Raw genomic sequence first — 57,671 nt, forward strand, 5'->3', positions numbered from 1 at the left:
GTATATGGTTTCTGTTTTGGCGGCGGCTCTCCCTAACTCAACTCTCTCATAGAATCCATTTGTCAATAGGGTTTGAGACGCGCTAACCCTGTATCAACCAATAGGTTGAAGTTACCGTTAGCCCCCTTCGCTTTTTGTAGTTAATTAATAGTGTCGATCTCGTCTGCTTATTTTCAACTTGCGATCGCATTCAGAGAAAATAATCATGATTTATTATATTTTGATCGCAGCCAATTGTTTTACCCAATATAAAGCAATACGCTTGGGTTAAGGCTAAAAACTAAAACTGGCGTAGGCGTAGGTTGGGTTGAGGAACGAAACCCAACATTATCAGGGCTACTATTCTTCTTACCCAAGCGTATTGCAATATAAAGAGTGTCCCTATGACTGAAATCGAAATTTACAGTAGCAATCCGCATTCCTCGAATGCAAGGTTTACCACTTCTTTTACCCGCTTCAATTGTAATAATGTTGTGGTATAGCTTTTAGTTATCGCTTCTACTCCAAACTCAACGCAAAATTAAATTAAGTTTGGTTGTTAATAAAAATTAAAATTATCTTTTATTAAGTCTGATATAAATTTTATAATACCAATTTTACTATCAATTATTAATTATAACTTCAGCGCTATCTTAAGTAGAAACGGGATACTTCAGATAGCAAATTCACTGAACTAAAATACAGATATGCATAGGGTGATGTTATGAAAATTTTAACCCCAGAAGAAATCAGATTAGCAGAAGCCTTGAGTCACAAAGCTCATTGGCGCAGATGGGGGCCATATTTGAGCGATCGCCAATGGGGAACGGTACGCGAAGACTACAGTCCCAATGGTACAGCCTGGGACTATTTCACCCACGATCAAGCTCGTTCTCGTGCCTATCGTTGGGGTGAAGATGGGATTGCTGGCATTTCTGATAATCATCAACGACTTTGTTTTGCGATCGCACTTTGGAATGGCGAAGATTCTATTCTCAAAGAAAGAATTTTTGGTCTAACGGGTAGCGAAGGAAATCATGGGGAGGATGTTAAAGAATATTACTTTTATCTAGACAATACTCCTACCCATTCCTACATGAAAGCACTTTATAAATATCCCCATAAAGCTTTTCCCTACTCTCAATTAGTTGCCGAAAATCAACGTAGAAATCGCCACGAGCCAGAATTTGAATTACTAGATACAGGTATATTTGATGAAAATCGTTACTTTGATGTCTTTATTGAATATGCTAAAAATACTGCTGAAGATATTCTCATCCAAATTAAAGTAGTCAACCGAGGCCCAGAAGCAAAAACACTACACCTATTACCTACTCTCTGGTTTCGTAATACTTGGTCATGGAATGGGGATACCAGCAAACCTACTTTAAAAGAGGTCGAATCGGGTAATGGCTTTGATGTAGTTGAGATGTTTCATCCAACTTTAGGTAATAGGTGGCTGTATTGTCAGGAAGCAAACGAGATTCTCTTTACAGAAAACGAGACAAATTATCAACGATTATTTGGCTCTCCTAATTTATCTGCCTATGTCAAAGATGGCATTAATGACTACATCATTAAGGATAAAATAGAGGCAGTAAATCCAAATAAAGTGGGCACGAAAGCATCTGCTGATTATTTGTTAACAGTTGGGGCAGGTGAAACTAAAATTGTTAAATTGCGATTGAGTGATGTACCCGATTTAGGTGAGCCATTTGGCAAAGAATTCGATACAATCTTTTGGGAACGACAACAAGAAGCAGATAAATTTTATCAGCGTGTCACGCCATTTGCTCTCAGTGAAGATATGCGAAATGTGCAGCGACAAGCATTTGCTGGAATGCTGTGGAGTAAACAATATTATAACTATGTTATAGAGGATTGGTTGAAAGGCGATCGCAATACACCACCGCCACCTCCAGAACGCCAACAAGGCAGAAATCGGGAATGGTTTCATCTCTACAATAAAGATATTCTTTCTATGCCCGATAAGTGGGAATATCCTTGGTTTGCTGCTTGGGATTTGGCATTTCATACCATTCCTTTGGCAATGATTGACCCTGATTTTGCTAAGTATCAGTTAGATGTTTTAACACGGGAATGGTATATGCATCCTAACGGGCAAATTCCTGCATACGAATGGGCCTTTGGTGATGTTAATCCACCTGTTCATGCTTGGGCAATTTGGCGAATTTATAAGATTGAGCAAAAGATTTATGGACGGGCAGATAGACAGTTTTTAGAACGGGTTTTTCAGAAGTTGATGCTTAATTTTACCTGGTGGGTAAATCGCAAAGATACTGAGGGTAACAACGTCTTTCAAGGGGGATTTCTCGGTTTAGATAATATTGGTGTATTTGACCGGAGTTCTGCTCTCCCCACGGGTGGACACATTGACCAATCTGATGGTACGAGTTGGATGGGAATGTATTGTTTGAATATGTTAGCGATCGCTTTAGAATTAGCCAAGACTAATCCTGTTTACGAAGACATTGCTACCAAGTTCTTTGAGCATTTTCTTTACATTGCTGATGCGATGAATAAAATTGGCGAAATGGAAGCTAGTTTGTGGAATGATTCAGACGGATTTTACTACGATGTACTGCATTTACCTGAACGACAAATTACTTTAAAAGTCAGATCAATAGTAGGTTTAATTCCTTTATTTGCCATTGAAACTATTGAACCAGAAACTTTACAAATGCTTCCCGGTTTTAAAAAGCGATTGGAATGGTTTATCCAAAACCGTCCTGACTTGCGGCAAAATGTCGCTTGTATGGAAACAAAAGGAGTGGGTGCGAAAAGATTACTAGCGATCGTTTCCAGAGATAAGCTCAGAAGTATTCTACAAAAAATGTTGGATGAAAGCGAGTTTTTTGGAGATTACGGCATTCGGGCGCTTTCTAGATTCCATGCTGAAAATCCTTATATTTTTGATGTCAAAGGTTCGCAATTTCGAGTCGATTATGAACCTGCTGAATCTAGTAGTGGTTTATTTGGTGGTAATTCTAACTGGCGCGGCCCCGTTTGGTTTCCGGTGAATTTCATCCTAATTGAGTCTTTACAAAAGTTTCATTATTATCTAGGAGACGATTTCAAAGTTGAATGTCCAACAGGTTCTGGTCAAATGATGACACTTTGGGAGGTTGCATCAGAATTATCTCAAAGGTTAACCAAGATTTTCTTGCAAAATACCTTTGGTAAACGTCCTGTTTATGGTGGAATACAAAAGTTTCAAAACGATCCACACTGGCAAAATTTGATTTTATTCTATGAGTATTTTCATGGTGATAATGGAGCTGGAATTGGCGCTAGTCATCAAACTGGCTGGACAGGTTTAGTTGCGAAATTAATCCAGCAATTTGGTGAATATGAAGCACAGGATCGAGAACCAAAAATAGAGAAGGATAAAAATGCGATCGCTTTAACATAACAACATCCAAATCCGATTCTATCTCGCCCTCATGAAAAAGGCTTGTTGTTACCACCCCGTCTCGGAATCAATTTCGAGGATTAAAAATCTTAAGGTGATTCTCAGCAGAAATTAATTTAATTACTAGTAAATGCATTTAGATTATTCTTAGACAAGAATTTGCGGATTTGAGATGGCAATTAAATAAAAATATTTAGCAATCTTTTTGGAATGGCTGCACTTTTCACTGTAGGTATGCAACAGAGGTAAGTTCAAATCAGCTATAACTAAAGATGTAGCGGTTAACAGTAACTTTACATTTATCGGTCTGATTTTATTTTTCAAGCCTTATTAAACACCTAAAACGCAACCGAAACAGTGAAGCAAATCATAAAATTTGGGATAAATATAGATCCATTTTCTTTACAATCACGCCTCATAGTTGGTATTGCATCATTTTCAGCTTTGGTATTAGGTAGCCTTGCTACATGGACTAGTTGGAAAATGCAACAAATTTTAGTTGATAGTCATAAATATAATATAGAACAAATTGCCAAGCGCTTGCCGCAAGATGTGCAAATTTATAGTGAAATGATGCAACCTGAAACTGGGTTGCAAAAGGCTATTAATAATTTGGCAAATACCAACATATTATTATGGCTAAAAAGTCCCGATCGTAAAATTTTAGCAAAATCTACTACTTTAGATTTATTATCTGATACTACGGTAGCTGAATTAATCTCTCTGACTAAGATGCCGATTAAACCACAAGTTTACAAAGTGAACCAAAGCTACTTTGTTTTATGTAGTAGTTCTGTGCGAGTACAGGGTAAATTACTAGGCGAGTTATTTGTAGTCAAGGATATTACCCACGAACAGAGAATGTTTGTAGTAATGGTTCAGAGTTTAGGTATTACTAGTGTTTTAGCAATTTTTGTTTTAACTGCTGCGATCGCATTTTATATTAAGCGTTCTCTGCAACCTCTGCGCCAGCTAAATCAAATGGCTTCTGTGATTTCTGCTGAAGACTTAGGACAAGCGCAGCTATATCTTGATAATGCACCCAGTGAAGTTAAAGAATTAGCTCAAACTTTAACCATGCTGTTATCGCGCCTTTCCCAATCATGGGAGCAAGAACGAGAATTTGTGAGTAATGTTTCTCACGAATTACGCACACCTTTGACGATTGTACATGGTTATTTGCAAAGTGTCTTGCGAAGGCAGAATAACTTAACCCAAACTCAGCAAGAAGCTTTAGAAACTGCTGCATCAGAAGCTGAACGCACTATCCGCCTGCTACAAGATTTACTTGATTTAGCACGTGCAGATAGCGGTTACTTATACTTTCAAATTAAATCTTATGTGCTGAATGACTTGGTTGAAGAAGTTGTCATGATGGCAAAAAAATATAGCGATCGCCCAATTACAATCGAGTCAGAAATTTATCCAATTGCGATCAAAGCAGATTATAGCCGCTTTAAACAAGTGTTACTAAATTTAATTGATAATGCCATTAAGTATTCTGATGCTGACACACCCATAATTTTTAAGTTAGATCGGCTTCAAGAACGGGCTATTATTCAAGTTTGTGACAAAGGTTATGGCATTCCTTTGCAACAGCAAGCACGGATATTTGATAGATTTTATCGTGTAGATGAATCTCGCTCTCATACTACCGGGGGTTGTGGTTTAGGTTTATCGATTGTTAAGACACTTGTAGAAGGTATGGGAGGTAGTGTAAGTGTGGAATCAAAGTTAGGAGAAGGGAGTATGTTTACAATTAGTTTACCTACATATAATAGCTCTATCTGATTTGTAAAAATTGCAAGACTTAAATCCCCAGTTTCTTGATTTGATTGCAGACATAGTACAAATGACAGAGAAATTTGGTGTTGCCGAATTCCAGGATGAAAATAATTTTGCGTGATTTCAAAACCTTTGTAGATACTTTGCAATGCAACATTTCTACACCAAGATTCCTACATCTAATCAGCAATGCCAGAAATTTAAGCATTGGGTAATCTATTTGGAAGTCATCCCCTTTCCTGTGAAAATAAAGGCAGCCCTCGTTTAACTGGCAAAGCAGGTTTGGGTTTATCGATTGTGAAACACCTAACCGAAGGTATGGAAGGCAAAATTGCCATCCTTTCAAAGCCAGGTTATGGTAGCACTTTTATTCTTACATTACCTGCTTTAGGAGCAAAAATATGACAGCACATATTCTTTTGGTGGAAGATGAAGTCAAACTGGCGCGATTTGTCGAATTAGAACTTAATAGCGAAGGATACCGGGTAAGTGTCGCCCATGATGGCATCGCAGGCTTGACTCTGGCGCGAGACTCATCACCAGATTTAGCGATTCTGGATTGGATGCTTCCAGGGTTGACGGGTTTGGAAATTTGTCGACGTTTGCGAGCAACAGGTAGTACAGTACCAGTAATTTTGTTGACAGCAAAAGATGAAGTGAGCGATCGCGTGGCAGGATTAGATGCAGGAGCTGATGATTATGTAGTTAAGCCCTTCAGCATTGAGGAACTATTAGCTAGAATTCGCGCTCATCTCCGCCGCACGCAAGAAACAGACGAGGATTTGTTGCAATTTGAAGATTTAAGCTTAAATCGGCGCACCCGTGAAGTATTTCGAGAGAAACGAAGCATTCAGTTAACAGCAAAAGAATTTGACTTATTAGAGTATCTCCTTTCACACCCACGTCAAGTATTTACTAGAGATCAAATTTTAGAGAAAGTTTGGGGTTACGATTTCATAGGTGATTCTAATATTATTGAGGTTTATATTCGTTATTTGCGACTCAAGTTGGAAGAAAATAATGAAAGACGTTTGATTCATACAGTCCGTGGTGTAGGCTATGCACTACGGGAGTAATTGTAATGAATTGGTGATTTCAAGAAAAAGCAACATATTGAATATCAAAGAAAATTATGAAGAAAAAATGGGCTGTTAAACGACTGACAGTAAATCTCACAACCGAGGAAATGAAGAAACTTGAATACTACTGTACTCTCACAGGAAGACCAGCAACAGATGTAATTCGAGAATTGCTCCGAAGTCTTGAGGTTGACAATGCTGAAAACTATGAGATGGGAACAGCAGACTCAACAATGACTGTTGGCAGTGGCTCAAAATCACACTAACTATCGACTCGAATATAGCGTTTCCTAATCAGAATGAGGTACAACTTAACCTCACCCTCAACCTCTTGATAAAAAGAGGGGTTGGGGGTGAGGTTTTAATATGTACTTCATGCATCTGGGAACTTCTATATCCTGCCAAATTAACGTTTTTATGCCTTTTGCCTTTTTTATGTCTTAACAAGCATCGATTATGGGCATCATAATCCCAGTCCGAATACATCAGCTAGCAGCCAGAAAATTATTTGGCAGCAAGTTTTTCATTTACAAAGATAGTATCAACCGATGGTATATATTTTTAGACCTTATCTCTTTGTTTCTCGATATAGTTTGTACGCTGTATTTCTTTTGGGATGCCTACAGATTCAATTGGGAGTAATCTGTAGCGTAGGTATTTGGATATTATCAGAAGCTAAATTACAAGCAGCCCAACCACATCAGGACTGGAAATCACCTTCAGGATTTACCGAGCAAGTCACCACAGTAAATCCTGAGTCAGCAGAGCAATACTCAAAACCACTCCCCTATCGGTTAGAGCCAACACCTATTTTGCTGGCGGCACCCGAAAACTTCAATCCTGATTTGCGATTACCGCCATCGTTACCCGAACCACCGCAGCAGAATTCTAGCCCGCCATCGCTACCCAAGCCACCGCAGCAGAATTCTAGTCCACCAACAACTTCCACCAAACCAAAAACGCCGGATGCAGTTTTGGAAAGTATTGATACAGACTATCACTATGAGACAGACAACTTTGGTCAAACTAATTTTTTCCTCGAACCAACAGTTCAGTTTCGATTGAGAAATGGCAATAAAATATTTTTCAAGACAGGTTTTAACTTTTTTGAGCAACGCGGTGTTGAATCAGTAACCAACTTTCCCTTGCAAGTTGGATGGCAAGGAAAAATTGGACAAGTGACTCTACAAACAGCAGCCGGAGTCGATGTGTTCAATCGTTTACCCACAGCTATCAATCTCAATGCTAAGGTGGAGGCTCCCATTTCGCCGCCAAAAGTTTCGTCATCAGGTCGATTGCTATCGGTAGTAGTACTATCAGGTAATTTAGAACAAGGGCCTTATAAATCAAATGCTCGAACTTTAGAAAATCAAATTACTGCTTGGCGATTTGGGCCTGATTTATACTGGCAGATTGACCGTGATACCAGCTTGTTTTCGTCATTGCGTTTGGGTAGTTACAACGATGGTAATTCCGATGTGCAGTCTTTTAGTAGGTTAGAGCGCAAGTTCGGACAATTTTCTTTGGCAGCTAACTTATTTACTTGGAGTTTCGATCGCGATTTAGAACGCACAAGTGGCTATTTTTCTCCACCAGATTTTTTAGTTTACAACGGTGAGGTAGCTTGGGAGGGAAATATTACTAATTTCTTACGCTGTCGCCTCGCTGCCAACTTAGGACGGCAGCGACTTAAAGGAGAATTTGACAACGCTAATACCTATCAAACGCGCTGTACAGTAAAACTGTCGCCCAATATAGAAGCAGACTTGGGCTATAGCTTTAGTAATGTCCGAAATCAAGAAACCGGGGGAAGTGCCTACAGTGGTAATTCTTTGACAGGACAGTTGCGGGTCAAATTTTAGGAGGCAGGAGGGAGAATAAATAATCTAAAATCCAAAATCTCAAATCCAAAATGGTATAAAGCTGAAGAATGAAAGCACCATTACCTGATAACGAAACACAGCGAATCGAATCTCTTTTGCAGTACAAGATCCTTGATACTCCTTCGGAAATTGCCTTTGACGACCTTACCCGTTTAGCCTCGTATATTTGCGGAACTCCTATTGCCTTAATCAGTTTAGTTGATAGCGATCGCCAGTGGTTCAAGTCAAAAGTTGGTTTAGATGCCCTAGAAACACCGCGAGATGTGGCATTCTGCGCCCATGCTATTATCCAACCTGAAGTTTTTGTTGTACCTGATGCCACAGTTGACGAAAGATTTGCGACAAACCCGCTAGTCACCTCTGACCCTAATGTTCGATTTTATGCTGGTATACCCCTGACTAACCCTGAAGGATATGCACTAGGAACACTTTGTGTAGTTGACCATGTACCAAGAAACCTCTCCCCAGAACAGTTGGAAGCATTACGAATTCTAGGTCGGCAGGTAATTAAACAACTAGAAATGCGGCGCACTTTAGCAAGTTTAGTTTTGGCAAGTGATACACGCAAACAGGTGCAGAAGGGACGCAAACAATTTTTTCAAAAAGTAGCTGGAGGGTTTGGGTTAGCATCGGCAATTTTAGTTTTGATTGGCGTGATTTCTTATCAAAATACACGTATATTAATTGATACGAATAATCATGTACAAAAAACTCAAGAGAAAATCAATAAATTAGAAGAATTACTGTCCGAAATGAAGGATGCGGAGACTGGACAACGCGGTTACATCCTCACTGGACAAGAAAGTTATCTGGAACCTTATCAAGCAGTAGTTGGAAACATCGATCGCAAAATTGTAGAACTGAAAGATTTAATCGCAGATCAACCTAACCAACAAAAGCAGTTCGCAAGCCTTGAACCTCTGATAGCTGCAAAACTTGCCATACTCAAGCAGACTATATACCTGCGTCGAAATCAGGGATTCGAGGCGGCGTTGCAGGTAATCCAGACAAATCAGGGAAAATATCTCATGGATGATATCCGCAAGGTCATACATGAGATAGAGAATCAGGATAAAAGGTTGCTTCAACAGCAGTCACAAGCTGTAAAAGCCAGTGCTAACAATACGGTTTTGACACTTGCGATCGCTATTTGCCTAAGTTTTTTGATTTTGGCTATAATCTACTACTTTATTTATCATGAGGGAAAAGAACGGAAATTAACAGAGGAAACACTGAATCAAGAACGCAACTTTATCTCAGCAGTCCTTGATACAACCAGCGCTTTGGTAATAGTTCTTGACCCTAAAGGGCAAATTGTTCGCTTCAATCAAGCTTGTGAACAAACAACTGGTTACTCATTTGATGAGGTGAAAGGAAGGCATTTCTGGAACGTGTTTTTACTTCCTGAACAGGTAGAGCAAGTTAAAGCAATTTTTGAGCAGTTGCGATCTGGTGAAGCGCCCAAAGAATACGAAAACTATTGGGTAACTAAGGATGGCAGTCGGCGGCTGATTGCCTGGACTAACACTACCTTGCAAGACTATGAGGGTCACGTTGAACACATTGTTGCCACAGGTATTGACATCAGCGATGTCTTCGAGGAACTTCGCTTACGCCAACGAACTGAACAGCATCTGAAAGCAGAGTATGTTACAACCCGCGTCTTGGCAGAGTCAACCACAATCAACGAAGCCATGCCCCAAATTTTGCAAGGAATCTGCGAAAGTTTGGCATGGGATTTAAGTGAATTTTGGATGCTAGATCGGCGAGCAAATCTACTGTCTTTGCTAAATTCATGGTATAAAATCTCCTTCGAGATGCAAGAATTTGACATCCTCAGTCGGCAAAGCACATTTGCACCAGGAATTGGGCTGCCTGGTCGTGTCTGGGCTAGTCTTGAACCTGTTTGGATCGCTGATGTCGTTAAAGATCGGAGTTTCATTCGCTCTCAAATGGCTGCCCAAGCAGAACTGCACGGAGCTTTCGGTTTTCCGATTCGTAGTGGTAAAAAAATCATCGGTGTCATTACCTGCTTTAGCCATGAGATCCAGCAAGCTGACCCAGATTTGGCAAAAGTCATGAATTCTATTGGTGAGCAAGTAGGGCAGTTTATTGAGCGCAAGCAGGCAGAAGAACAACTCCAACGCCAAAACTTGCGATCGCAACTATTTACTGAAATCACCCTCAAAATTCGTCAGTCTTTGCAAATCAAAGAAATTCTCCAAATCACTGTCACCGAGGTTCAAAAAATTCTCCATAGCGACCGAGTTTTGATTTATCAGCCTTTGGCAGATGGATCTGGAGGCACCGTGGTTGAGGCAGTAATTTCTGGCTGGCTGACAATTAAAGATAAAAAGCTTACTGATGCTTACTTTCAAGCCGAATTCATTCAGCAGTACTATCTACAGCAGTACCGTCAAAAACCGAATCTGGGGCTTGCTGACTTGGATATAGCTGAAGTCCAAAAAAACCATCTCGAATTACTGCAACAATTTGGAGTCCAGTGTAATTTAGTCATACCCATTCTTGTCAAAGAAGAACTCTGCGGTTTACTGATTGTCCATCAGTGCGGCAGTTCCCGCCAATGGTCTAGTTTTGAAACTCATCTTTTACGGCAAATAGCTGACCAAGTAGGTATTGCCTTAGCCCAAGCCCAAATGTTAGATGCAGAAACTCAACAGCGACGAGAACTCGAAATTGCTCGTCACCAAGCCGAATTAGCTTCTCAAACCAAGAGTGCCTTTTTGGCCAACATGAGCCATGAAATTCGGACTCCAATGAATGCTGTATTGGGGATGACAAGCTTAATGTTAGAAACTCCCCTAAACTCCGAGCAACGAGATTTTATGGAAACAATTCGCATTAGTGGCGATGCTCTGTTAAGCCTGATCAACGAAATTTTGGATCTATCCAAACTAGAGTCCGGGGAAATGGCACTAGAAACTCTAGATTTTAACTTATCTACCTGCGTAGAAGAGGTGTTGGAATTATTGGCTCCCTCAGCCCATCATAAGGGATTAGAAATTGCAGGATTAATCTACAGCAATGTCCCCACCCAGCTCCAAGGCGATGCTGGCCGCCTGCGGCAAATTCTCATGAACCTGATTGGCAATGCGATCAAGTTCACCAGTAATGGAGAGGTAGTATTACGAGCAGAATTGCGTACGCTTTCCCCGACTACAGCCACCATCTATTTTGCCATTACAGATACCGGTCTTGGCATTACCCCTGAAGATCAATGCAAACTCTTTAAGCCATTTACCCAAGTAGATGCTTCCACCACCCGTAAATATGGCGGCACAGGTTTAGGATTAGCCATCTGCAAACAACTGGTAAGCTTGATGGGAGGAGAAATGGGCGTAGAAAGTCGGTTGGGAAAAGGATCTAAGTTTTGGTTTGAAGTAACTCTCGCCAAGCAACTTGACCCTATTTCTTTAGAAGGCGAACCCGAACTTTTGCTCAATCGCCGCTTGTTAGTAGTGGATGATAATGCTACTAATCGCAAAATCATCCACCATCAAGCTAGCCGTTGGGGGATGCTAGTGGATCAGGCTGCTTCGGCTACTACTGCCCTCAAAGCTATTCAGGAAGCTGCCAAGCAAAAAAATTTCTATGACATAGCTGTGATTGATATGCAGATGCCAGAAATAGATGGCATGACTTTAGGAGAACAAATTAAGGCAAATTCAGCGATCGCTGGGCTACCTTTGATTATGCTTACCTCTACTAATCAACGTGATGAAATCCAGCGATCGCTCAAAATAGGATTTGCGGCTTATTTAGTCAAACCTGTTAAGCCGTCCCGACTCCTCGATACCATCATGACTATTTTAGGAACGCAGCTAGAAGAGGAGACAGAAGTCAGAATTCAGGAGTTAGAAGTCAGAAGTCAGAATTTAAAACTGAAAAGTTCTGAAAACAACCGTAACTATTATTCTCCTAGCTCCCATAAATTGAGAATTCTCTTAGCCGAAGATAATTTGGTGAATCAGAAAGTTGCCTTGAAGCAACTCCAAAGCCTGGGTTATAGCGCTGATGTCGCTGGTAATGGGAAAGAAGTTTTGCAGCTATTAGAAAAAATCCCCTACGATTTAATTCTGATGGATTGCCAAATGCCAGTTCTTGACGGTTTAGAAACCACAAAAGAAATTCATCGTTGGCAAGAAAGCGACTTTGCTAGTGGTTATTGTCCTGTGGTAATTGCCATGACAGCTAATGCCATGAAAGAAGACCAACAAATGTGTCTAGATGCCGGAATGGATGACTATTTGAGCAAGCCAGTAATAAAAGAAAAATTGGCGTTGGCACTAGAGCGTTGGGGAAATGTGATATTTGAGGCAAAAGAAACAGCTGCCACAGAGCAGATTTCTACAACAGATGTCGGTTCAGTTAACCTCCCAATTGATTGGGAACGCTTGCACCAACTCTCAGAAAACAATCCAGAATTTGAATTGGAACTACTGCAAATATTTGTTGAAGATATTCAACCTCGTCTAGAGGTCATTAAAATAGCGATCGCAGATCATGACTTTGAGCAAATAGCGCTCCAAGGGCATCAAATTAAAGGTGCTAGTGCCAATATGGGAGTTACAACCATGCATTTGGCAGCAGAAAAACTAGAACAACTAGCTTATAACCAAGAGCGTCGAGGTTCTAGTAACTTAATCATAGAGTTAGAAGACTTTGTTAAACGCATCGAAGAATTTTTGAACTGTAAAGATAGTAACGCCAAAAACTGAAAAATAATAATATTTATTAATAAATTAAGGGTAGCACTTCTTTCTAAGTAAGTTCTGAAAAACACTTATTTTCCATTTCTCATTACTCATTTCCTCTTTTCCAGATAGAACTTGTGAACAACTGGGAATACTAACAAAGTATATTCGGTGAGTTAGCTGCATCATAAGCTAAGAATTTTTAGCCCAAATATCAGTTAAATGCATCACCTCTTATTCCCAATTGATTCCCGAAAAGCGAGGTTTTCCTAATGAGTCAGATGAGTAGAGACGATGTACGAGAAAGACTTGGCAATATCGATCAGATCCGCGATATTATTCTTGGAACACAGTTAAGAGAGTACGAAAATCGATTTAGCAAGCTGGAGTCTGATATATCTCTCCTGCAACAACAGACGCGATTGCATGTCGAGCAACTCAAGTCCAACTTTTCTGCTGAACTAAAAGCGGGGTTTGAGTCCCTGGATAAAAAGCTGAAGTCATTTAGCCTCGCAACTCAAGAAGAAACTCTTGACTTACGGCAACAGGTTGATAGACTTAATAAAAAGTTCTCTAGCAGCGTTCAGTCTCTTGATGAAACCTTAGATAGCCAAACTACCTCGATTCGAGATGAAATATTTCAAACTAAAGTCCAATTACAAGATGATGTCACGGCATTACGGGATCTGATTTTAGAAGAAATAGATCGACGCTTCTCGCAGTTGACAGACACTAAAGTTTCTAAAGACGATATGGCTGAAACCTTGTTTGCCTTAGGAATGCGTCTAAAAGAAACTGAATTTATTCCCAAATTGCGAGAAGCAGCCAATGAACGCAGCGACGAATATACTGCTGTACCGCTTCTAGAAACTACAAAGTTGTCAAAAGTAAGTGTTAACTCACTCTAACAGTACGGCAGAATTATATTCGTAATTAAGTCAGAAAGTAAAGAAAGATGAGGTAGATAATAACTTCTAGCTCCTAACTCAGCACTCTAAAAAGGACGACTCAGGTGAAAAATTCGATTTCTCAATCTGTTGATTTACAGCCAGAAATAGCTGTACAGCTTGACAATTTGCTGCATTTGCTAATCGAACTCAAAATTATCGAATCACCTGAGCAGTCTTTTCCTTTATTACCATCAGAAACTGATAATAAAAATGAGTATATTCCAGAAAGAATTGAATTATTGCAACTTCCTCCAGTGACATTAGAAGTATGTGAAGCTTATTTAGAGTCAAATTTTAGTTTTCCTCAAGATGTATCCAATTACTCACAAACTACTCAAGAAGAATTAGAAGAATCTATTGAAATATTTACAGAATTTGAGGAAAAATTAGACAACTCAGAGGATGCATTGCAAAAATTACGGGAAATATTAGTCGGATATGAGCTATCAGAAATAAATAATATTACAGCTAAACTCGAACAAAAATTAACAAAAATAGAGCATCAAATTTACGACCCTAAAGAGCTAATAAATCTACTACTCCCGTGGATTTCTGAGCTTTTAAGGCTGAAGATTACAGAGTCGAGAGAGGAAATTGTCCAAATAATTGCTCCTATCATTGATGAGACTATCCGCAGTCGCACTGAACAAGATAAAATTAGCATGAGTACTGCGATCGCGCCTGTTATTCCTCTAGCTATTTCCCAACAGATTATTATAGCTCCAGAAGAAGTTTCAGATGCGATCGCTCCGGCAATGGGACGAGCTATAAAAAAGCAAATTGAAATTGAGCAGAATATTGTGGTGGATGCACTCTACCCAATTATTGGTAGTACCATAGCTAAATATATGGCAGAGACAATCCGTGCCATTAACCGACAAGTTGAAGAAACCCTCAGCGTTGAAGGCATTAAACGTAAAATTCGTGCCAAGCTACAGGGAGTTTCTGAAGCAGAATTAATTCTTAAAGAAGCTCTACCATTTACAATTCAAGCCATTTTCTTGATTCATAAAGCATCTGGTTTAGTTATCTCAGATATTCAGCACTCTCATGTAGAGCAGTTAGAGGCTGAAATGGTAGCAGGAATGCTGACAGCAATTCGCAGCTTTGCCAATGATTGCATCAATCAATCTGGAAGCATAACAGAATTAGATGCTATTGAATATGGGACATCAAAAATAATTTTAGAAGTTGCAGGATACTGTTATTTAGCGATTGTTGTGCGAGGAGAGCCAAGCAAAAGTTTTCTTGGGAAAATGCGACAAGTCTTCAGCACAATTATTAAAAAATATGGTGATTTAATTGAAAAATTTGACGGCGATCCAGATTTAATTCCTATTGAAGTTCATATCCTTCTAGAAGAACTGAAAGATACAGATATTCAGGAGAAAAAGAACCAAAAAATTTCACCACTACTAATATTAGGTTTAACAGTTATCAGCAGTATTTTCATTCCTTGGGGTATTTGGCAATACCGTAGTGGAGTTATACATTCCATTGAAAATCAAACTTCGTTAGCTCTAACTTCTGTTCCAGAACTAGCCGTATATCGGCTTACTGTAAAAGTAGAACACAACAAATTAAAATTAACAGGACGATTACCTAATCAACTTCTTCGCCAGAAAACCGAGCAAATTGTCAAAATCACCTCTCCTAATTGGTTGATTGACAATCAAATTTTATTAGTAGAAGTACCAGCAGACCCCGTATTAGCTGCTGCTGAAGTCAAACGAGTCACAGCAGTTTTAAATCAGACTGACGATATAGCAATTTCCGCCCAATATATCGCCGGAAAAGTAGCTGTTGAAGGAACTGTCAACCGAATTGCAGATGCTCAGATTATTGCTAATGCATTTGAACAAATTCCCGGCGTAAAATCTGTGTCTAGCGCGGTGCGAGTACAACCCCCACAGATTGAAATTCGATTTTACTTTCAACCCAACTCAGCAAGTTTAATAAAAGCAGATTTAGTGTACAAGATTCAACAGGTGAAGTTTTTCCTCAATCAGCACCCAAATAAGTATTTAAAAATTATTGGTTATAGTGACCATACTGACGCGAACAAATCTCAAAAATTGGCACTGACGCGAGCAAAGGCTGTACAACAAGCACTGATTAAATTAGGCATCGAGCCATCTCGCCTACAGGTCATTGGTAGGACAAATTTACCACCAGGAATTGATGTAACTCAACCCTTGTGGTTAAGCCGCTGTGTGGCTCTAGAACCGATAAACAAGCAATTTTAAGTTTATAATAGCGATGATTTTGATCAAACATTTTCTAATTTTCTCCAACTATGTCTACAATCTCTAAAAAAATATGCTTGTTTGGTGATTTTGGTGTTGGTAAAACTAGTCTAATTCGCCAATTTGTAGAGTGTCAGTTTAGTGATGAATACCTTTCAACTGTCGGAGTAAAAATCTCTCGCAAATTGGTTTGTCTTTCAGAAAAAGACCTACTTGCTGAACAAAAGTTACAGTTGATAATTTGGGATATTGAAGGTAGTAATAAGTTTAAGGCAGTTGCTAAAAACTATTTTCAAGGGTCTAAAGGTGCTGTGATAGTCGGTGATGTGACACAAGCAGAAACGCTCAATCATATCCAGGAGCATATTCAAACTTTTTTAGCTGTTAATCCTAACAGCTATATTGTTGTTGCACTGAACAAATCAGATATGATTGCAGCCGAATATTTAGAAAAAATTCGTCAAATGTATCAATTCACCAAGCAAGCTAATATATTAGACACTTATGTAACTTCAGCTAAAACTGGCAATAATGTTGATAAAATGTTTCAAGCTTTAGCCACTCGTTTAATTTAATTAAGATGAATTCATTTTTGACAAATTTATTATCTGTATGTAATATTGACTATTTGATAATTGATGAAAACTTCAAGATTCTAGAGATGTCTTTGGGATTAAATCATTTTGCCGATATTCCTAATGAAGTAAAGCTTGGTCAGGATGTTCGGATTGTGTTTCCAGAATTAGAGGGGCTTGAAGATATTTTTGATGCAATTCTACAGGGAGAACAAGATAATTTTGAATTAAAAGGAATTAGGCGATCGCAAGATACGGCTTCTCCTTTATATATTGATATTCGTATTATTAATAATATCCAAGAAGACCATTTCAGGAATCGAATAATCATTGTTATTCAAGATGTAACAGAACGGATGGTGCTTGAGCAATCTTTGTTTCAAGGTGCAAATGAAGCAAATCTTTTGCTACGTAACTTAAAAGCTTCTAAACAATATATTGACCAAATTGTGACATCAATGGCGGACGCCTTGTTAGTGACAACGCTATCAGGCGAGATAAAAAAAATGAATTATGCCGCACAAATTTTATTGCAATATAACGAATTAGAACTTATTGGTAAACCAATCGCAAAAGTTATTAGAGAAGTCAATAAGTATCCATTGACAATTGATGATACTGATATATCCCACAGTCAAGACATAAATCCTTTAGTAAAAGAAGTAGAAACCGTTTGTTTTACCAAAAGTGGTAAAACAATTCCTGTAGCTTTTTCATCTTCAATCGTAAAAACAGAAATTGAACATTTTCAAGGTTATGTTTACATTTTGCGAGACATGACTGAACGAAAGCAGGCAGAACTTGCTAAACAAGAATTCTTAGCGATGATTAGCCATGAGGTTCGGACTCCGATCGCATCGGTAATTGGTATGGCCAATTTGTTGCAATATACTGAATTGACTGCTGAACAGCAAGACTTTGTTGAAACCATCTACACCAGTGGAAATTCTTTACTCAAAATTATTAACGATTTCCTTGACTTCTCCAAAATACAATCGGGCAACTTAGAACTTGAAGCGGAACCTTTTGCTTTGCGAAATTGCATTCATGAGGCTCTTTATATGCTTGCGCCTACAGCTAGAGAAAAAGGTTTAAAACTCACATTTTTTGATACTCCTGAACTTCCTACTACGATTGTGGGGGATATTACCCGACTGCGCCAAGTCTTAATTAATTTACTCTGTAATGCGATTAAATTTACCGAAACTGGAACCATAGAAATTTCAGTTATAACCCGCAAGAATAGCGATATTAATCATTCTTTTGCTGCCAATACTGACGAAATTCAGTTTAGTGTTAAAGATACAGGCATTGGAATTCCACGCGATCGCCTTGAACGTTTATTTAAAGCCTTCAGTCAAGTTGACTCCTCCATTACTCGACAATATGGCGGTACTGGCTTAGGTCTTGCCATCTGCAAGCAACTGTGTGAGTTAATGGGTGGCAGAATTTGGGTTGAAAGTGAGCTTAATGCAGGTAGCACGTTTTACTTTACGATTACCGCTTCTGTTATTCCAGAGGAGTCAGCAGCAGCCAGTGTGGTCTTATCCCAACAGGAGACGCTAAGACCGATCGAGTCTCCCCAAGTGGAGCAACTGGCGTTCAAGAGTCAGGAGTTATTCAGCGTCCCCGCTTCCTCTTCTCCGTCTCCTGACTTCCATAAATTAAGAATTCTTTTAACTGAAGATAATCTGGTGAATCAGAAAATAGCCTTGAAGCAACTCCAAAGCCTGGGCTACAGTGCTGATATCGCTAATAATGGGAAAGAAGCGTTGCAGCTATTAAAAAAAATTCCCTATGATTTGATTCTAATGGATTGCCAAATGCCGATTCTCGACGGTTTGGAAACCACAAAACAAATTCATCGTTGGCAAGAAAGCAGCTTTGCTAGTGGTCGTCGTCCTGTGGTAATTGCGGTAACAGCTAATGCGATGAAACAAGACAAACAAATGTGTTTAGATGCCGGAATGGACGACTATTTGAGCAAGCCGGTGATGAAAGAAAATTTGGCCGCGACGCTAGAGTATTGGGGAAATGTGATATTTGAGGCAAAAGAAACAGTTGCCACAAAGCAGATTTCTACAACAGATGTTGGTTCAGTTGACCTCCCAATTGATTGGGAACGCTTGCATCAACTTTCAGAAAATAATCCAGAATTTGAATTGGAACTATTGCAAATGTTTGTTGAGGATATTCAACCTCGTCTAGAGTTAATTAAAATAGCGATCGCAGCTCATGATTTTGAGCAAATAGCGCTCCAAGTCCATCAAATTAAAGGTTCTAGTGCCAATATAGGAGTTACAACCATGCATCTGGCAGCAGAAAAACTAGAACAGTTAGCTTACAACCAAGAACGTCAAAGTGCTACTAACCTAATCTTAGAGTTAGAAGAGTTTGTTAAATGCATCCAAGAATTTTTAATCAAGAGTTAAAAGTTAAGAGTTAGTATTATTTTCCCCTATCTCCCTTGTCTTTTTATTTTCTGATTCTCTGCTCCTCTCATCGGCATCTTTAATAAGATTTACTAATAAATAAACAGTAACGATTATCTCCTGTCGGCTCATAACTCAATTTGTCAGCAATGGTGGACATGATTTTTAAACCCCGCCCGCGCTCTTGATCGTTATCCTCAAATTCAGATGTTTGGCGCAATTGCTGTTCTAAGTCAAAGGCTTCACCTTGCGACCAGATGCGAATTTCTATATATTCATCTAACCGCATAGCCTCCATCTCAATCGGAGTTTCAATAGGTAAATTTTTGTGGGCATGTTCAACAATGTTAGTAAAACCTTCTATCATCAGCGTTTGACATTGCCACCAAATTTGTTTATTGGGGATAGGTGGTTGATTCATCTGCTCGAACCAAGACAAAACTTGAGGTGAAGCTGTCAGGTCTGTGTTGACTTTGAGAGAAATTTTATTATTCACTTCTTAACTAAGAAAATATTGTGAAATCATCATATTCGCTAATTAGTTTATTTAATTTGAGTATTTTTACTATACATTAAAAACTAATTTGCATATAACTTAAATTAAAGTAACTATTTATCGATCATTTTACTTAGAAAACTGTAATTTATGTTTAAAATTCTGGTTATTGATGATGACCCTACAGTGCGAGCAGTACTGAAAAGCACACTCCAAAGGCAGGGTTATGAGACTACTGTAGCGAGCAATGGCGAAGAAGGAATTATCCAAGCACAACTGCTACATCCTGCCCTGATTATCTGTGACTGGATGATGTCCCAGGTAGATGGGCTAGAAGTGTGTCGTCGAATTAGAACAAATCCAGAGTTAGCAACTACTTTTTTTATTCTATTGACGGCTAGGGGAGCAGCTCGAGGAGAGGAGGAAGATAGAGTTAGGGGACTTGACGCTGGAGCGGATGAGTTTATCTCTAAACCAATAGAGATGAATGAATTGAAAGCACGGGTAAGAGCAGGACTAAGGTTACACCAGCTAAATCAGGATTTACAAAGTCAAAAGCAAGCTTTGGAGACACTCAATCAGGATTTGCAAACCCAAAAGCAAATTTTGGAAGCCGAATTGTCTGAGGCAGCTGCTTATGTGCGATCGCTTTTACCCTCACCGCTTGTAGGAGCAGTAACTACAGAAAATCTGTTTATTCCCTCAGCGCAACTAGGAGGCGATTGCTTCGACCATCATTGGATTGACGAGGATCATTTGGCAATTTATTTGTTAGATGTATCTGGTCATGGGGTGGGTTCAGCTCTCCTATCGGTATCCGTGTTGAATGTTTTGCGATCGCAATCTTTACCGAACACTAACTTTTCTCAACCAAGTGAAGTCCTAAAAGCCCTTAATCATGCCTTCCAAATGAGCAAGCACGGTGATAAATACTTCACAATCTGGTATGGAGTTTATCACCGCCTTAAACGTCAACTCATTTATGCCAATGCCGGACATCCACCAGCTTTACTGTTATCTAATACCTCCACCAATAAGATTGAAGTTAAACAGCTAACTTCTTTAGATTTACCAATTGGCTTTTTGCCTGAAGTTAAATTTGAGGATGCTGTTTTCGAGGTCGAAGAAAACAGCACTTTATACATCTTTAGTGATGGCGCTTATGAAATTAATCAGTCAGATGGCAAAATTTGGGGAATCGATGCTTTCATTGACTTACTAACCAAATATAGTCAAAATACCTGTAATCTCAATCAACTATTAGCGAACATTCTCACCTTAAATGCTCAAGATAATCTTGATGATGACTTATCTTTAGTAAAAGTTAACTTTGGTTAGAATAGTCAGTTATGCATATTTAATTTTGGATTAATTAACAGCTTATTGTGTTGCTAATACTTGACGAGAAAATTCATCTTTGTCAGCAAAGGTTTGAAAAATTCTATCCATTTTAGTTAGTTCAAATAACATCCTGACTTGATCGCTTATCGAACAAACAAACAGTTTAGCATTAGCAGTTCGTACCATTTGCATTGCTGATACTAAAGCACCTAACCCAGAGCTATCAATAAACTTTACTTCTTTCATATCGATCAACAAAATATCGGCTCCGTTTGCCAGAAGACCGCTAACTTCACGACGTAGTTCGTTACCTCTAATACCATCTAAAATTCCAGACAATTCTAGTACTTTTACATTCAAATTCATGGTTTTATTTTCCGATTATTTGGCTTGAGAACTATGTAGTTATATTTTGGCATTGACCTAATTAAACGGCAATAGATAAAGTCTGCAATTAGCTTTTTTTTACTACTTGCTGATTACTATTATTTGCGATTGCAGTAAAAAAGCTAGCATCAACCCATTGACGAGAAATTTCAAAAGCTTCAAAATAGCCGTCTTTTTGACCTAACTCTCGTGCCCAAAAGCGAGACAGGACAAGTATGGCATCAAGTTGCATAAATGCTTTATTTAACTCTGATTCATAACAACCGATAGCTGCAACTTTTTCTTCAATTACAGAGGTGATATCCACAAAAAAGTTGGGTTCAAAACCGCGCAAAAAAACAGGTGGTGCTGAATACCACAAGGGTATGTTTTTGCGGGTAGCAACATTAGAAACTGCGATCGCACACACTTCATGATCTCTATGTCCATATTTTTCGGGTTGTGGTGCGTGAGTAATAATCAGATCCGGTTGCCAACGCCCAAGAGCTTCTTCAGTAACTTTAATCACTGCTTGTGTTGAAAAATTGCACTCCTCAAGTGCATGAAACTCATAAGTTGCACCGATGATTTTACCAGCTGCATCTGCTTCTTGATGACGTGTACCCTTCACAGGCGAACTGGAAAGACCGCCATCAGTCAAAATTAAGCAACGAACATTCCATCCTGCTTTGGACATTAGACTGAGAGTACCAGCAGCAGGTAAAACTTCATCATCAGCATGAGCATAGATTGTTAAGACAGTTCGCTGACCAAAGTTGTTTGAGTCCGAATAAGTGTTCATAGCTGTTTTCTTTCTAAATTAGATTTGCAAGTCAGCAGTCATGAGTTATTTATTCACCTGCTCTTTTCCAGCTTTTTTTACTTACCTCTTAAACTTGTTTTGGAGGCTGCCAAACAGATGCGCGGATGATAGCCCACAAAAGTAATAAATTATAGATAGCCCATGCACCATTAAGCAGGTGAACCTGAGGATTATTTAAATGGCCAATTGCGAATTGATAAAGGCTCCATAACATACCCAAGATGGTAAGGATAAAAACAACCAACTGTGGCCAAACAAGCCGGAGATAAATCCCGGATTGCCGCTGCTTAGGTGTGACTTGGAAATTGAGTTTTTGTCCTGTGAATACACTCCATACAGCTTGGATTAACAAAGGGAATAAAGCGATCGCATATTGTTCCGAGCGCCATACTTCTCTAGCTGGAATGCCCCAAGTAGCTGCAAGGAAAGTCAGACGGTTAATAATAAAAGCTGGGAAAAAGTGTACGGCAAAGTCAGGTCCGTAGGTTTTGACTGGAACAATGTCCGTAAAAAAATAAATAATTGGACAAGAAATAAAAACCAGAGTTGCAAAACCAGAGAAATAACTATACATCGTCTTGAAATATTGCAACCTTTGCCAAAAGGTTAGCCCTGTTTTTGTCAATGGATTTTCCCTCACTAGCACTTGGATAGTTCCTTGTGCCCAACGTAGCCGCTGTTTTAGAGTAGAACTTAGATCGTCTGGTGCTAAACCTTCTGCCAAAAGTTCATTATGATAAATAGATTTCCAACCAGCACTATGCAGACGCATTGCTGTATTCATATCTTCCGTAATGCTATTACTGGATACCCCACCAACTAAATCAAATTCATCTAAACGTTTTTCATCTTTGGCAAATTCATCAGCAAAATTTTGCAGTCCTACACTAACTAATGCTTCACGTCTGAGAATTGCATTTGTGCCCGTATAAAACGCAGCATTCATACCATCTTTACCTTGTTGAAGCGGCCCATAAAATAAATTTGCTCGATGTCCAAAAGGATCGCCTGGTGGAATATTGTAAAAATCCTGACGGGTCTGTACAAAAGCAATTTGATTCTGGTCGTATTTTCCTGTTGAAAGATTATAGGTGTAGAAATAAGGCAGAACTCGCTTGAGAAAATTTCGCTTGGGAATGTGGTCAGCATCTAGAGTGACAATAAAATTTCCTGACGTTTCTCCAGAAAAAATTGCATAATTGATATTGCCTGCTTTGGCATGATGTGCTACACCAGGCGTCTTAGGACGAGCAATGTAACGAAAACGAGCGAGTTCAACTAGTTCTAGTTCTTTTTTGTGAATGGCTTCTTCTAAAGCTTTCCGTTCGGTAATTAGGCGATCGCTAATACTTTGATGAGTCGGAGGTAGCCAAAGAATCAGCGATCGCAAACTTTGCACAAATTCAGTAGCAAACTGGTTAACCACTGGTTCTGATGATGTTTGCAGCCATTGTTCGGCAGCTTGAGTATTAGGTGTCAGATTTTCCAGTTGCTTCAAGCGCTCTAACAAACAAGAATGTTCTGCATCAATCCGTTCCGCTTCTAGCTGTAATTGTGGTGACTGCAAATCTTCAATACACAATCTTTCTGTCATCGCTCGCATATCAGCCGAGTTACCATCATCCAGCACATAAACACGTAACTTTGTTGGCGGGTAATCGATTGTTAGAGCAGCTTTGGCAGTTTCTTCGACAATTTCTGTCGGCTCGTTGTAGCAAGTGACAAACACATCCACTGTTGGCCAGTCGGATCTGGGTAGAGGTGGGGTCATCTGGTCGAGAGACTTAATTTGTCTGATTAAAGGTCGCCACAACCCAATTACAAACATTACGCCACCGAAATAGCTGTAAATCTCGGCTATCAGCAAAGGAATCGAGATCCAGAGGGCATCAAAATTGATGGAATGGGTGACGCGCCATTGCAAATACCAGATACCAAAAATCAAATTGATTTCTGCTAGATAACGGAACAACAGCGTTCTTTTTTTGAGTAATGAGCGGCTGTTACCAGAAAAGTTTGTAAGGGAAACTGAAGTCATCTTAGTACTCAATAGTTAATGTATCTACATCCTTATCAAAACAAGTATTCCCTAGTTAAATTTGTAACTAACAAATTTTTCTCGATCAACCCAAAATTAGCGTTGTTCAATTGATCTATGTCTCTACAAGGATTTTGGTATTACTAAGATTTATGCAAAACTACACACTGTAGGGGCAATTTATTAATTATTCGGTGTCAACTTAAGCTGAAATCTTCTGACTGTATGAGTTTTGCCCTCAGCCCCAGCCCCTCTCTCTCCCAAAATTGGGAGAGGGCAACCCTAGAACACCAATTCAGTAATCCTCGAAGAACCTCTCCCCCTACCCCTCTCCTGCGAGGAGAGGGGAGTTTAGCTCCCCCAACGCTAGTAGGGAAGCAGGGTGGTTTCATACAAGTAGAGAAAAACTAAAACTGGGTTTCAAAGCCTCTCCCCCCGTGGGGGAGAGGAATGGAAGTGAGGGAAAAAGCCATGCCACTTTCACGAAAAATCAAGACTTATGTATTTTTCTTTTTTCGTATGAAACCACCCTGCCCTTCCTTTCTAGGGAAGGGGGCTGGGGGGTTAGGTTTTTGATTACTGAATCGATGCTCTAGAACACAGGGTTTCAGTTGTCTTATTTTGTGCCAGTTACTAGGTGAGCCTTTTGACTATCTGAAACCCAGTAACTTCCAGAACTATCAGAAGTTAAGTTGGTTTGTTGTGTGGCGCCGTTTGGTAGACCTCGCCCAGAATCTCCCTTAGTAACTGTCTGCCACCAAAGGGAGTTCATAGTGGTAATCGGACGAATTAAGGGTTGTCGATTTGTCAAATTGTATAGCAAGGATTGCAAAATCATACTGTTGGTGCTGCTGGTGAAACCAACTGCTGTTTTGCCGGTGGTTTCATAGAAGCCCTCATAAAATCCAACTAATGGATTATATAAGTCAGTCGTTCCTTCCTGTAACTGTTGACTATACTTATTGTCTGGAAGCAGGGCATTATAGGCAAAAGCCACTGCTGTACTTACCAATCGCCCCTTTGGTACTGGTTTACCGTTATCTCCTAAAGCTACCCAAGACTCACCTTGTCCAGTAATTGTACTGTGGACAGTGTAAGGTTTACGATCGATTAAGGTGGTGGCTGAGGCTGTGAGGGTGCCAGTGCGACGGTAACGTTCAGCTTGTGCTTGAAAAATTGGTTCAAAGAGCGATCGCATTTTTGGATCTAATCCAAACTCCAATGCATAGAGTACAAAAGGATTGCTAACTGTGTATTGGTTTTTGGAATTAGTATCTGTGCGATGGCGTTGAATTGGGACTTTCAGTCCCTCCACTGAGGTAGTTTGATATTCACCCCCAACAGCAGAACGATCGAGATTAAACCCCCATAATTGAAAAGCACGAGCGGCATATTCCTCATAACCCAAGCGAGTTTCGGGGTTAACGCGGGTGAGATATCGCCCATCTTGCTCTTTGGTAACGGTGGCACTAGAAAGAATACCTTCGCGCACCACACGCAAGTATGACCAATTCAGCACAATTTTATCTACGGCAGCCGTATATTCTGGATGACAGCTTTTTAAGTTGTACAGCGCTGCCAGCATTCTACCCAAATCTAAAGCTGACCAACCGTTTCCTTCTGGAACTGGATTTCCACCATAATCGACTGGTTGGAGAGTTTTGGTATCATAACCCCGACTTGGCAATTCCCCAGCAAATAACGGTAACTTTGTCAAAGCTCCTAAGAGATGACGGGTACGCTGGTCAAATTCTTTGGGGGTAATTGTATCGAGCGATCGCGCTGCGTGGAGTGCTGCGAGATAATCTCCCAATCCCCAGAGGGTTGCACCTTTGAAATCACTGCGATCGTCTATCAGCCCACTCTGGGAGTGATAATTTGCTTGAAAGTATCGCCAAGCCGCCTCTGCATAGCGCCGTTCAACAGGCGTTAGCGATCGATCTAGTTTCAGATTAGATGATGGCTGGGGACTATCCACTGGTGGAATAGGTGCAACGGTCACTTCTGTAGGTTTAGAAGTATCCGCAGGGGTTGCGATCAAAGTTGTAACAGTAGAATTCGGTTGATTTGCAGGTGTTGCACCAGAAGCATTTTCACTCGGCTTGTCAGTAGAATTCGGTTGATTTGAGGATGTTGCTGAAGAAGCATTTTCACTCGGCTTGCCAGTAGAATTTGGTTGATTTGAGGGTGTTGCTAAAGAAGCATTTTCACTCGGCTTACCAGTAGACACACTTGCAGAAGTGGAAGCAATTAAAGGGCGATTTCCCCTAGCTTTGTAGTATAAAATCTCCAAAATTAACCCATTAGTATTACCTGTCAAAGCTTTGTTGGGTTGTTTTGATTCTTCATAGATCCCAGCATAGTAACCGCTATCATCAGGACTGCGGAGATCCTTGACTGCATCAAAAACTTTGTGGGCATAAGCATTATCTGGAAACAGATAGCGCCAGCCAAAAGCAGCTTTTGTACTGATGCTGCGAAACTGGGGATAAGGTTGATTGGCATCGGTAATAGTTGCCCAATTTGCACCATTGGCGTAAACGGTGTTGTAGAGAAAATAAGGTGCTTGGTCGATATTATCTTCTGTTACCGCAGTTAACTGACCTGTGGTATCAAAACGCCGTTTTTGCACATCTAAAACCCTGGCAGCAAAATCAGCTAACTCACCTTGCAAGCCAAATTCAATCCCATCAAGGATATAAGACTCACTCACAACGTAATTATTAGCGTTGGTACTTTGAAAGTCACGGCTATCAACAGGAATTTGCACACCATTAATTTCAACTAACTTAAACGGTTCTAAAGCAATAGCCTTGGGTGCTGAGAAACCCCAAAGTTGATAACCCCTAGCGCCGTATTCTTCGTAGCCGAGTCGTCCTTCTTGCACTAGTAAGGTTTTCTTGTCAGGGAGAACAGTAGCGCCAAAAAGTTGTCCATCTTTGAGCGATCGCCCAACCTGCCATTTTGCTACAATTCCTTTGAGCCAGTCATTATATTGAGGATCGCAGGTACGGATAACATCAAACGCAGCCAGTATTCGCCCAATATCCAAAGCAGACCAACCAATACCCTGTTCTAGTGGATTGTTGCCATAATCAACCATCTTTGCAGTAGCTGCGTTATAGACTTTATTGGGCAAAGCATCTTCAAATAACTTCAAGCTGTTGAGAGTTGTCAAAAACTTATTGAGGCGGGAATCAAAATCTGCTTGATCGGTAAGATTCAACCATCGTGCAGCATTCAATGCCATCAGGTAGTTACCCATATCCCAGAGTGTACCTGAAGGATAACCCCCAGTAGAATTGGTAAATCCCGTTGCTGGCTGATAATTTTTGACAAAATACTGCCAAGCCGCACGAGCATAAGTTTGTTCTTCAGATGTGAGCGGGGCTGTAATATTGCTACAGCTATTGGAATTTTGGGATAAGACTGGTGTCGGGATGTAAAACAAAAATTGCAGAAATGTTCCAATTAGGAACAATGCAACCCATCTCAACAGCTTTTGTTGATGGTGCTTGTATAGCATAAGCAAAGAAGAAGTTAGGAGCGTGTCTGTACAGCTATCGATAGAGTGGAGTATCGCTAGTGAATGATATTCGCAAAAGTTCTAAATATCAGGGTGAATTACACGGAAATTTTGTATATTGTTTCTTTAAACGGAGTCTGTATACGGAAAAAATTTATATTTTGCCCAGAAATAAAAACATGGGTAAACAAAAGCAACGATCTTGATAAAAACATTATTCAGCACACAAATACAGCAGTTTTCTTTTGCATGAAGTACAAAGCTATGGGTTTGGAGGCAGGAGGCAGAGGTAGACTCAAAAATATTTTTTAAACTAAACGGTCTAGTATAAATTAGTATAAAATAGTTATTATAGCGGTTTGCAGTTGAGTCCAATACAGACCTAACCCCCAACCCCTTCCCTAGCAGGGAAGGGGAGTAAGATTCAAAGCCTCTCTCCTCTTAGGAGAGAGGTTTGGAGAGAGGTCAAAACTGTACTGCACCAAAACGAGAACCGCTATAGTAAATTTTTGACTTAAATAATGACTAATAATTTCTTGAGAAGTTACGATAAAATCACAATCAAATTTCAGTTGAGACATTTCCTTCCCAGCAAGTAAAAGCATCAAACAGCAATCCCTCTTTTGGGGATTTTAGGAATTTATAGTAAATCTCAATTACCAATCCCATGCCAAATCGTCATTATCCTCCCGCCTACTTACGCTATCTAAAAGCCAGGTTATGGAATCTAGGGCGACCTGGTTTTTGGGGAACTGCGATTTTTTTATCTGTAGTTGGGCTAGCAACCTGGGAATACTGGTCAAACCCAGATATTTTCGTTTATAAGCAAAAAAAACCAGTCGTTTTACAAAAGTCTGCTGATTCTTCCCTGTCAGAAGAAAACAAAGCTATTGCAGCAGATATTGATAACCTACCAGTTTTATTTAATGACTTTGAGCAAGCAACTCTCTCATTAAGCGCAAATGCGCCTGAAGAAAAGACTGAGGCAAAAAAGAGCAAAGGCTTATTAGATGATGTAATTAACAAACAAAAGTCTGATAGTAATACCAAATTAAATCCTGGTTTAGGTGTTAACGGCGACACCTCTCCAACCCCGAAAAATCTCTTTGTCCAACAAACAGACAATTTATTGCGTACTGGAACAGTTGATAGTAGTAACCAGTTTCTAGGTCTTAAAACCTTAAATGCGGCGTCTGAACCAACAGGGGCAGACCAAACATCTTCTAGCCTGGGTGTTGGATTCACTAATCAAACCAATAAAAATCAAAATTCTCTCTCTATTAACCCTCTGCAAGCAGCGCTTAATCAATCGACAAACCAGAAATTGTCTGACTTCAATGGTACCACTGCAACTCAGACAAATGGCTTGGGGCAAGTCTCCGCTCCAGGAACAACCCTAATGCCACCCATCAATAGCTTAACTAGTCAGAATTCTCCACCAAACACTGGGTTAACTGCTGGGACAGGCAACACATCAACGGGTACAAACTTACCACAAAATTCTTACAGTAATTTAAATAACGGTCAGGTATTGCCTAATAATGGGTTAACTACGGGTACGAACTTACCGCAAAATCCCTACAATAATTTAAATAACGGTCAAGTAGTGCCTAATGTAGCACCAAGTAATACTGTACCTTATTCTAGCCAAAGTCCGAGTCAAAGTGTTGTCACACCCACAAACCCTGTGGTGTATGGGAATTATGGTTTACAGCAGCCGATTATGCAACCACCACAATCTAATTATGGAAATAATGGCTTGCAGCAACCGACCCAATTACCACAATCTAATTATGGGAATTATGGCTTGCAGCAACCGACCCAACCACCACAATCTAATTATGGAAATAATGTGACGCAGCAACCAACACAGTCTAATTCCTTATATCTTCTTCGCCAACTTCGAGACAAGTATAGAAGTCCGGGTCAAAACTGATTTTAAGCACGTTGGCTTGATAAAGTCTAGCTAAGGTGATTGTGGGCTATTTGGAATCATCGGAACTTCTGGTGTTTCGGGTTGTTGCTGTTGTCGTTGCAAATATTTACTCAATACATAAGCCATATCCCCACGGGTTACGGGTTTTAATGGGGAAATATTGCCTTGAGCATCTGTATTCAGAAATCCCTCACTAGCTACTGTAGCGATCGCTTTTCTAGCCCAAGCTGGGATAGACTTTTCATCTGGATGTGAAGCTAGAATCTCATTCACAGCGGCATCAGGAAACTGAAATACACCATAAGCCTGGGCGAAAATAGCTAGAGCTTCTGCCCTTGTCACCTTTTGGTTAGGGAAGAATTCATTGCCTCGATAGCCTTTCATGATGTCAGTTTTTAGGACTGTCTGTATATCATTAAATGCCCAATAAGAACGAGGAACATCTGGAATACTTAAATTTTCTTTGGTAACAGCTTCTCTTTTATCTAGGCGAAATGCTTTTACCATAATCGAGGCTAATTCTGCCCGACTCAGTAACCTTTCTGGATAAAACTTGCCATCGGGAAAGTTTGTCATCCATTTAGCAGCAGTTACCTGTTGAATGGAATCAGCTGGTATTCCAGAAGTAGATTCTGGTACTTGAGCAATTGCTGGCAAGCTTTGTAGTAGTGCCATTAAAGATAGAGTAATTGAAAGCTGACGCATCATGATAACCACTTGTAGCTGCTAACGTGAATTTAAAAAACTACGTTACTGAGTTAACGCAAAATTTCATCTTACGTTAATGACGAATTTGGGCTAGGGAATGTTGCATAGCTACGTAGTGCGTTAGCTGGTTTTGATCCTCAAGGGAGTAGAAATCAGCAAAAACTTGTTTTTTACCTTTGATGTTTTGGCGTTATCTGCCCACTACTATGGACTATAGTCAGTTTTTCAGGAGTTTTGGGAATGACAGCAGCAGCAGATCCCGTAAAGTTGATGAAGCAAGAAGTTGGCAAAGCCGCCGCCGCCCTAGTCAAGTCTGGTTCCATTGTCGGGTTGGGTACGGGGTCAACTACAGCATATACGATTCAGTTTTTGGGCGATCGCCTCAAGTCTGGTGAACTCAAAGATATCATTGGTATACCTACCTCGTTTCAGTCAGAAGTGCTGGCGAAGCAGTACGGTGTTCCTCTCGCCACCTTGGATGCTATTGACCACATCGATATTGCCATTGATGGCGCAGATGAAGTCGATCCGCAGAAAAATTTGATTAAAGGCGGTGGTGCAGCACATACCCGTGAAAAAGTCGTAGACTACCTAGCAGAACAGTTCATCGTCGTAGTAGACAGTGGCAAGTTAGTTGAACGCTTGGGTTCCAGTTTTGCTGTGCCCGTGGAAGTGATTCCAATGGCAATTACTCCTGTAACCAATGCCATCAAAAAACTTGGTGGCAAACCAGAACTCCGCATGGGTGTAAAAAAAGCTGGGCCAGTAATTACTGACCAAGGCAACTTTGTCTTAGATGTCAGATTTGACTCTATTGAAGATCCAGCCGGACTAGAAAAGACATTGAATAACATTCCCGGCGTTCTGGAAAATGGTATCTTCGTTAACTGTGTCGATTTAGTTTTGATTGGTGAAGTTAAAGATGGTCAGCCATTAGTGCGGCAACTTTGACATACTCCCCACCCTTCAAGGGTGGGGATTCTAGGCTCAAACAGCAACAGCATGCTTTTTCACTACAGACTAGAACTGAGCACTAGATGATGACGTTAGTACCGACTACCAGATTTGTAGCCGTGAAATTATTCAAAGTCGCCAAGGTGTTATCGAAATAACCATTAACTTGTGTAGAAGTACCCGATTGCACAAACTTTAGGTAACCATCTAAGATGGGATTGCTGCCACTGTAGCCCTGACTCTTAAACACATCAGTAAGGACTAACTTATCCTCGCTCTGATTAAAGTCAGTAATCGTATGATTAGTGCTAGAGGCTTGGTAGATGAACTGGTCATTACCGCTACCGCCAGTCAGGGTATTATTATAGTCACCAGCAAAGAGGATGTCATCATCTGCCCCACCGACGAGGCTATTGTTACCTGCACCACCAATAAGGGTATCATTACCAGCACCACCAAGTAGCGTATCGTTACCTGTACCACCGCGTAGTAGGTCGTTACCACTCTTGCCATCAATGCTGTCATCACCCCCCAGACCATTAATGACATCAGATGAGTTGTCAAAACCATTGACATTGTTGTTTAGGTCATTGAGAAAGGTGACTGTGTTTTTGTTGAAGATTGTACTTTGGGTAGAGTTGGCATCGAAGACATCAAAGCTGTCACTAATACTGCTTTGCCCATCAAACAGGATATTGCCCAGCGTTGATAGGTTGTCTAGCTTTTCTAGCGAAAAGTTTTGCAGGATAACTTTATCATCAGCCGCCCCTTCAAAAGTGATTTCTAGATTGCTACCATTCTGGGTGAGTAGCAGATTTCGGGCAGTCAATCCAGCACCTTGGAATTTGAGAGTATCCAATTCGCCAATGATTGCTGCCGAGGGATTTGAGCCTTTACCTACGCCATCGAAATCAGTGATGGTATCAACACCATCACCTAAGTTGTAAACAAATTGATCCTTGCCACCGCCACTAGTTAGGATGTCGTTGCCTTGATTACCTGTGATAGTATCGTTCCCAGCTTTAGCATTAATTATGTCACCGTAGTTCTTGCCTACTAGATTATCAACGCTAGTGGTTCCGATCAGACCGTTAAACTCTAATGCACCAATATCAACTGTACCTTCAGATATTCTGTCAAATCCAGTGCCGCGTTGGTCGGTGGTAATACGTGCTGGAATCAGGGCATTATTGCCCGCGTTAATGGCAGGACTATCCTCAAGTAAGGCATGAGTCAAGGTTGCACCGCCGTTATTTTGCAGCGGACTGAGTTTGGGATCAATGGGGTTGGCGCTAGTGCCGAGGAGTGTGCTGATAGTAAAGCCAGTACCACCAGTGCGATCGCCAATCAGGTTATTGCCAAGGTCGCTGAAAGTACCGAAAACATCCCCTTGTAAGCCGAAGTTGCCTGCAATGATAGTGTTGCCAACAATGACAGTGCCATCAGAGTCATTGAAAACGCTTCTACCCTGGCCGTCATAATACTTCTGCAGCTTACCGTCCTCACCAATAATATAATCTGGTCTGATGTAATTATTAGTAATAGTGCTGTTAATGAGAGTAAGGGTGCCTTTGTTAGAGATGCCATTGCCCTCTTTGTAGGAGCTATTGCTAGAGACAGTACTATTGTTAAGGTTGAAGGTGCCTTGGTTAAAGATGCCGCCGCCGTAAGTCGCATCACTGTTAGAGACTGTGCTTCTCGTTATGCTGAGGTTGCCTGTGTTAAAGATGCCACCGCCATAGCTATCTATTAAATAAGTGCCAGGTTCGCGCTCATAATATAATACGGTGGATAGGTCATTACTAGAGACAGTACTGTTAGTTAGGCTGAGACTGCCTTTGTTGAAGATGCCGCCACCATAAGTATATCCTGTATTACCAGAGACAGTGCTTCCCGTTAAGCTAAGATTGCCACTGTTAAATATGCCGCCTCCTAATGACGACCCAATATTATCAGAGACAGTAGTGTTAGTCAGGCTAAGGCGACCTCTGTTAAAGATACCGCCTACCGACCCACTATTGTCAGATACAGTGCTATTGGTCAAGCTAAGGCTGGCATTGCTATTGAGCAGAATACTACCAAAGGCATCCCTAGCATTAGCAATTTTCAAGTCATTAATGTTGGTATCTGTTCCTGTACCTGATATCTCGAACACGCCAGAGGCATTATTCCCGCTGATGGTAAGGTTAGATACCCCAGTTCCCAAGATAGTTAGATCGTCGTTAATCGTCAATTTCCCAGAGGTCAGGGTAATGATATCTGGGGTGGCATCGGTGAACACGCCCGCAAAGGTAATGGTACCTGCCCCAACAGTAGCATTGGCATTGAGAATAGCCTGCCGCAACGATCCTGCTCCTGAATCGTTAGTATTAGTCACTACTGTGTCAGTATTAACAGGTGGTGGGCTAGTGGACTGGACTTCATAAGCGCCAATATCCACTGTATCGCCGGATATTCGGTTGAATCCGGTGCCCCTTTGGTCAGTAGTAACACTACCAGTAACTAGAGAATTATTGCCTGCGTTAATAGCGGGACTATCGGCAAGTAAAGCATCAGTAAAGGTTGCACTACCGTTATTTTGTAGAGGGCCGAGTTTGGGGTTAATGGGGCTGGCACTGCTGCCAACGAGGTTACTGGTGGTCAATCCGGTGCTACCAGTGTTATTACCAATCAGGTTATTGCCTGAGTCGTTGAAGCTTCCAGCCACATCGGGGTAGATATTTGCGGAGGTGGACTTATCGAAGTTGCCTGCAATGATGGTGTTCCCAACAGTGATAGTTCCACCACTATCGTTAAAAACACCGCCACCGTCGCCAGTACCATCGCCGTTTGAGTCAGTTGTGTTATTGGCAATCGTGGTGTTGATAAGGGTGAGGGTGTCATTATTATAAATGCCGCCACCGTCAGAGGTTGCCTTATTATCAGATACAGTACTGTTAATCAAGATTGCTGAACTTGATCTATCAAAATTCTGCTCAGAGAAGTATGAGTTAGAAATGCCCCCTTCTTTATTGCCAGAGACACTGCTATTGGTAAGTTTAAGAAAGCTACCTACGTTAGAGATGCCTTCTGCTCTATTGTTAGAGACACTGCTATTGGTGAGACTAACGAAACCAGAATAAAGAGAATAAAGGCTGCCACCAACATCATTAGCGATGCCGCTTTGCGTATTGCTAGAGACACTGCTATTAGTTAGACTGACTGTACCACCAAAGTTGGAAATACCGCTTCCTGTATTGCCAGAGACACTGCTTCCCGTTAGGTTGAGGAAGGCAATGTCAAGATTATTAATGATCCCGCTTCCTGTATTACCAGAGACACTGCTCCCCGTTAGGTTGAGGATGCCAGAGTTATAGATGCCCTCTCCCGTATTACGGGAGACAGTGCTGTTAGTGAGCTTAAGAATAGTACTGGCATCGACTAAAATACCGCTGCCATTGTAATAATTAGTATTGATATTACCATTAGCAACGGTCAAACCATCAATCATGGCATCTGTTCCTATGCCCGATATCTCAAACACCCTGGAGGCATTATTGCCATTCACAATCAGATGAGATGCCCCATTCCCCAAGATAGTCACATCATCGGTAATCGTTAGTTGTCCAGAGGTAAGGGTGATCACATCTGGGGTGTTATCCGTGAATACACCTCCAAAACTAATCGTATCATCCCCAGGAGTAGCATTGGCTAAGTTAATTGCCTCTCGCAGTGTGGTGATGCCGTTGTTCGCATTCCCATCATCCGTATCTCCGGTATTATTCACTGTGAACCTAGCTAGTACTCCTGCGTAAGCTTCTCGCGTCGTTTCTGCAAACGCCAGATTTACTTCCATATCAGCGGTGCGAACTTCTAACTCCCAGTTACCACCTAATGCTGCATTGCCAATTCGCTGACGCGAAGCAGCAATATTCGCTCCTGTGAGTTGGTGCAGTTTTTCTACAAATTCTGTCCCTGCATCACCCAAAGCTACATTGCAACCATAGATAAGTAAGTTGCTAGGGTTATCGGCTTTGCCAGAGGTGGAAAATATCTTCTGCCATTGTTGGAGTTGCTGGCTGTATTCGTCGAGGGTATCAATTCCTAAATGGGTATTGCCCAATTGTAAGCAACCTGGGCCACCGTGGCACACAATATGAATGTTAGCCAAATTCCAGCCATGTCTAACGACAAGTCGCTGCGCGTCTGCCCAACTCGCCAGAATTTTCGTAATTTGCTCAACACCGTTCTGTATCGAGTCAAGCACGAACACTTGACTATTGGGAAGCACACCATTGACTAAATCGCTATAGTCTTCAACCGCCATATCGATGAAGACTAGACTATGAATATAGGAGATGGAAACTGCGGAATTTTCTGAGATGTGTGAGGTATGTAGCGTTGCCATTTTGTTACTTCCAGCTAAGGTAATGAGAGAAACTCAAACCAACTTCAGCCTTGTAATTACAGGGTTTTCACACAACTACGGAGAGTAAAAAACTAGATTTTTACTAATTATTTTCCCTTTCTTTGCCATCATCTAACAAGTTGCTAATTTTGTAAAGCAATAAAAGTATGTAATTTTACTGAGTTACCCAATTCACATATAGCAGATGTATCAAAAATCTAGGTTTTTATGCTGGTTCATCCTAAAAACCTAGATTTTTTGCTCACAAATGCAGTTTCTCAAGTTTTGTTGAGATCGTGTCAGATATTCAATTGATGAATTTGGCTTTTAATAGCTTTTCTGAAAATGACTTTTATCAAATCCAAAAAATAGCTTTAGCCCATCTTCCGCTTTAGGCTTGCTGCACTCCCGCGTTATCATCTGAGAAAGATAAAACTGTTGTGCTCATGGGGAGGTCTTTCTCACTTCAGGAATTCCAACAACTAAATCATCCCGTAAAATAGACAGGCAAGAACCCTGCCCGTTGAAGGAGGCAGGAGGCAGCTATGCTGAAGGAACAATTGGGAAAGGATTCAGACCCCTCCCAATTGTAAGCGCCGTATAAACGGTGAGGTCTTAAACCCCTGCTCCCAAGGCGTCGCGGCAGGAGGTAGATAGCGCAGCGTTAGCGAGTCCGCGAGCGTCGGGCAGTTTTCCTCCTGCCTCCTGCCCTCTGCCTCCTGCCTTCCTTGATAAAAATATGGGAAAATTTTTGGGAAATCCCTCAAGACTCAGGACTCGCTACTTATCTGCTCGCTCAGGACTCAGGACTCAGGACTCTTTATGTTAGCAGGCACAATTTTGCAGGATGGAAAATATACCCTAATTCAAGAAATAGGGCGGGGTGGCTTTGGCATTACCTTTAAAGCTAGGCATCACTACTTGGGTCAGGAGGTGGTGATGAAAACCATCAACGAACGGCTGCGACAACATCCTGATTTTGCCAAATTCGAGCGCCAATTCCAAGATGAAGCCAGACGATTAGCTACGTGTATTCACCCAAATATAGTCCGAGTTAGTGACTTTTTTGTGGAAGCTGGACTGCCTTACATGGTGATGGAATACATTCCTGGTGAAACCTTGGGAGACGCATTTGTATTACCAGGGATAACTTTGCCTGAAGCCACAGCAATTCATTATATCCGGCAAATTGGGGCAGCGTTGCAGGTAGTACACAACAACGGTTTGTTACACCGCGATGTCAAACCAGATAATATTATTCTTCGTCAAGGAACACAGGAAGTAGTACTGATTGATTTTGGTATTGCCAGAGAATTTAATGGCGGTGTCAGACAAACTCACACAGGTCTGGTTTCTGAGGGTTATTCTCCCATTGAGCAGTATATGACGCAAGCGGCGCGTACACCCGCCACGGATGTTTATGGTTTGGCAGCAACTTTGTATGCACTGTTGACAGCCCAAGTTCCCATGCCAGCATTATTGCGCGATCGCGAACAAATGCCTTCCCCCCGCGAACTGCAACCACACTTGAGTGCTGCTGTCAACCAGGCGGTAATGCGTGGGATGGCGGTAGAGTCTCGTTTTCGACCAGCGACAGTTGCTGAATGGCTGCAATTGCTACCTGGAAATGAGGTGAATGGAACATCGCAAGTCTTACCCACTTACGCAGTGCCAACTGTCAATTTATCAGCCCAGCAAGCAGCAACTTTAATTGGGAAAACAGCCCAAAATTCTATTCATAAACCATCTGTGTTGGCGCAACCCAACCCAGGCATCGCCAAGGAAACCGTACTGGCTAAAAAGCTAGGATCGTCTAAGATATTTATTGGTATGGGTGTAGCCCTAGTTGCTGCTACAGCAGGTTTTGGGATCGCGAGTATATTACCCAAATCTCAGCAGCAGCCGACCGCCAAGCCGACTTTTCAACAGCCAACTCAAGAACCAGCCGCGAAAGCACCTAATTTTGATAGTACATCTTCACCCAGAGGTGAAGAGACTAACACTACCTCAAGAACGGAAACAGGACCTGGCTCTAATTCCAAGCGTCGCCGCAATCGTCGTTCTTCCCAAGAAGAATCTACCAGCAGCCCTACAAGAGAATCGCAACGCGGTAATTCCGAACAATCCACACCTTCACCTAGCGTTTCACCCACACCCTCCTCGCTACTGAAAAAACTACGGGCATTCCGAGATGAGCAAAATGCTTCCCCCGCACCATTGCCATTCCCACAAAATAACTTACCCGTTAAGAGTCAAAATCCTGCCTCCCCTCAACCCGTAAGTCCATCAAAACCTGTACTTATAGCACCAGCACCACCAACAAAATCCAAACAATCAGATCCTTCTGCTGTGGTAGTACCAACACTGGAAAACCAAAATTCACCGACTAATAGTCAACCCCAGAATATTCAGAAGTTTGAGGAAAAGCCACAAGATGACAATAACTAGTCAATTTGAAATTTTCAATTTGGGATTTTGGTGAAGCAGCGCGGTGAGTTTAGCACAGAGCTTACTCCTATTAACTAATTCCGAATTAGTAATTATTTTAGGAAGGATCGAGCCTAGTCTGTACAACAACTTCCCCCTTCTTATTAATCTTTACCGGATTTTTGGGAAAAGCTTGATTATTCAAATAACGCATAAGTCTCACAGTTTGAAAACTCCGATCGATATGAGGAATTCCCTGCCGATCCATCCGAACGGGAATAATTTTACTTGATACCAAATCTCCTGCTGAGTTGAGTTTGACTTCTAAAATCATTGAGTCACCTGTTTGGGCATTTTATAGATAAAGTCCGATATCCCAAAAAGTTTCCTAAAGAATAGGCAATGATTTTTCCCTTATAAATTTCCATCGCTCTGGGAACGTGAGGCCCATGTCCTAGTACTAAGTCTGCTCCTGCATCAATCATGTTTCGAGCAAACGCGATCGCATTACCTCGGTTTTCTCCATAAAAAAACTCTGTTTGATTCTTAACGTCTAGTGCCCCCGTTCCTTCCGCTCCAGCGTGCATCGATACTACTACAATATTGGCTTTATTTTTGGCTTCTGCCACAAGTGCTTTAGCTGCTCCTAAATTATGGATGGAATTATACATTTCATAAGGAGAAAACCCGACCATCGCTACGGGGATATTCTTAGCTTTCAAATAAAGAATTTGATTTTTATGACCTAATGTTGCAATGCCCACAGCCTGAAGATTTTTCATTGTATCTTTGAACCCTACCGGGCCAAAGTCCATTGCATGGTTATTTGCCATATTGAACACATTAAAACCAGCCTCAGCAAAAAGCTGGGCGTATGCAGGTGGAGAGCGAAAGGCAAAGACTTGTCCTCGACTAATATCTTTGGCAGTGTAGGGATAATTAGTTAGGCTACTTTCAAAATTACCAAACAAGATATCAGATCCTTGTAAGTGAGTTCTCACTGACTTTGGTAATAATTGATCTCGAAAGCGGGGTAATCTATAGTTAGGGAAATTAGTGCCGGGAATAATATCTCCAACGGCTTTGATGGTAATAGTATTTGGAAAGGTTTGTTGTTTTGTTGTTGATGGCGTAAGTTCAGGAATAGCTAATGGAAATCGCACAGGCTCAGTAGGTGTAGTAGCAGCGTTTAATCGCTGTGATTGCCCAAGCCGGATAATGACTCCTATACTAATACCCAGATATAAACAAATGCTGATCAGACTAAATGAGAATACTCGCCCCAAGCTGCGATCTACCATCGTTCACTCCTCACACGATGGCATTAGTTTATCCCAAAAATCTGTATTCCTGGTGTATATTTTAGTGCTTTTTAGCAAATATTTGACTACGTAAATATTAAGCGATAATCCTATCTCACTTGCAAATGAACAGACAAGTTGCTCAATATTCTTGTTAAAGGTAGGCAAATTTCAGCCACATTGTAGTAAATTTTCAGTAATTTTTTGAACGGAGAGGGGGGGATTCGAACCCCCGTTGAGTTTCCCCAAAACGCATTTCGAGTGCGTCACCATGAACCGCTCGGACACCTCTCCAACTATATTATTCAGACATTTGAGTATCTATTCTAGATTCAAATGCTATAAATTTAGGGAAATCTTGCTGGATTCCCATACTACTATAGCATTATCGCTTTTTTTGCGTAACGATACTAAAGCAAACGAAAATAGCTCGACAGTGGATTCCATTGACTTCATGTCGAACAACCAGAGAAATGAGTGAGAGCAAAAGCGTTAGGCAGTATTTTTAGATACTTTCTTGAGCTGGTCTGAACTGTATTGCTTTAGATGTGTATATTAAATTTGATGGGCAAAACTGAGCGAAAAATTATGCATCGCCGGATTAACATCACCTTGCCAGACGAGACAATTAAACTAATCGATCGAGTGATATAAAAAGGCAATTCTCCAGAAGAGACGCTGCGCGATCGATTAATCTAAAAGACGCGATTAATCGCGTCTCTACTTCTCTGGCTCAGACCTTAGTGTAATTATTGATTACTTTGGCTAAGTCTGGCACTGCTTCTTCTACGTACTTTTTGGCTGAACCGCGAAGTTTTTCATAAGTTCCTCGCACGATTTGGCGGTTTGAGTTCTTGACTCTCGCATCAGTAACACCCAGTAGTGCATCTGCTGTATCAGAGCGATTCGTACTCAGATATTCAACTGGGTCGCCTTTCTCTACGCCTTGACTCCAGATGGGATCGAGAGCTGTAAAGCATTGCGGTAATATCTGCTCAACGACATGGGGAATGTACCCTGGCTTAACCCCCTTTAAAGCAGCAAAGGCAGTTTTCAAAGCGATGCCGCTCATGCCTGATTTTGATGCAAGCTGTCCTTCAATCATGTTGCAACAATCATCTATGACCATAGCCTTTTTGGTCGGGTTCAAAAGTCCGTCGCTAAGTCCCATTTCACTCTTCCTTATCTAAGTACTTAATTTTTATTCGACTAATTTTTTTAGCAAGCAGGAAATTACAGAAAATGGTATCAGAGTTAGAGAATGTTGTGGAGAAGCTGATACGCTTTTAACCTGCATAGTTCAATAAAGAGGCAGTGGGCAGGGGGAAATGACCTCTTCCTGCTGCCGGGAATCAGAGCAAAACATAGGTCTGAATCCACCCACTTCTTTATAATATCAAGTCCGGTTAATCACTTATGATTACCGGATCTGTGCAAAAATCGGAAAAGTCTCTTTCCCCCTGCTCCCTGCTCCCTGCTCCCTGCCCCCTGCGGTCTAAATGATAAGTCTTTGACCGGACATGATATAAGTGGTTCTTGTACCCTACGGGAAGCTAGCGCAACAGGTGGGTTGAATCCCCTTTCTGTTTTGTCCCCTTTGCTCTCTTCCCCCTGCTCCCTTGCCTCTTTTTCAAATTGTTAGAAAGATGCAGGGATGACCAGAAGTCCCCTAACACTGGCAAGCATTTTCAGGTTATCTGCACTTTGCTAGGAGACTTAAGGGCAATTAGGTTATCCCATCCTGCTGAGACCTAAGTTGCGTTTCTGGCTGACTTGAGCTAGCAGGTAGAGCTTCATGTCTAGATCCCGAAGTTCCATTTGGAGAATCTGGAGGTTTTGAACCTCCCGATCGCTTCCGAGAAAATATAGACTGAGCCAGAGTCTTGATTAAAATGTACAGAATTGGCACTAAGAACAAACTTAAGAACGTCGAAAGCAGCAACCCCCCAAAGAGCGCTGTTCCTAAAGACCAACGGCTGCTGGCTCCAGCCCCTTGAGAGATCACCAAGGGCAAAAATCCTAACAGCGCTGCAAAGGAAGTCATTAAGATGGGTCGCAGACGTTCTTGCCCCGCTTTCACCGCCGCCCGTGTGTAGCTCATGCCCTGCTCATGCAGCTGATTGGCAAATTCCACGACTAAAATCGCGTTTTTCGCAGCTAGACCAATCAAAGTCACCAGACCTACCTGGCAATAGATATCATCCACGACTTTAGGAAAAAGGCTACTTGCCATGAAAATATTGGAACGTAGCCAAATTGCCGTCATTGCTCCCAAGACTGCTAAGGGAACCGTCAGCAAAATAATCAGCGGGTCAATGTAGCTTTCATACTGAGCCGATAACACCAGAAAGACAATAACGATCGCCAAACCAAAAATCAGACCTGTAGATCCCCCAGATGTCTTCTCCTGGAGATAAGTCCCTGTCCATTCATAACCAAACCCTTGAGGTAAAAACTCTGCTGCTAGTTTCTCCATCGCTTTAATCGCTTCTCCAGAACTAGCACCGGGAGCAGGAGCGCCCTGTACTTTGATTGACCTGTACAAGTTGTAATGCGAAATGGTTTTCGGCCCCACAAAGGGAGTAACTTTCACTAGACTGCTCAACGGAATCATCGCCCCATTTGCAGAGCGAACATACAGCTTGCCAATATCATCTGGATTAGAGCGGAAAACCCCATCTGCTTGGATATATACTCGATACTGTCGCTGTCCCTGTACAAAGTCATTCACATATTGCGACCCTAAGTAACTTTGCAACGCCCCAAAGATGTCGTTAATCTCAACATTGAGAGCTTTGGCTTGGTTACGGTTCACTTGGATGTCAAATTGGGGAGTGTCTGCGGTGAACTGAGTAAAGACTCGTTGTAGAACAGGATTTTTATTTGCCTCCCCGATGAACTTTTGAGCGGTATCAACCAGGGTTTGAATCGGCGCACTTCCGGTTTTGTCTTGAATGATAAACTCAAAACCACCCGTAGTACTTAACCCTCTAACCGGAGGAGCATTCACAGCGATCGCTCTGGCATCTGTAATTGCAGAGAGCTTTTTGTTCATCCTCTGAAGTATTCCATAGACAGACTGAGATTCTTGAGCTCTCTCTTTCCACGGTTTCAGGTTAGCAAAGGCAATGCCTAAATTAGAAGCATTCCCATCGAAACCAAAGCCACTGATCATAAAACTAGCTCTAACTTCGGGAAGCGATGTTACTTCTTTGACAACCTTGTTCATCACAGATTCGGTATATTTCAAAGAAACCCCGTCAGGTCCCTGGACAATTACAAAGAAGTAACCCTGATCTTCCTCTGGAATAAATCCGGTAGGCACTGCTCTGTACATCAAAACTGTTGCTAGTAAACCAGTGATAAAAACCCCAATTACAATCGGCTTAACATGGGTAAGGTAGCTAACAAACCCGACATAGCGGCGCGTGAACCAGCTAAATCCCCGATTAAACTGTGTAAAAAACCACCCTAAAGGGCCCCGTGGTGTCTGGGCTGGGCGCATCAGGATGGCTGCCATAGTCGGAGAGAAGGTTAAGGCATTGAAGGTCGAGATGCCAATGGAGCAAGCAACAGTTAACGCAAATTGTTTGTAGACAATCCCAGTAGTGCCTGGAATGAATGCAACTGGAATGAATACCGCCATGAGTACAAGTGAAGTGGCAATGATTGCCCCAGTCAACTCTTTCATAGCTTCAACAGCAGCATCAAAGGGCTTCATGCCCTCCTCTAGTTTGACTGCAACTGCCTCTACCACAATAATGGCATCATCAACGACGATACCGATCGCTAGGACGAAACCAAATAAGGTCAGTGTATTAATCTGAAATCCTAAAACCAACAGAGCCGCACATGTCCCAATCAGGGAAACGGGGATCGCAACAGTGGGAATGATCGTGGTCCGCCAGTCTTGCAAAAAGACAAAAATTACCAAGACCACCAGGATAATCGCTTCAACCAGAGTGTGTAGAACTTCTTCCAAAGAAATTTCTACAAATGGAGTGGTATCAAATGCCAACTGTGCTTTTAGTCCAGGTGGAAAACTCTTCGATAGTATTGCGATCTGCTCTTCAACAGCATGGGCAACTTGTAGGGCATTACTACCCGGAAGTTGATATATCCCCAAACCAACAGCTGGCTTGGGAGTATTTCCTGGTAGGGTGAATTTGGCATCAGCCAGATAGCTCTCTGCTCCCAGTTCAACTCGACCGACATCTCTGACTTTAACTAGGGTGCTATTAGCAATGCTATTAGTGGTGCTATTAGTGGTGCTATTAGTGGTGCTATTAGTGGTGCTATTAGTGCCACCTTGACTTACCTTTAGCACCATGTCTTCAAATTCAGCCGCATCTTTAAATCGACTGGTTGCCCGTAAAGCAAATTCAAAGCTTTGATTATCTGGTGCTGGTTCCTTACCAATCGCCCCTGCACCCACCTGAATATTTTGTTGTTGCAGTGCAGTTGTCACATCTTGAACAGTTAGTTGATGTTGAGCAAGCTTGTTGGGATCAAGCCAAAGACGCATAGCATATTTGCGCTCTCCAAAAATCGTGGCTTTTCCTACACCAGGAATCCGTTTGATCTGATCGAAAATATACAGATCGACATAGTTACTGATAAAAATGTTGTCGTACTCATTATTTTCTGAGTAAAACCCAAAGACGAGAAGGAGACTGCTCGATGCCGTTTCAACGGTAACACCTGTTTGTTGAACAATATCTGGCAGTTGAGGTGAAGCAAGTCCTTCTTTATTTTGAACGTTTACTTGAGCAATATCACTATTGACATTAGTTGGGAAGGAGACAGTTATATTGCTGGAACCATCATTACCCGTATTAGAAGATATATAAGATACATCTTTAACACCATTAATTTGTCGTTCAATAATGTTGGTGACAGTACTTTCTGTCGTTTGAGCATCCGCACCAATATTATTGGAGCTAACGGTGATTTGCACCGGAGCAAGGTCTGGTAGCTGAGAAATGGGAAGGATCGGAATACAGATGCTTCCCAGCAGCAAGATGATGAACGTGCAGACCGTCGTCAGGACTGGCCGTCTGATGAAGGTATTGACAAACATAAATCAAGCAATAGTTAGGAACGTAGTAGCTTTTTATTAATATAAGGATTTATTAAGGTTTAATGTTGGCGATCGCACAAGATTGGGGATTGGGGATTGGGGATTGGGGATTGGGGATTGGGAAGAGACAAGGAAGAAACTTCTCCCCTGCTCCCCTTGCTAGGAGAGGTCAGAATTTGGTCTAATCAACTGAAAAATGTGGTAATGAATCTAAATTTTTAATTAGTTTTGCCATTACTCGGAAAATTTAACAACTGATCGTCATTGACCCAAATTGCTTGTTGAGGCACAGAAATGGAAATTCCGGCTTCGTCTAGGGCAACTTTCAGGCGGCGGCGAAATTCCCGTGCGACATCCCATTGTTTGAGGGGCTGTGTTTTAATCCAGACACGAATAATCAAACCGCGATCGCCAAATTGATCTATTCCCAAAACTTGCGGCGGTTCCAAAATTTGACTCTGCCATTGCATTTCTTGATTCATTTTATCAGCAATAGCTGCAATCAACTTCAAAGCCTCTTCTGTATCGGCTTGGTAGGCGATGGGAATTGTTAAATCGGCTCGCGACCAACGACTAGAAAGATTGGCAACAACTTTAATTTCACCATTGGGAATTGTGATCAAGCGTCCTTCAGAATCCCGCAGTTGGGTCATCCGCAGATTCAGATTTTCTACTAAGCCTCCTACGTCTCCCACATTAATCACATCGCCTAAAGCATACTGGTCTTCTAAAATGATCAAGAAACCGTTAATCGCATCTTTAATTAAGTTTTGCGACGCCAAAGACAATGCAACACCAACTAAACTGGCACCCGCTAGTAAGGGAACGATATCTATCCCCAAGGATACCAGCGCTATTAAGAAACCTACTCCTACCCAGATAACAGTAGTGATACTTTTAGTTACACCAGAAAATGTGGAAACTCGCAGTTGCAGCCGTTCAGAACTTTCTGGAGTGAGGAAGGCACCACTGCTGATGAGAGTAGAGGCGAAGCGGTCAATCAGGGCGTAGGTCAAACGAATTGCTACATAGGTTGCCAGACATACGATACCTAATCGCAAAGGAAATTGGGCAGCTATGAGAATTGCTACCTGAAAACCTCGTGTATAAGGAAATAGACCCAAAATAAAGAAGCTTCCACCTCCCCAAATTCCGGCTTGACCGAGCTCAAATAATCGTCTCTTGGCTTCTTGGAGATGTTGCTGTTGCCGTTGATTTAGTTGTGTTGTAATTGCTTGATCTGCTGGTTTTGGGTAGTTGAAGAGTTCCCTTTGCGGTTGGGAGGCAATGGAGCGTTCTAAATCTTTTTGGGAACGCCGCTGCCAGCCATATAGCCCCAAACTGATAATCACCATTGCCACTCCGGTACCAGCAGCAATTTTACCTTGGTCGATTAGAGATGGAGTTTGTCTTTCTTGCTTTGCTTGTTGCAAGTCTTCTTGTAATGATTCGGCCACTTGATTTGCCGATGTCGATACATCTACCTGTCGCAGTGCAGCATCTTCAGAAGTAACAGTCATCAGATATTGACCGTTGACATAAATTACTGGTAATCCGTTGGCTTGGCGAACATCTACCTTAACTGCTGTTTTTGCTGGTGATTGAAAGTAATTTTGACCAATTTTCTCTAACTTCTTTTGAATATCTTCTGAACGCTCAGGAAAATTAGTTCTTGTTGCCGCTATTTGAAATAACCGACGACCATCTAAATAAATCCAGCCCGAAACAACTCTGTTATCTGAATCATTACTTACACTGCTAGGAGCTTGCAGTTGCGGTAAAAAAGGAATCTGGGCTGTGGCTTTTGGCACAGATACAACGCCTATGGCCATTGAACTAGCGATCGCCAAAAATTGAAAACGCACTCAAATACCTCCTTGAATCAAATCTACTAGTGACTACTTCTATAACTATCCTCCGCAATAACTTTGAGTAGATGTACCTATCTAAAGTTGAGGTTTTGCCTTTAGACGATGAAATTTTGCTGTTTTTTTGTCATCTGTCTAAAGATAGATGACAATGTACTTAAAATCAGCAGGTAAGGCTGAGAAGAGTCTTACCCTTACCAAAGATAAAACAAAAAGGAAGAAGCTGGGGAGGAAGTTGACATTCTGCCGATCAAACGTCAAGCTAGTCCTGAAGACTATTGGCTAGTGATTTGCTTTCATCCAAGCAAAAATCGCCAGTAGTAGAATAACCTAGTAGAGTGCGTAAACTTTACGTAGTTTTTTTAATTTTTTGAGGTAACTTTTGATGACCGCAACTTCTCCCCGATTAAAGCACGAGGTTAAAGACCTCGGCCTAGCTGCCTTGGGAAGACAGCGCATTGAATGGGCTGGACGCGAAATGCCAGTTTTGCGGCAAATTCGCGATCGCTTTGCTATCGAAAAGCCCTTCGCTGGTTTACGCCTTGTAGCTTGCGCCCACATTACAACAGAAACAGCACATTTGGCGATCGCCCTGAAAGCCGGTGGTGCAGACGCGCTTTTAATTGCTAGTAACCCCTTGTCAACTCAAGATGACGTAGCCGCTAGTCTCGTCGCCGATCATGAAATTCCCGTCTTTGCCCAAAAAGGCGAAGATAACGCAACTTATAACCGCCACGTCCAAATAGCTTTAGATCATCGCCCCAACATTATTGTTGATGACGGTAGCGATGTAGTTGCAACTTTGGTACAAGAACGCCAACACCAAATTGCTGATTTGATTGGTAGCACCGAAGAAACCACCACTGGTATTGTACGGTTACGTGCCATGTTTAGAGAAGGCGTACTCACCTTCCCCGCAGTCAACGTCAACGATGCTGATACCAAGCACTTCTTTGATAATCGCTATGGTACTGGGCAATCAACCCTAGATGGCATTATCCGCGCCACCAATATTTTGTTGGCTGGAAAGAACGTTGTCGTCGTCGGTTATGGCTGGTGTGGTAAAGGTACAGCCCTCCGCGCCCGTGGGATGGGTGCTAACGTCATCGTCACCGAAATCGACCCCATCAAGGCAATTGAAGCCGTAATGGATGGCTTCCGCGTCCTGCCAATGGCTGAAGCTGCACCCCAAGGTGATATTTTTGTCACTGTGACTGGTAACAAGCACGTCGTTCGTGGCGAACACTTCGATGTCATGAAAGATGGTGCGATCGTTTGTAACTCTGGTCACTTTGACTTGGAACTTGATTTGAAATACTTGGCTGCACAAGCTAAAGAAATCAAAGAAGTTCGTCCTTTCACTGAAGAGTATAAGTTGAAAAATGGTAAATCAGTTGTCGTTCTTGGACAAGGACGCTTGATTAACCTAGCTGCGGCTGAAGGACACCCCAGCGCAGTAATGGATATGAGTTTTGCGAACCAAGCTTTGGCTTGTGAATTCCTGGTGAAGAATAAGGGTAAGTTGCAACCTGGTTTGCACTCAATTCCTGTTGAAGTCGATCAAGAAATTGCTCGTTTGAAGTTGCAGGCTATTGGTATCACGATTGATAGCCTAACAGCAGATCAAATTGAGTACATCAATTCTTGGACTTCAGGAACTTGATACATTGATTAATTAATTGATTTTTTAGGGATAGGTTTTGGGCTTATCCCTTTTTTTTGGGTTTCGCGCAAAGACGCGATGAATCGCGTCTCTACAAATGGTCTATTTGTTGCATTCTTTTTTCAAATTAGTATTACTTAAAAAATTAGTTAAGATAAAATTTAAATTATTAGACCTCTTGCATAAATCACAAAATTAAGGGGTGAAGTGTTAGGCAATACGGTTCGCTTAAGGTTTTTTGATAAAAATTCTAGATCGCAAAAATGCTATAAATTGCCGTATATACGAAAGACTGATTATTGTAGAGACGGCGATTCATTACGTCTCTTGCCTTAACCGAACTTTTGCAAGATATCTAACGCCGATAATTTATATCAGAATTTAACTGAGAAAATTTATGCAAAAAATTCATATTTATGTACAGCAAGGCAATATGGCAGGAGTCGCACGCAAACTAGCCAATGGTGTTGATATTGATTGCATAGAAAAGCATTCCCTCCAAACACCATTAATGTGTGCGGTTAGTAGCCCTACAGTAGGTATGGATATGATTCACTTCCTCTTGGAACATGGCGCGAATGTGAATGCTGTTGTCAAGCAAAACACCGTACTTGGGTTGGCTGTGCAGTCAGGAAATCTGGATAAAATTCAATTGATTCTAGATGCTGGAGCAGATATTAATTATCAAAACCCAGACGGATATGATGTCTTAATTAATGCTATGCATGGTCGAGATATCTTGCAGGATCAAAACTTAATATCAATTTTAAATTTACTCATCTCTAGAGGTGCTGCTGTCAATGGCATTAGTCGCTATGGTGAATCTGCAATTAAAGTAGCTGCTCATATTGGAAGATTTGATGCTGTCAAATTATTATTGAACGCGGGTGCTAACTCAGAGCAACTGGGATGGACAGAATTAATGCACGCTATAGTTTTTGGGAGCTTAGAGCAAGTAAAGTTATTGTTAGAGCAAGGAGCAGATCGAGATGTGCGTGATTGTTGGTATAGAACCCCTTGGTTATTGAGTATTCAAATGGGTGAACTACCTAAAGCCAAATTACTCCTAGCTGCGGGAGCAAATTACAATGATGCGGGAAACTGCGGAAAAACGCCGTTAATGTATGCGATAGAAGACAATAGGCTGGAAATTCTAGAGTGGCTAATTGCAGAGGGATTGGATATTGAAGCCACTGATGATTTTGGTAACACTGCGTTAATAATTGCAGCAGAGTATGGTGCTACTGATTGCGTCAGAATTTTACTAGAAGCTGGCGCAAACCCCAGCAGAATCAATCATTGCAATGACAAAGCCATTAAGATAGCGACAAAGAAAGAAATCATCAAAATGTTAATTGCAACTGGTGAAGATGTGAGCAATATTAACAATGATATGCGGCGATCGCTCACCGGAATTGCCAACAGCAAATTCTCACTATCAGAATTATTACCAGAGCAATATTTTACTGGCAAACATCCGCGTTTTGGCAAAACCAATCCAGAATTGATGAAAATACCTTTTTGGCAGGTGATGATTTATGAAGGTTGTTCTGCTTATGACGCACAAAATACTTTTAAAGATACAGGAAATCGGCAATATAAAGTATGGTGCTATGACCGATTTGGCAGAACCATTACACAATTACTAGATGGCAGAATTGTAGAAATCGCTGGTGAACATGAAGATTACTATGATTCTAATTTTTGTATATATAACGATGTTGTAGTTTATCAAGGTGATGGTAGTTTTCAGATTTTTGGTTATCCCCAAGATGTTTTTGAGCCAACTGATTTTCATTCAGCTACATTAGTTGGAGAATACATATATATTATTGGCAGTTTAGGATATTGCGGTACAAGAATCTATAATGAAACCCCAGTTTATCGATTAGATATTCACACATTTGAAATAGAAAAAGTAGAAACAACTGGTGAGAAGCCAGGATGGATCAGTAGACACAAAGCTTACTACAAAGAATCAGCTAAAATTTATATTACTGGCGGTAAATTGTGTGTAATTGGTAATGAAGAATCAGAAAATTATATAGAGAACTCTGTGGATTACGTCTTAGATTTAATCGACTTAACTTGGAATCGCGCTACTGTTTAAATATAAATCTATCTCTGACTACTTTTGATCGTTCAAACCAGTCCCAATAAAACGAGTTTCAAAAGCCTTGCATGAAAATATTCTAGGGACTGGGATTTTTACTCAGCATTGGCTCAACACCGCGCTACCGCTAACAGCACTCAGCACTTTCCAGTCAGATTCTGTGAACGATTACCTTTTAGTGTGGAGTTTTTGATGAAATTTTTCGACAAAATGTTTCGGATTTTCTGATAACTTACTGTATTCTGGGATATCCTACCTTGTGGAGAGCCAAATGATGACTATGAATATGCAACGACTCATCAAAAAAACATCTAACCCAATTCGCAAGAAAACAGAAGTAACTCCATCATCGACTGAACCCATTGAGATGCCTGAGAGTCAAGATATTCCTGAATCGGTGGTTGAACCAAATCCACCTGCGTACATCGAAGCATCCGAATCGGACTACATCTGGGAACACTATCGCCCTTTGCGCTCCGTTGGTAACTCTGGCTGGCAACCGTCTGATGTGTGGCGCGAGTTGAGGGTTGATAATTTCTGCGGGTGAGTAATATTAACGCAGAGAGCCATTCGATTTATTGCTGAATAAAATTATACGTTTGTGTAATATCAAGTCCGGTTAATCACTTATAATTACCGGATCTGTGCAAAAATCGCAAAAGCCTCTTTCCCCCTGCCCCCTGCGGTATAAATGATAAGTCTTTGACTGGACATGATATAAGTCCTGCTGAAATGTAATTCCTCAGCTACAGCAATAAAGTAGCTCAGGTATCGTAGTCCTATATTTTTGACACTTTATAAGTCTCAATTTTAAATAAATATATATTGGACATCTCAAAAAAGGCTACATATCATACTCGTACAGAGATTTGATTGAGGCCAGAGCAATGAGTGAAAAAACAACGTCAGATAATTTTAGAAGTAAAGTTGTCACACAAGGGGTGCAGCGATCGCCAAACCGCGCTATGCTGCGTGCAGTAGGTTTTCAAGATGAAGACTTTAAGAAAGCAATTGTCGGTGTGGCTAATGCCTACAGCACCATCACTCCCTGTAATATGGGGATTAATCAACTAGCACTGATCGCTGAAGCTGGAATTAAACTAGCCGGGGCAATGCCGCAAATGTTCGGCACAATTACTATTAGTGATGCGATTTCGATGGGAACTGAGGGGATGAAATATTCCCTAGTGTCACGAGAAGTGATTGCTGACTCCATTGAAACCGTCTGTAATGGTCAAAGTATGGACGGCGCGATCGCCATCGGTGGCTGTGATAAAAATATGCCAGGGGCGATGATTGCAATAGCAAGGATGAATATCCCGGCTATCTTTGTTTACGGTGGGACAATTAAACCCGGACACTATAAGGGGCGCGACTTGACTGTTGTGAGTTCCTTTGAGGCTGTGGGTGAATACAGCGCTGGCAAAATTGACGACACCGAACTGATGGAAGTAGAACACCGCGCTTGTTCTGGTGCTGGTTCTTGCGGTGGAATGTTCACAGCCAATACTATGTCTTCGGCCTTTGAAGCGATGGGCATGAGTTTACCCTATTCTTCCACAATGGCGGCCGAAGATGATGAAAAAGCCGATAGCACCGAAGAATCAGCCAAGGTATTAGTAGAAGCAATTCGCAATCAACTGTTACCCCGACAAATTATCACCCGCAAATCTATAGAAAATGCTATTTCTATAATTATGGCTGTGGGTGGTTCAACTAACGCCGTGTTACATTTTCTGGCGATCGCTCGTGCGGCGGGTGTAGAACTTAATTTAGATGATTTTGAAACTATCCGCGATCGTGTCCCTGTTTTATGCGATTTAAAACCCAGTGGTAGATATGTCGCCACAGACTTACATCAAGCTGGTGGTATTCCCCAAGTGATGAAAATGCTATTGGTACATGGATTACTTCATGGCGACTGTATCACCATCACAAGTAAAACCATCGCTGAAATTTTAGCAGATATCCCCGATGAACCACCCACCAATCAAGATGTGATTCGTCCTTGGAATAACCCGATGTATGCCCAAGGTCACTTAGCCATCCTGAAAGGGAATCTTGCTACAGAAGGTGCTGTTGCCAAAATTAGCGGAGTGAAAAATCCCAGCATTACTGGCCCTGCACGGGTATTTGATTCCGAGGAAGAATGCTTAGATGCCATCCTTGCAGGTAAGATTAAAGTCGGTGATGTGATTGTCATCCGTTATGAAGGGCCCAAAGGCGGCCCTGGTATGCGGGAAATGCTAGCACCCACCTCAGCAATTATTGGTGCGGGTTTAGGTGATAAAGTCGGGTTTATTACTGACGGACGTTTTTCCGGCGGTACTTACGGGATGGTAGTCGGACACGTTGCTCCCGAAGCCGCCGTTGGTGGTGCGATCGCTCTGGTCGAAGAAGGTGATAGCATCACTATCGATGCTAATTCTCGTTTGTTACAAATCAACATTTCTGATGCAGAATTAGCCAGTCGCCGCGCTAAATGGCAACCCCGTCCACCCCGTTATACAAAAGGCATTTTAGCAAAATATGCTAAGTTAGTTTCTTCTAGTAGTGTTGGTGCTGTCACAGACTTGGATTTATTTCATGAGTAGGGAATAAGGGTAGAGACGCGATATACCGCGTCTCTCTACAAGAGTATGGAAAGACGACTTTCTAGCATTGGCTGTGAAACTTATTTCATCTTTTCGCGATCGCTGTATGTCAAAATCGAAAATGTATACTTCTTGTTTTTTCCTGCGATCGCGACCTGTATTTACTTATCTTCACATAGTTTGCTTCTTTAAGTCACTCTACTTATGTTTTAAAGTAGAAAGTAGTTGATTGAAAGTGTTTGTTACTACCAATGAAAGTTTTAGGGTTAATCTTGCCAGTCCTGTTGCTGCTATGCAGTCCTGCTATGGCAGTTGAGCTTAAAGGACAAAATATTGATGGTCAAAAGCTGCCTGCTAGAGCTTATTACTATGCAACTGGTGGGGTATACAAAGTTCAGGTGCGCTTTCACAACAAACGAGCCACAATTTATTTTGAGGACGGCAACCAAACAACTATACAGTTGAACCAGCAAGCGATCGCTGACCCAAAGAATATTGAAGGTTTTGGAAAACTAGGACAATATCCTTTAAATAGAATATTCAGTGTTGGGTTGGTGTATGACAATAATTGGCTCGGTAGCAATGATAGTCAATTCCAACTGTCTAATCCGCTAGATGGGTTGTGGAAAATTAGTTTGGAGTGAGTACTCATCCGACTTTAAAAAGGTTTCTCACTTCTGACAGGGCAACTCAACAATATGTCCTCTGCTAGATTCGGAGGAACTACTTAATTAATAAAGTAACATATATCAGACTCATATTTAATTTTTGAATTACTAAGCGGCTTAAAAGCTTTCCATACAAAGATTTCCTTTTCAAAATCCTGAGCGGGATTCAAGTAGGATTACTATATATATGTGAACATAATAATTACATAAATGAAAGTTGGCATTCAAAATACAGTAGAAATCTTAGAGCAAGTTCACCAATTAGAGTCCACACTAGGTCTTAAAAATGAAGCCTGCCGTTCTAAATTTTTGATTCATCCTGACTTCACTTCAAAAGTTTTTTTGTTTTTGCATGGTTTTACAGCAGGCCCTTACCAGTTCGAGCCGCTTGGTAAAGCCTTCTTTAACACGGGATATAACGTTCTGATTCCTTTACAACCCGGTCATGGACGCTCAGGTGACTGGAAGTCTCAAAATCCTCCACCCCTACCAACAGATATTAAGATTTATCAAAAATTTGTAATCAAATGGTTACAGATTGCAAAAACTCTAGGGCAACAAGTTGTAATTGGTGGATTATCAACAGGTGGAACTTTAGCTGCTTGGTTGGCTTTAGAGCATCCTCAAGAGATTCACCGCACCTTATTGTTCACGCCTTTTTTAGGTAGCCGCTACTTAATATTCGATCAACTGATCAAAATTCTGCCAATTTACTTTGAATGGTTCAACAAAGATGCATCTGGCAATTTTGGTTATAAAGGTTTTTGTCTCAAGGCCTTACGGATATTTCTGGAATTGGGATATCAGGTTTTAGATAAGTCTCAAGGCTGTGTTTCTGCCCCAATTTTAATGGTATGTAGTGAGGCAGATAGTGCTGTTAGTCGCTCGAAACAGCAGGATTTTTTCCGAAGAGTACTTAGGGAGCAACGGAAATCCTGGTATTACTGTTTCGATGATTCGCTTCACATTGAACATCGAATGATGACAAAATTGGAAGACAATGATTATGAGGAACTGGTAATTACCCTTAGTAAAGCATTTGTTGAGAGTGATTTAACTTGGGTAGAGTTTGAGCAAATGGCAAAACGGATAGCGCAGGGGCAAGCTCATGACCAAATCATGCGAGAACTCAACTTTGATGAACAAGTTTTTCCACAGCTATCTGCAATGATGACTCAAGGTTTTGGCTGTGAACATCTTAAATGTATTAATCCAGATTCCTAATGAGCATCGTAATTTTGCAAAAAATCGTTTGTTGTGTAAAACATGACACTTATGTTCAAATTATAAAAAAGGAAAAATTTCTTGGGGAGCGTCGGAAAGAATGCTTGCAAGTTGATATCTGCCCTAATTCCTGTAGGGTGTATAAGACTAAATTAGTATCGCTAGAAACATTGCATTTGACTTTGGGAACTACGCTCCACCCTAGACATTGGTGATGAGCCTACCGAAATTTTACCTTGAAGTCTCTAGCAACTGCGTAGGCGTAACCCGTCATAGACATCGCCATACCTATCGGTAAAAGTCAGCGCAAGTTTTTTTCAGTTACTAACATCATATTTGCTTGATTACTTATTAAACTATTGAAATTTTATATAAGGATATCTAAGTTTTCCCGACTTAGATATCCACTAGCAACATAACCTACATTTAATAGATTGTTAGCCCTATTATAATTACTAATTTTTATTTTTAAATGGTTCTTGGGACAGTTATAAATTCGTCCTTAAGTTAGATGTCAAAATTAGATATATATTTTTATTTAAAATAGTTTCAAATTTAATTAAAGTTATTGTGTACAAGAGAAAGTTACTTGTATAATCATACCTTCCTAAATAGTTACTAAATAAAGTTGTCTGATTTTTACCTGAAGCTTTTATATTGAGCCTAGCTTCTCAAGTTGAATTAGCGATCGCAAGAATAAAACATCAGCTATATTCAGGTGCGTTAACCCGTGTAACGCACCTCACTTTCTAAGACAAGTTAGCAATGCTAGACTTTTCTAAACTTGCTACTAATTTCACCCCAAATTCTTCTTCAAACACTCCTTTTTTATAATCTAAGCTCCAAAGTTCTAAAGCACAATCATCATCTGGTTGAGATGGAAAAATTAGCAAGTTGACCTGCCTAAGTTGTGGATAATACTCACATTGCACTTGAGCGATCGCACCAATTTGTCGTCTATCTAATGCCACTGCTAATCTCAGAATTGCACTTAATTGACTAACAATTTGTCGCTGTTGTTTAGTCAGCAAACTCTGGTAGTTTTCATGTTTTTTCTTGGGCGGCGATTTGCGATGATAACGCGCTAAATTGGCAATAATTTCAATCTCGGTTTCTGTATAACCGAGTAATTCTCCATTGCGAATTAAATAGTAAGAGTGCTTGTGGTGAGACGAATGGCTGATATAATGACCGCAATTGTGTAATATGGCGGCTGCCCACAGCATTTGTCGCTCGTCAATTCCCCAGTGGTGTAACGTACCTTGAGTTTGGTCAAATAAACTCTCGGCAAATTTGGCCACGCGATCGCTGTATTCTAAATTGATGTGGTATTTATCCGCCAGTTTGAGAACATTTCGGTCTCGAACTGAACTTTGGTAGCGTAGCTTATCTTCAATTAAACCGTGGGTCAACATCCAGTCTACGATTACGCCTTCTCTAAGAGAACGCTCACAAACTGTAATCGATTCACTACCCAAGAGGGTCATTGCTTCCTGTAATATGACTGCGCCAGCGAGGATAACTTCAGGGCGCTTCTCTGGCATACCAGGAATCTCAGCCCTTTCGGAGTTACTCAATTTCCGCAAGCGATTTACCAACTCTTGCAAGTCTTTAAAACTAAATTGGTAGCCATTGAGAGTGGAAGGAATAACACCCGACTTTTCCCGTGCATGAATCATCGCCAGGGTTTCAATTGTGCCCGCCGTACCCACCAAACGCGGAGATTCCCCAAACTCTAGGTTTGCTAACAGTTCTTCTACAGAACGTTCCAACATTCCGCGTGCATAGGCTTGCAAATACTGAAACTCAGTGTTGCTAATGGGGTCAGTAGTGATTAATTCGCTAGTGAGTCGCACTGCACCAACTTTCGTACTCGTGAGAATGCGGGCTTCGTGACTATCGCCTAAAATCAATTCTGTAGAACCACCACCAATATCAATAATGGTATGAGGCTGGTTGTTAAATTCCATGCCCGACAGCACACCAAGATAGATTCGCCGCGCTTCTTCTTGACCAGAAATCAAGTTAACGCTTAAATCCAGATCCGTTTCTATTGTGTGCAAAAAATCTTTACCATTGGGGGCTTCTCGCACAGCACTAGTTGCCACAGCAATGATAGTTTCAGCGTTGATAGTTTTGGCAACTTCTTGGAAGCGTCCTAAAGCCGCGATCGCCTTTTTAATGATCTCTGGTTTGAGTTCTCCAGTGGTAAGATTGCGATCGCCAAGCCTCACAGTTTCCTTATCTCTAGCAATAATGCTGAAAGCTGGCAGTGTAGGGTCAATCTTGACTACTACCATGTGTAGAGAATTTGTTCCCAGATCAATGGCAGCAATAATCCGATGTTGCTTAGGTGGTTGAGTTGGAATACTCTCCCAGCTAGAAACTAAATTCAGCATCTAGTTTTCTCTCTTTATTAAGAAATGATGGCAAACGGTGGTATATCGGGGTAGCTAGCACTGATATTTATGACAACACACTTGCTCAGGCTGAGTGCTGTTAGCGGATAGCTAGGGTTTAGCCCATATTGAGTAAATTAAAAAATACTCAGCATTCGCAGTTCAGTTTAATCGAGGGTAACTGAGCTATGTATATTTACCCTACTACTTATAACGTCAGTGACTATTTAAAGATATTTAAAGTTGCCACTTTCGGTTATGTTTTTACAAATAACAAATAACGTTATTCTATAGATGTAAAGAAGTGTGAATTGATCTATCTAAAATTATTTGTTGATTTGTATGTTAACGACGCCAGAACGCCCCCAAGAACCAATTTGGCTTGTAATTATCCGACTTTTGCGCTGGCATAAACCGGAAGGGCGGTTAATTTTAATGATTCCTGCCCTTTGGGCTGTGTTTTTGGCAGCTTCAGGGAAACCACCTTTACCTCTAGTTGGTGTGATTATATTGGGTACTCTGGCCACGAGTGCGGCTGGGTGCGTTGTCAATGATTTATGGGATCGGAATATCGATCCACAAGTGGAGAGAACACGCGATCGCCCCCTCGCTTCTCGCGTCTTATCTGTGAAAGTTGGGATTGTAGTCGCGATCGTCTCTTTAGCATGTGCAGCAGTCTTGG

33 protein-coding genes, 1 tRNA gene and 2 pseudogenes (1 of these 36 running past the window's edge) are annotated in these 57,671 nt (G+C 41.3%); 22 read left to right on the plus strand and 14 right to left on the minus strand.

The features are described from left to right. Nucleotides 1–410: 410 nt before the first annotated feature. A pseudogene (locus V7K41_RS02165) lies at nucleotides 411–470 on the minus strand (DUF433 domain-containing protein); the annotation flags it as partial. Nucleotides 471–703: 233 nt separating this feature from the next. Here V7K41_RS02165 and V7K41_RS02170 point away from each other — a divergent pair. From V7K41_RS02170 to V7K41_RS02220, 11 genes are all read left to right on the plus strand, one after another. Continuing rightward, nucleotides 704–3,412: an MGH1-like glycoside hydrolase domain-containing protein gene (locus V7K41_RS02170; RefSeq protein ID WP_334845510.1), complete on the plus strand. Its 2,709-nt coding sequence runs from the start codon at nucleotides 704–706 to the stop codon at nucleotides 3,410–3,412. 357 nt (nucleotides 3,413–3,769) lie between these two features. Further along, nucleotides 3,770–5,203 (plus strand): sensor histidine kinase, encoded by a 1,434-nt coding sequence (locus V7K41_RS02175; protein WP_334845511.1) that lies wholly within the window; start codon nucleotides 3,770–3,772, stop codon nucleotides 5,201–5,203. 201 nt (nucleotides 5,204–5,404) lie between these two features. Then, nucleotides 5,405–5,602, plus strand: coding sequence for an ATP-binding protein (locus V7K41_RS02180; RefSeq protein WP_334845512.1), 198 nt, complete (start codon nucleotides 5,405–5,407; stop codon nucleotides 5,600–5,602). Continuing rightward, the gene (locus V7K41_RS02185; protein ID WP_334845513.1) at nucleotides 5,599–6,273 is read left to right on the plus strand and encodes a response regulator transcription factor; all 675 of its coding nucleotides are present in this window, start codon (nucleotides 5,599–5,601) and stop codon (nucleotides 6,271–6,273) included. Before V7K41_RS02180 ends, V7K41_RS02185 begins: the two co-directional genes overlap by 4 nt. 56 nt (nucleotides 6,274–6,329) lie before the next feature. After that, nucleotides 6,330–6,542, plus strand: coding sequence for a CopG family transcriptional regulator (locus V7K41_RS02190; protein WP_334845514.1), 213 nt, complete (start codon nucleotides 6,330–6,332; stop codon nucleotides 6,540–6,542). Nucleotides 6,543–6,824: 282 nt separating this feature from the next. Then, nucleotides 6,825–8,138: a hypothetical protein gene (locus V7K41_RS02195; protein WP_334845515.1), complete on the plus strand. Its 1,314-nt coding sequence runs from the start codon at nucleotides 6,825–6,827 to the stop codon at nucleotides 8,136–8,138. Between the two features lie 68 nt (nucleotides 8,139–8,206). Then, nucleotides 8,207–12,898, plus strand: a complete 4,692-nt coding sequence (locus V7K41_RS02200; protein ID WP_334845516.1) for a response regulator — start codon at nucleotides 8,207–8,209, stop codon at nucleotides 12,896–12,898. 248 nt (nucleotides 12,899–13,146) lie between these two features. Next, on the plus strand, nucleotides 13,147–13,782 hold the full coding sequence (locus V7K41_RS02205; protein WP_334845517.1) for a hypothetical protein: 636 nt from the start codon (nucleotides 13,147–13,149) through the stop codon (nucleotides 13,780–13,782). A gap of 104 nt (nucleotides 13,783–13,886) precedes the next feature. Further along, nucleotides 13,887–16,070, plus strand: a complete 2,184-nt coding sequence (locus V7K41_RS02210; RefSeq protein WP_334845518.1) for an OmpA family protein — start codon at nucleotides 13,887–13,889, stop codon at nucleotides 16,068–16,070. Nucleotides 16,071–16,120: 50 nt separating this feature from the next. After that, nucleotides 16,121–16,645 carry a Rab family GTPase gene (locus tag V7K41_RS02215; protein WP_334845519.1) on the plus strand — a complete coding sequence of 175 codons (525 nt, stop codon included), beginning with the start codon at nucleotides 16,121–16,123 and terminating at the stop codon, nucleotides 16,643–16,645. Nucleotides 16,646–16,662: 17 nt separating this feature from the next. Then, the gene (locus V7K41_RS02220) at nucleotides 16,663–19,077 is read left to right on the plus strand and encodes a hybrid sensor histidine kinase/response regulator (RefSeq protein ID WP_334845520.1); all 2,415 of its coding nucleotides are present in this window, start codon (nucleotides 16,663–16,665) and stop codon (nucleotides 19,075–19,077) included. Nucleotides 19,078–19,156: 79 nt separating this feature from the next. Here the strand turns inward: V7K41_RS02220 and V7K41_RS02225 are convergent, their stop codons facing one another. Continuing rightward, the gene (locus V7K41_RS02225; RefSeq protein ID WP_334845521.1) at nucleotides 19,157–19,573 is read right to left on the minus strand and encodes an ATP-binding protein; all 417 of its coding nucleotides are present in this window, start codon (nucleotides 19,571–19,573) and stop codon (nucleotides 19,157–19,159) included. Between the two features lie 150 nt (nucleotides 19,574–19,723). On the opposite strand from V7K41_RS02225, the gene V7K41_RS02230 reads away from it, so the two are divergent. After that, nucleotides 19,724–20,911 (plus strand): SpoIIE family protein phosphatase, encoded by a 1,188-nt coding sequence (locus V7K41_RS02230; protein WP_334845522.1) that lies wholly within the window; start codon nucleotides 19,724–19,726, stop codon nucleotides 20,909–20,911. A 42-nt stretch (nucleotides 20,912–20,953) separates the two neighbouring features. Here the strand turns inward: V7K41_RS02230 and V7K41_RS02235 are convergent, their stop codons facing one another. From V7K41_RS02235 to V7K41_RS02250, 4 genes are all read right to left on the minus strand, one after another. Further along, nucleotides 20,954–21,280, minus strand: coding sequence for an STAS domain-containing protein (locus V7K41_RS02235; RefSeq protein ID WP_334845523.1), 327 nt, complete (start codon nucleotides 21,278–21,280; stop codon nucleotides 20,954–20,956). An 88-nt stretch (nucleotides 21,281–21,368) separates the two neighbouring features. Continuing rightward, a complete protein-coding gene (locus V7K41_RS02240; protein WP_334845524.1) occupies nucleotides 21,369–22,082 on the minus strand; it encodes a PIG-L deacetylase family protein in 714 nt (237 codons plus the stop codon). Between the two features lie 88 nt (nucleotides 22,083–22,170). Continuing rightward, entirely contained in the window at nucleotides 22,171–24,141 is a 1,971-nt protein-coding gene (locus V7K41_RS02245) for a glycosyltransferase (protein ID WP_334845525.1), read from the minus strand. A 616-nt stretch (nucleotides 24,142–24,757) separates the two neighbouring features. After that, on the minus strand, nucleotides 24,758–27,667 hold the full coding sequence (locus V7K41_RS02250; RefSeq protein ID WP_334845526.1) for a DUF3131 domain-containing protein: 2,910 nt from the start codon (nucleotides 27,665–27,667) through the stop codon (nucleotides 24,758–24,760). Between the two features lie 667 nt (nucleotides 27,668–28,334). On the opposite strand from V7K41_RS02250, the gene V7K41_RS02255 reads away from it, so the two are divergent. Next, nucleotides 28,335–29,603: a hypothetical protein gene (locus V7K41_RS02255; protein WP_334845527.1), complete on the plus strand. Its 1,269-nt coding sequence runs from the start codon at nucleotides 28,335–28,337 to the stop codon at nucleotides 29,601–29,603. 30 nt (nucleotides 29,604–29,633) lie between these two features. Here the strand turns inward: V7K41_RS02255 and V7K41_RS02260 are convergent, their stop codons facing one another. Beyond that, nucleotides 29,634–30,308 (minus strand): S-layer homology domain-containing protein, encoded by a 675-nt coding sequence (locus V7K41_RS02260; protein ID WP_334845609.1) that lies wholly within the window; start codon nucleotides 30,306–30,308, stop codon nucleotides 29,634–29,636. Nucleotides 30,309–30,551: 243 nt separating this feature from the next. Between V7K41_RS02260 and rpiA the strand changes: the two genes are divergently transcribed. After that, complete coding sequence (gene rpiA, locus V7K41_RS02265) at nucleotides 30,552–31,262, plus strand: ribose-5-phosphate isomerase RpiA (protein WP_099099407.1); 711 nt, start codon at nucleotides 30,552–30,554, stop codon at nucleotides 31,260–31,262. Between the two features lie 82 nt (nucleotides 31,263–31,344). Here rpiA and V7K41_RS02270 read toward each other — a convergent pair whose 3' ends face one another. Beyond that, complete coding sequence (locus tag V7K41_RS02270) at nucleotides 31,345–35,652, minus strand: DUF4347 domain-containing protein (RefSeq protein ID WP_334845528.1); 4,308 nt, start codon at nucleotides 35,650–35,652, stop codon at nucleotides 31,345–31,347. A gap of 822 nt (nucleotides 35,653–36,474) precedes the next feature. On the opposite strand from V7K41_RS02270, the gene V7K41_RS02275 reads away from it, so the two are divergent. Continuing rightward, nucleotides 36,475–38,100: a serine/threonine protein kinase gene (locus V7K41_RS02275; protein WP_334845529.1), complete on the plus strand. Its 1,626-nt coding sequence runs from the start codon at nucleotides 36,475–36,477 to the stop codon at nucleotides 38,098–38,100. A 97-nt stretch (nucleotides 38,101–38,197) separates the two neighbouring features. Here V7K41_RS02275 and V7K41_RS02280 read toward each other — a convergent pair. From V7K41_RS02280 to V7K41_RS02300, 5 genes and pseudogenes are all read right to left on the minus strand, one after another. After that, nucleotides 38,198–39,380, minus strand: a pseudogene (locus V7K41_RS02280) (CapA family protein). 209 nt (nucleotides 39,381–39,589) lie between these two features. After that, a tRNA-Ser gene (locus tag V7K41_RS02285) sits at nucleotides 39,590–39,674 on the minus strand. Nucleotides 39,675–40,113: 439 nt separating this feature from the next. Then, nucleotides 40,114–40,551: a DUF6918 family protein gene (locus tag V7K41_RS02290; protein WP_334845530.1), complete on the minus strand. Its 438-nt coding sequence runs from the start codon at nucleotides 40,549–40,551 to the stop codon at nucleotides 40,114–40,116. A 555-nt stretch (nucleotides 40,552–41,106) separates the two neighbouring features. Next, the gene (locus tag V7K41_RS02295; RefSeq protein ID WP_334845531.1) at nucleotides 41,107–44,460 is read right to left on the minus strand and encodes an efflux RND transporter permease subunit; all 3,354 of its coding nucleotides are present in this window, start codon (nucleotides 44,458–44,460) and stop codon (nucleotides 41,107–41,109) included. A 218-nt stretch (nucleotides 44,461–44,678) separates the two neighbouring features. Beyond that, nucleotides 44,679–46,325 carry a mechanosensitive ion channel family protein gene (locus tag V7K41_RS02300; RefSeq protein WP_334845532.1) on the minus strand — a complete coding sequence of 549 codons (1,647 nt, stop codon included), beginning with the start codon at nucleotides 46,323–46,325 and terminating at the stop codon, nucleotides 44,679–44,681. Nucleotides 46,326–46,713: 388 nt separating this feature from the next. Between V7K41_RS02300 and ahcY the strand changes: the two genes are divergently transcribed. The 6 genes from ahcY (at nucleotide 46,714) to V7K41_RS02330 (ending at nucleotide 54,590) form a co-directional block, all read left to right on the plus strand. After that, nucleotides 46,714–47,991 carry an adenosylhomocysteinase gene (ahcY, locus tag V7K41_RS02305; RefSeq protein ID WP_334845533.1) on the plus strand — a complete coding sequence of 426 codons (1,278 nt, stop codon included), beginning with the start codon at nucleotides 46,714–46,716 and terminating at the stop codon, nucleotides 47,989–47,991. Nucleotides 47,992–48,388: 397 nt separating this feature from the next. Further along, nucleotides 48,389–50,101 (plus strand): ankyrin repeat domain-containing protein, encoded by a 1,713-nt coding sequence (locus V7K41_RS02310; protein ID WP_334845534.1) that lies wholly within the window; start codon nucleotides 48,389–48,391, stop codon nucleotides 50,099–50,101. Between the two features lie 274 nt (nucleotides 50,102–50,375). Beyond that, nucleotides 50,376–50,651, plus strand: coding sequence for a hypothetical protein (locus tag V7K41_RS02315; RefSeq protein WP_334845535.1), 276 nt, complete (start codon nucleotides 50,376–50,378; stop codon nucleotides 50,649–50,651). A 340-nt stretch (nucleotides 50,652–50,991) separates the two neighbouring features. Continuing rightward, nucleotides 50,992–52,698, plus strand: coding sequence for a dihydroxy-acid dehydratase (gene ilvD, locus V7K41_RS02320; RefSeq protein WP_334845536.1), 1,707 nt, complete (start codon nucleotides 50,992–50,994; stop codon nucleotides 52,696–52,698). A gap of 305 nt (nucleotides 52,699–53,003) precedes the next feature. Next, nucleotides 53,004–53,342: a hypothetical protein gene (locus V7K41_RS02325; RefSeq protein WP_334845537.1), complete on the plus strand. Its 339-nt coding sequence runs from the start codon at nucleotides 53,004–53,006 to the stop codon at nucleotides 53,340–53,342. 234 nt (nucleotides 53,343–53,576) lie between these two features. Further along, nucleotides 53,577–54,590 (plus strand): alpha/beta hydrolase, encoded by a 1,014-nt coding sequence (locus tag V7K41_RS02330; protein WP_334845538.1) that lies wholly within the window; start codon nucleotides 53,577–53,579, stop codon nucleotides 54,588–54,590. A 749-nt stretch (nucleotides 54,591–55,339) separates the two neighbouring features. On the opposite strand, the gene V7K41_RS02335 is transcribed toward V7K41_RS02330, so the two are convergent. Then, the gene (locus V7K41_RS02335; RefSeq protein WP_334845539.1) at nucleotides 55,340–56,989 is read right to left on the minus strand and encodes a Ppx/GppA phosphatase family protein; all 1,650 of its coding nucleotides are present in this window, start codon (nucleotides 56,987–56,989) and stop codon (nucleotides 55,340–55,342) included. Nucleotides 56,990–57,331: 342 nt separating this feature from the next. Between V7K41_RS02335 and V7K41_RS02340 the strand changes: the two genes are divergently transcribed. After that, a protein-coding gene (locus V7K41_RS02340; protein ID WP_334845540.1) for a 4-hydroxybenzoate solanesyltransferase crosses the window boundary here: on the plus strand, nucleotides 57,332–57,671 show its beginning. 542 nt of this gene lie beyond the right edge of the window; the window shows 340 of its 882 coding nt (coding positions 1–340); it begins with the start codon at nucleotides 57,332–57,334; its stop codon lies off the right edge, out of view.

This window comes from Nostoc sp. (assembly GCF_036917415.1).
GTDB lineage: Bacteria > Cyanobacteriota > Cyanobacteriia > Cyanobacteriales > Nostocaceae > Nostoc.

Excerpts from the sequence above, each read along its gene's own strand:
- V7K41_RS02195 (WP_334845515.1), top strand. The coding sequence starts at position 6,825 with ATGGTATATATTTTTAGACCTTATCTCTTTGTTTCTCGATATAGTTTG.
- V7K41_RS02230 (WP_334845522.1), top strand. The coding sequence starts at position 19,724 with ATGTTTAAAATTCTGGTTATTGATGATGACCCTACAGTGCGAGCAGTA.
- V7K41_RS02200 (WP_334845516.1), top strand. The coding sequence starts at position 8,207 with ATGAAAGCACCATTACCTGATAACGAAACACAGCGAATCGAATCTCTT.
- V7K41_RS02215 (WP_334845519.1), top strand. The coding sequence starts at position 16,121 with ATGTCTACAATCTCTAAAAAAATATGCTTGTTTGGTGATTTTGGTGTT.
- V7K41_RS02235 (WP_334845523.1), bottom strand. The coding sequence starts at position 21,280 with ATGAATTTGAATGTAAAAGTACTAGAATTGTCTGGAATTTTAGATGGT.
- V7K41_RS02240 (WP_334845524.1), bottom strand. The coding sequence starts at position 22,082 with ATGAACACTTATTCGGACTCAAACAACTTTGGTCAGCGAACTGTCTTA.
- ahcY (WP_334845533.1), top strand. The coding sequence starts at position 46,714 with ATGACCGCAACTTCTCCCCGATTAAAGCACGAGGTTAAAGACCTCGGC.
- V7K41_RS02315 (WP_334845535.1), top strand. The coding sequence starts at position 50,376 with ATGATGACTATGAATATGCAACGACTCATCAAAAAAACATCTAACCCA.
- V7K41_RS02325 (WP_334845537.1), top strand. The coding sequence starts at position 53,004 with ATGGCAGTTGAGCTTAAAGGACAAAATATTGATGGTCAAAAGCTGCCT.
- rpiA (WP_099099407.1), top strand. The coding sequence starts at position 30,552 with ATGACAGCAGCAGCAGATCCCGTAAAGTTGATGAAGCAAGAAGTTGGC.
- V7K41_RS02190 (WP_334845514.1), top strand. The coding sequence starts at position 6,330 with ATGAAGAAAAAATGGGCTGTTAAACGACTGACAGTAAATCTCACAACC.
- V7K41_RS02255 (WP_334845527.1), top strand. The coding sequence starts at position 28,335 with ATGCCAAATCGTCATTATCCTCCCGCCTACTTACGCTATCTAAAAGCC.
- V7K41_RS02335 (WP_334845539.1), bottom strand. The coding sequence starts at position 56,989 with ATGCTGAATTTAGTTTCTAGCTGGGAGAGTATTCCAACTCAACCACCT.
- V7K41_RS02290 (WP_334845530.1), bottom strand. The coding sequence starts at position 40,551 with ATGGGACTTAGCGACGGACTTTTGAACCCGACCAAAAAGGCTATGGTC.
- V7K41_RS02260 (WP_334845609.1), bottom strand. The coding sequence starts at position 30,308 with ATGCGTCAGCTTTCAATTACTCTATCTTTAATGGCACTACTACAAAGC.
- V7K41_RS02170 (WP_334845510.1), top strand. The coding sequence starts at position 704 with ATGAAAATTTTAACCCCAGAAGAAATCAGATTAGCAGAAGCCTTGAGT.
- ilvD (WP_334845536.1), top strand. The coding sequence starts at position 50,992 with ATGAGTGAAAAAACAACGTCAGATAATTTTAGAAGTAAAGTTGTCACA.
- V7K41_RS02270 (WP_334845528.1), bottom strand. The coding sequence starts at position 35,652 with ATGGCAACGCTACATACCTCACACATCTCAGAAAATTCCGCAGTTTCC.
- V7K41_RS02185 (WP_334845513.1), top strand. The coding sequence starts at position 5,599 with ATGACAGCACATATTCTTTTGGTGGAAGATGAAGTCAAACTGGCGCGA.
- V7K41_RS02250 (WP_334845526.1), bottom strand. The coding sequence starts at position 27,667 with ATGCTATACAAGCACCATCAACAAAAGCTGTTGAGATGGGTTGCATTG.
- V7K41_RS02310 (WP_334845534.1), top strand. The coding sequence starts at position 48,389 with ATGCAAAAAATTCATATTTATGTACAGCAAGGCAATATGGCAGGAGTC.
- V7K41_RS02295 (WP_334845531.1), bottom strand. The coding sequence starts at position 44,460 with ATGTTTGTCAATACCTTCATCAGACGGCCAGTCCTGACGACGGTCTGC.
- V7K41_RS02275 (WP_334845529.1), top strand. The coding sequence starts at position 36,475 with ATGTTAGCAGGCACAATTTTGCAGGATGGAAAATATACCCTAATTCAA.
- V7K41_RS02245 (WP_334845525.1), bottom strand. The coding sequence starts at position 24,141 with ATGACTTCAGTTTCCCTTACAAACTTTTCTGGTAACAGCCGCTCATTA.
- V7K41_RS02330 (WP_334845538.1), top strand. The coding sequence starts at position 53,577 with ATGAAAGTTGGCATTCAAAATACAGTAGAAATCTTAGAGCAAGTTCAC.
- V7K41_RS02205 (WP_334845517.1), top strand. The coding sequence starts at position 13,147 with ATGAGTCAGATGAGTAGAGACGATGTACGAGAAAGACTTGGCAATATC.